Origin of the sequence: Desulfuromonas sp. (assembly GCA_002869615.1) — a bacterium.
Classification (GTDB): Bacteria; Desulfobacterota; Desulfuromonadia; order Desulfuromonadales; family UBA2294; genus BM707.
Genome location: PKUH01000015.1, coordinates 1 through 57,671, shown reverse-complemented (window position 1 = coordinate 57,671; position 57,671 = coordinate 1). Strand labels below are relative to the sequence as shown.

The following is a 57,671-nucleotide window of genomic DNA, read 5'->3' as shown; positions in this document are numbered from 1 at the left end:
TTTTTCTTAGGCTTTGCCGACAGCTTCGCGCCAGCGCTTTAGCATCTCTTTCTTTTTGGCTTCGTCAATCTCCGGCGCGAAACGTCTCTCCTCGCTCCAGTGCTGACGGATCTGCTCGAGATTATCCCAGAAGCCGACCGCCAGGCCGGCCAGCATGGCGGCGCCAAGGGCGGTGGTTTCAACCGTTTCCGGGCGCACTACCGGCACCGTGAGCAGATCGGACTGCATCTGCATCAGCAGGTTGTTGGCGGCGGCGCCGCCGTCGACCTTGAACGTATGAAGCACTGCGCCCCGATCATCGTTCATCGCTTCGACCAGGTCGTGGATCTGCAGGGCAATCCCTTCCAGGGTCGCCCGGGCGAGGTGGGCCGAGGTCACCCCACGGGTCAGGCCGACGATCACGCCGCGTGCTTCGGCGTTCCAGTGCGGTGCCCCGAGGCCGGTCAGGGCCGGCACGAAAATCACGCCGCCGCTGTCCGGCACCGAGGCGGCCAGCGCTTCGATTTCCTCTGAATGCTTGATGATGCCGAGTCCGTCGCGCAGCCACTGAACAGCGGCCCCGGCGATGAAGGCGCTGCCTTCGAGGGCATAGTGGGTCTGGTCGCCGATCTGCCAGGCGACGGTGGTCAGCAATCCCTTGTGGCTCGGGACCGGTGAGGTTCCGGTGTTGACCAGAAGGAAGGCGCCGGTGCCGTAGGTGCACTTCCCCTCGCCGTTGTCGAAACAGGCCTGGCCGAACAAGGCGGCCTGCTGGTCACCGGCCATGCCGGCCACCGGGATGCCATCCGGCAGGAAATCGAGACCGCAGGTTTCCGCGTAGATTTCCGACGAAGGGCGGATATCGGGCAGGATCTCTTCGGGGACATCGAGATGTTTTAACAGCTCTTCATCCCATTCGAGGGTGTTGATATTCATCATCAATGTTCTCGAGGCATTGGAGACGTCGGTGACGTGGGCTTTGCCGTTGCTCAGGCGCCAGACGAGAAAGCTGTCGATCGTGCCGAAGGCGATTTCTCCATTGTTCGCCCTGTCGCGCAGGCCGTTATTATTGTCGATCAACCAGCGGGCTTTTGTTCCCGAGAAGTAGGGATCGAGGACCAGACCGGTTTTACGCCGGAACAGTGTTTCGAGCCCTTTTTCCTTGAGTTCCCGACAGAAACCGCTGGTCCGGCGGCATTGCCAGACAATAGCATTGGCCTCCGGTGCACCGGTTTTTTTGTCCCAGAGCAGGGTGGTCTCCCGTTGGTTGGTGATGCCGATTGCTGCAATGTCGGCCGGCACGATGCCGGTTTTTTCAAGGACCGCTTTTATGGCGGCGCATACCGAACTCCAGATTTCTTCCGGGTCATGCTCGACCCATCCCGGTTGCGGAAAATGCTGCGGAAAATCAACCGTCTCTTTGCCGGTAATGGCGAGGTTGTGATCAATTATCAGTGCTGTCGAACCGGTTGTCCTCTGATCAATCGCCAATAAATAGCGTCCCATTCGATCTCTCCCTTTACGTGGCATGGTTGTTGCTGATATAAGGATCTGGTTTTAAATCAGGTCGAGTAGTAAAACCTATTATAACGGAGCATTTCGCGATCATGCACAAAAAGCTTGAACATATTTTTTACGAAGTCCGGGATCCGATCCTTGACTGGGATGATATCGGCGGCTACGCCGATGTCAAGGAGACCCTCAAAGAGATGGTCTGCCTGCCGCTGAAAAAGCCGGAGCAGATCAAGCAGCACGGGCTCGGCATCCCGGCCGGCGTCATGATGTGGGGGCCGCTCGGCACCGGCATCACCATGCTGGCCGAGGCCTGCGCCAGGGAGGCCGGCGTCACCTTTGTCTACATCTCCGGGCAGGAGATGCTCGGCAAAGGGCCGGAACTGGTCGAGGCGTTTGATCTCGCTATTCACGAAGCGCCCTGCGTTCTTTTTATCTCCGATTGCGAGTGGCTTTGTCCGCGCGCCGGCTGTGATTATGAATGGAGTCCCGGCAACTTGCGGGCGGTGCCGCCAACCTTCGCCGACAAGGATCTGTCGAAACTCTTTATCGAGCAGGTCGACCGGATCAACCAGGTCGAGAATGTCATGCTGCTCGGTTCCTGCTACCGGATTGATACGGTTGACCAGGCGCTGATCAAGGAGAAGAAACGTTTTAACCGCAAGGTTTTTGTCCATCCGCCGAAGGCTGTGGACCGGCGCGGCATGCTCGATATATATATGGACCAGATGCCTAATCTGCAGCCGGGGATCGACCGCGACAAACTGGCTGAAGCAGCCGAAGGTTATGTCGGCTGGGACATCGAATCGCTCTGCAAGCGGGCCACCGTCAACGCGATCAAGGAAGATGCCGAGATCGTCACCCAGGCGCATTTCGAAAAAGCGCTGAAGGAAGTACGGCAGTTCCTGACACCGGATATGACAAAGAAATATCTCGAGATCAGGGAGACTGACTGTCCGCATCATTACGAATTTTAACTTTTGGAGTGGTTCTTTTACGTCAACTTTTTGTTGCGCTGCGCTCTGTCGTGCTTGACGTAGATACTGACTACGCCTGCGCGGCCATCGCTGACGCGCCTCAATTTGCCGCAAAATTACCCGCTCCTTGAGATTTGGCGCTAAAAACATTCGCTCTTTTTTGGTTTTTCTTTAAACCTTTACTCGGTTTATTCTTACTTAGTGACTTTGCGCCTTTGCGTTAAACACGATTTTGACTTTCTTTGTGCTCTCCGTGTGCTCTGTGGTTGGAACTTGTTTATGATTGAAGTCCCCGAAATATTCGCCCGCATCTACGAGAAGCACGGGCACCGCTGTCCGATGAGCACCCTCGGCGGCCGGCTCGGTCTTGCCGCCATGGCGCTGCCGCAGCTCGACAGGGAGAGCCTGCGCGGCGTCTACCATTCCCGGACCTGCGCCCTCGACTGGATCGCTCTGACGATCGGTTGCAGTGAAGAGGACGGCAACCTGGCGGTGACGGCCGAGGGGCGTCATTGCCTCGAGCTTTATGATGACGCCGGCAACGGTGTCGTTCTCAGTCTCAACGAAAACGCCATGCAGATCGCCGGCGATTATCGTCGCCTGAGCCATGAGCTTGAGCAGGGATGGGACGGTCTGACTGAGGAGGAGCGGAGCGCACGCGATACTCGCCGGGAAGCTGCACTTGATGCCCTGTTGCCGGGATTGTGGCAGGCCGCCGATGCCGATCTGATTACTGTCCGGGTCGGTGCAATCGACAAGAGAGACCCGAATGGCTGATTCCGTTTTCATGCAGATCATCACGGTCGTGCGGGATGAGATTGTGCGGATGTGGTGGTTTTTCCTCCTCTCGGTTATTCTTGTCGGGGTGATCAAGGGCTACAAGCTCGATCTCAAGATTCGCAATGCGGTCAACCGGGCCGGGATCTTCGGCGTTGTCGTTGCCGTCGCTGTCGGTATGGTTTCGCCGCTCTGTGCCTGCGGCATTCTGCCGGTTGCTATTTCACTGGCGATGATCGGAACGCCTCTGCCGCCATTACTGGCACTGCTCGCGACCTCTCCGATCATGGGGCCGGATGCCCTGGTGCTGACCTGGCGCGGACTTGGCGCCGACTGGGCGATAATGAAGCTGGTCGGGGCTGCTTTTGTTGGTCTCGGAACCGGTCTGGTTGCGTCGCTGCTCATCCGGAGCGGTTATCTCGCCGGTGACCTGTTGCGGCTCAAGCCGGTCTACAAGGAAGATGGCTCTCTGGCGCCGGCGGCCGAGATCGGCGCCGGGGCCGGCATCCGGGTCAAGTCGATGTCGATTACGCCGCGGGACAACCGGCTGCGGTTTATTTTTGACCGGAGCCTTGATGCCTTCCTGTTCGTCGGCAAGTTCCTGCTCTTGGCCATCGTCATAGAAGCGATTCTCGTCACCCTGGTGCCGATGTCATGGATCGTCGCCCTGGTCGGACAGGATAGCTTCCTGTCAATTATCATGGCTGCCCTCGTCGGGCTGCCGTTGCCGGTCAATCAGATCCCGGCGATTCCGATTCTGGCGGGACTATTGCAAAAGGGTATAGATCAGGGGGCGGCGCTGACATTCCTGATGGCCGGACCGGTTTCAAGCCTGCCGGCAATGATTGCCCTGACCGGCATGTTTCGGCCGCGGGTTGTCGGCGTTTTCCTGATGGCGACCCTCGGTTTATCAATGCTGCTTGGCTGGGCTTACCAGTTGATTTATTGATGGAGTTCTGACCACTGTTCCGAATCTGTTGACGACAATCTGCCAGATTTCATTGCAATCCTGGTATGAGAGGTTAGATTGTTAGAGCATATATTGTTAGTATTTATGGCGAGGGAACGATTTTATTGTTTAATGCAATTTTCCAGTTTAATATGATCTATAGATCTTTTTTTCGATGAAAAGGAGAATGAATATGTTTTTTAAATTCTTAATGGGTGGGTTGGGTCTTCTTTTGCTGGCCGGCACATCGTTTGCCGCCGATTTCACCGACATCTCGACCGCGGCCGGCGTCGCCGACGACGGTCTCGGCAAAGGTGTCGCCTTTGCCGATGTCAACAACGACGGCCTGGTCGACCTTTACGTCTCCAATAAGGGCGGCGCCAACAAGCTCTTCCTCAACAGCGGCAACGGCCGTTTCGAGGATATCACCGCCACCGCCGGTGCCGGCATCGATTACCCCGGCTTCGCCATGGGCAGCGTGTTCGGTGATTACGACAACGACGGCAACATCGATCTCTATCTCGCCACCGGCGGCCGCAACGAGATCGAAGCCAACCGCCTGTTCAAGGGCAACGGCGACGGCACTTTTGTCGACGTGACCAATGAAGCCGGCGTCGGCCTCAAGGCCTTCACCTACGGCGCCTCCTTCGCCGACTACGATGGCGACGGTTTTCTCGATATCTACTGCGCCAACTATGGCGTCGGCGCCAAGAACGTCCTCTATCGCAACAACGGCGACGGCACCTTCTCCGATGTTACCGAACTGGCCGGCGTCGGCGACCCCTCCTGGAGCTGGATGGGCGTCTGGAGTGATGTCGATAACGACGGTGATGTCGACCTCTACGTCGTCAACGGCCGCTACCCGGTCGGTGAAGCGAACCGCCTCTACCTGAACAACGGCGACGGCACCTTTGCCGAAGTCGCTAAACAGGCCGGCGTTGCCGACAAAAACTGGGGCCTCGGCGCCACCTTCGCCGATATCGACAACGACGGCGACCAGGACCTGTTCGTCTCCAACTATGTTGGTAAAAACAACCTCTACCTGAATAACGGCAACGGCACCTTCACCCAGGCCAGCGACAAGATGGCCGGCGCCCACGAAGGGTGGGGCAAAGGCCCGACCTTCGGCGATATCGATCACGACGGCGACGTCGACCTCTACGAAGGCGACTGTAAACTTGCCAACCAGCTCTACGTCAACGACGGTTCTGGCAACTTCGAAAACGTCGCCGGCGACCAGCCGCAGATCCAGTGCTCGACCGTCCGCACCAAAGGGACCGCCTTCGCCGATATCGACAACGACGGCGACCTCGACCTTTACGTCGTCAACTGGGGCGCCGCCAACAAGCTCTACCTGAACCAGCAGAACGACAGCAACTTCATCAAGGTCAAGGTCAGCGGCAAAGGCTCCGGCTACGGCGCCAAGGTCGAACTGAAGAAGAACGGTCAGACCGTCGCCACCCGCGAGATGAAATCAGCCGATGGTTTCTGTGCACAGAGTCCGAACGTCGCCCACTTCGGCGCCAGCGGCAGCTATGATGTGACCGTCACCTTCGCCGACGGCACCAGCAAGACCGCCAAGGCGAGCAGTGGCGAAACGATAACGATTAATCAATAAACTGGGACAGCCCCCATGCGGGGACAGTCCCTGACGTAACCGGGGACATTGCTTCAGCGGTGTCCCCACAGAGAATTCATCAAAGGAGAGTATTATGAAAAAGTACATGAAGCCTAAAGTTGTTGGCAGCGGCAACGTTCACCCATGCTAAATGACCTTTTGGTCATTCAGCAGCTGTAAGCGATAAGTTTCCAGCTGTAAGTCATTAAGGAAGAAGGGCCGGCAGAAATGTCGGTCCTTCTTTCATTTCTTGGAACAGATTGTGCTTTGCTATCGGGTCTATGTTGCGAATTCTTTTTGTCATAATTAGTGCTGTATTGTTAGCAGCTTGCAGTGCGCACGGACCGGGTCGAATCCTGGTTCTGGAGGATGCCCATATTGCCGTCGATACGACCTGGCAGGGGCGTGTCCTGATCGACGGTTCGGTCAAGGTCGCCAAGGGGGCAACCCTGACGATATTGCCCGGCACCGAGATCGCTTTCGTGCGGCGCGACCGGGATGCCGATGGCCTCGGTGACGGGACCCTGGTTGTCGAGGGGATCCTGAACGCTCTCGGCACCCGGGCCAATCCGATCGTCTTCAGGAGTGCCGAAGAGAACCCGCAGCCGGCCGACTGGCTCGAGATCCGGGTCGATTTCTCCAAAAATATCCATCTTCGTTATTGTGAAATCCGGGATTCAGCCTACACTCTGCATGCCCATTTTACCCGCGGGATTGTCGAGGACAGCTTCATCCATCACAATATCGACGGTTGCCGTCTCGGCGAAGCCCGGATCGTCCTCCGGAATAATCTCTACGAACATAATCAGGGCAAGGCGATCAACTTTCGGAACGCGACCGTCGAAGTCACCCGGAATATTATCCGCAATAACGGCTCCGGTATTTTTCTCTTCGAGACCGATCGGGAATCGAACATCCACCACAACAATATCCATGACAATATCGACAATATCAGGCTCGGTGATTTCTTTAAGGGCGAGGTCCACCTCCGCGCGAACTGGTGGGGATCGAACCAGCTTGCGGAGATCGGCAAGTCGATTCACGATAGCCGGGTCGAGCCGGAGATCGGTACGGTCCATATTGAACCGGCCGACCGCTGGGTTGAGCGGACCGGACCCCGGGATGCCGCCGAGATCCGGGAAGTGTGGAGTTATGCCACCAAAGGTTTTGTCGATGCATCGGTCATTGAGGTCAACGGTCAGCTGATCGTCTGCTCCTGGGATGGGACGATAACGGCTCTTGATCCTTCAGGGAAAATAGTCTGGGTCCGGCAGCTCGGTGATGTAGTCGATAGCGAGCCGGCCCTCGATGAACGGGCCCTTTATGTCCAGAACTGGGCACGCGAGCTTTATGCCATCGACCCGTCCGATGGCCGTGAGCTCTGGCGTTTCAGTTATTCTCCCTCGCCGGCCGATGATCATCGTCAAGGTGGGGTGGTCGCTGCTGATAACAAGGTTTTTCTGCCGGCCTGGAACGGTACCCTGTACGCCCTTGACGCTGCCAGCGGCATGCGCCTCTGGCAGTTTGAGGCCGGAATCCCCTTGCGCGCCGCACCCGCCTTCGACTCGGACCGGCTCTACGTGGTCAGCGGTAGTGGCAAATTTACGACTCTCGGTCTCGACGGCGAAGTTCTGTGGCAGCTCGATCTCGGAGCACCGCTGCTTTCGACGCCGGCAGTGACCCCGGAAGGACCGGTTGTCGTCACACGTGATGGTCAACTGCATGCCCTCGACCGGGCTGGCCACAGGCGCTGGCAGAAGGCTCTCGATGAGGTCTGTTTTTACGGCAGCCCGCTTTATGCCGACGGCATCCTGTATCTCGGGACCACGGCCGGCTCCCTCTGGAAACTCCGGGCGCAAGATGGTCGTACCATCTGGAAGCAGACCGGGCTTGGCCCGGTTTATTCGTCGCCGCTATTGGCGGGCCGCCGGATTCTGCTCGGTGATAATGATGGCAACCTGTCGATCATCGGCAAAGATAGCGCCACGGTTGTCAGCCAGTTCCGTCTTGATGGAGCGGTTCAGGGGAGGCCACTGGTTTTCGACGGCAACTATATTATCGGTGGTCGCGAACGGAGTGTCTATGCACTGCAGCCGGTTGACTCCGGGGTGACAGATCATGCCCTTCCTTGATCGCCCCGACCGCAAGCTCTATTTCGGGGTCTTTCTGATCAGCCTGGCGACCCTGATGTACGAACTCATCCTCACCCGTATTTTCTCGGTGCTGATGTGGTATCACTTTGCATCGATGGCGATCTCCCTGGCCCTGTTCGGGATGGGGACGGCGGCGCTGCTGATTTATCTGAAACCGGGATGGTTCCCGTTTGCCGAGACCCGGCGGATTGCCGCTCGATGCAGCCTTCTTTTCGGTCTGTCGGTCTCTCTCTTTTTTGCCGTATTTGTCCTGTTCCGTCTTCAGCCGCAATTCGGATTCCGGGTTTTATCTTTTTTTCATCAGCCCTTTTATCAGACTTTTCAACAAGGATTTTACGAGCAGGGGATGGCGCTTGAAATGCTGCCGGCCCTTACGGCGCTTTACCTGGTCACCGCCCTGCCGTTTTTTTTCAGCGGCCTGGCCCTGACCCTCATCCTCGGTCGCTACCTCAACGAGATCAACCGCGTTTATTTCTGGGATCTGCTCGGGGCCGGATTCGGCTGTCTGCTGATCATTCTCCTGCTCCATCTTCTCGGCGGCATTACCGCGATTCTGGCGATTGCCCTGACCGGGCTGCTGGCAGCCCTGATGTTCCTGCCGAAAACAGGGCGAATTGGCGGTTTCCGCTGGGCGACGATCTTTATCGCAATAATTCTTTTGGCCGCCGGGATTGCCAACATGGCAAACGGTTTTGCCGAAATCCGTTTTGTCCGTGGCCGGTTCGAGCCAAACCTGCTCTGGAGCAGCTGGAACTCATTTTCGCGGGTTGCCGTCTATCCATCGCAGAGCCAGGAAATGAACCAGGCCTGGGGGCTGTCGCGCAATTACCGGGGCCCGATACCGGAGCAGCTCGGCATGGTCGTCGATGATACCGGCTACACGACGATGTACCGCGCCGGTGATGCCTACGATGATTTTTTCCGCAGCAACGTCATCGCCCTGCCGTACAGCCTGCATGACCGGGCGAAGTCCCTGGTTATCGGCCCTGGCGGCGGCAAGGATGTTCTGGTTGCCCTGTCAATGGGAGCCCGCGACGTGACTGCGGTCGAGATGAATTCATTGATCGTTCAGGCGGTTAACCAGGAGTTCGGGGCGTTCACCGGCGAGCTGTACCGGCAGCCGAACGTCCGGGTCGCTATTGACGAAGGCCGAAACTACATTCGACGATCCGATGAACGGTACGATGTGATCCAGGCGTCAGCCGTTTTCGGGCGGACCGCGCCGGCGGCCGGTGCCTTCACCCTTTCTGAGAACAATCTCTATACGGTCGAGGCGTTTCGCGATTACTGGAACCACTTGACAGATGACGGAATTCTGACGATTGCCCGCTTTATTTTCGAGCGTGAAACCTTGCGCCTGGTTTCGCTCGGGCTCGCCCTGCTTCAGGAAAAAGAGATTGATGATCCGGGCGCTCACCTGGCAATTATCAAGGAACGCGGGCTCGCCAATGTCATGCTCAAACGCTCACCTTTCACCGCCGCCGAGATCGCAACCCTGCGCAAAGAGTCGGCGGAAAAGGGTTTCAGGATCGTCTACCTGCCGGACGATCGATCGGCAAGCAGCAGTTTCGGCAAGCTGATTGCCTCAGGCGGAAGCGAAAGTTTTTATGAATCAATCCCGTTTGATCTGCGGCCGACCACCGATGATCAGCCGTTTTTCTACTACATGTTGAAACCCGCTGATTTTATTCAGCTATTTTCGTTTCCCGAGCAGAGTTCCTTCGAGGACCGGGCCCTTTTAACCCTGCGCAACCTGCTCCTGGTAGTCACCGTTATTGTCGCTGTTTTCCTGCTGCTGCCGCTACTGATCTGGCGCCGCTCCGCCCTCCGTGAACCAGCGGCGCTGCGCCGCATTCTCTATTTCAGTTGCCTCGGCCTCGGCTTCATGCTGATCGAGATCGGACTGCTCAGGCGCTTTATCCTGTTCCTCGGTCAGCCGATCTATGCCCTGGCCGTGATTCTCTGCGCCCTGCTGATTTTTTCCGGATTCGGATCGCTCATCTCCGGGCCGTTAGCAGCCGGTCGGGAACGACGTTTTCTCGGCAGCGCGTTGTTGGCATTGCTCTTGCTCTCTCTGGTCTATATATGGTTTCTGCCGGGTATCCTCGATGCGGCGATGACTGCCTCGCTGCTGCAGCGTTGCGGTCTGTCGGTCCTGCTGCTGGCCCCACTCGGGATATTGCTCGGGATGCCGCTGCCGGTCGGAATGAAATTGATGCATCCGACCGCGGATGGCATTGCGTGGAGCTGGGGGATCAACAGTGCAACCAGCGTCTGGGGGGCGCTGCTTGCCGTCGTCCTTGCGATGAATTTCGGTTTCACCCTGACGCTTGTTTTCGGAACGGTTGTATATCTAGTCGCCCTGATTACGGTACTGATGCCGACACGGTCTGCCTGAAAATGTGTTGCTGAATATGGTGTTTAAACGAATCAATATATTGGTGCTGATGGTAACGGCGCTGACGCTCTTTCTCTCGGCCTGTACCGGAACGGGTGAACGTGGCCTCGAAGGACAGATCCTCAACGGTGATGAGCCGTTGGCCGGTGCCGGTGTCGAAATTTACCTCAAGGCGGAAAAGGATCGGTCGACGTTGCCGTTTGCAGCCACCTCGACCGATTCGGCGGGCCGTTTCCGGATCGATCTGCCAGCCGGTCAATATTTTATCATCGGCAAGAAAAAAGAGATGACCGAAGACGGCCGGACCCGCATGCTGATGGCCGAGTGTCCGGCCAACCCGATCGAGGTGACCGACCGGGTCCGTACGGTCGCGCCATTCTCCCTGCGCGAGATGGGACGGGATGGCGGACTGATCGCCGAACCGCAAACCGGCATCGTCGGCCGGCTTGTTCACCAGGGGGAAGTAGTGTCGCACGGTTTCGTCTATGTCTATGCCGAGTCGGAATCGGGGCTGATCGGGCCCTCTTACGGAGAGGCGGTACAAAGTGAAGATGACGGCCGCTTCCGGATCGATCTGCCGTCCGGCCGTTTTTTCCTCGCCGCCCGTAAAAGATCGGATGGCGGAAGGATGGGTGAGCCGGAGGCGGGCGACCTGAATGCTAATTATCCGGGCAACCCGATTTCGGTCGCGGCCGGTGAATACCGTGATATCGGCGATTTCAGACTTGCGGCCGTTGATGCGACCGCCCGGACGAAAAAACTTGACGAAGGCAAGTTCGAGCAGACCGCGACCCGTTTCGAAGGGCGGGTTGTCAATCGCGACGGACAACCTGTTTCGGGTATATTTGTCTTTGCTTATCTCGATAGCCGGATGGTCGGCAAACCGACCTATATTTCGGCACCGACCGGAGCGGACGGGCGCTATGTACTCAACCTCGGTGCCGGCGGAACCTATTATCTCGGGGCCCGCAGCACCTACGGCGGACCGCTGGAACCGGGTGAATGGGTCGGCACCCATGATGGCCAGGCCGATCATTCGGTCCGGGTTGAAGCCGGGCAGGTTGAGGCGCTCTCGGATATTATTGTGCGGGAGGTCTGGTAATGCGCATTCTTGTCTTCTTTTTGCTTTTCTGTAGTGCAACTCCCGTGGTCGCGCAAGTGATTGACGGCGACGTGACCTGGCGCGGCGACAAGACGATATCCGACAAGGTCCGGGTCGATCAGGGCGGGCATCTGATAATTGAACCCGACAGCCGAATCAGTTTTGCCGCCGGGGGAACACTCGAGGTCGCCGGCCGAATGACGGCTCGCGGTGTCACCTTTTCCGGTCAGGGCTGGAACGGAATCGTGCTCAAGGGTACCGGAGTGGATACCCTGATTACTGAAAGCGCGATCCGGGATGCACGCATCGGGGTGCAGGTGATCGGTGGCGAGCCGCGTCTTGAAGGCCTGATTCTTGAACAGAATGATGTTGGTGTCGAGCTGCGTCAGCAAACCGAAGCGACGCTGGCCGGTGCGACATTCCGCAACAACCGCAAGGTTGGTCTCTTTGTCAAGGATGGCTCGGCCGCGGCTATCCTTAATAACCGGTTTGAACGGAATGGCAAGTATGGCGCCTATATCTTCCGTTCGACACCACGGCGGTTTTCCGGCAACGTGTTCAGCCACGAACAGACCGCCTTGATGGTCGCCTACTCCGGCAGTAACCCGGAAATTACTGACAACTGTTTCGACCACAACCGGATCGCCATCCGGGTTGAAAAGGGAGCGAAACCAAAAATCAGCGGTTCCGATGTGAGCGATAACGAGGTCGGTATTTCCCTTTACCGACGGGCCGACCCGCTGATTGAGAGAAACCTGCTGTTCCGTAACGACATCGGGGTCAAGGTCGCCTTCTCGTCGTATCCGGTTATTAGCAACAACGATTTTATTGAAAACGGCAAAGCGGTTTTCCTTGAATTCCAGTCGTCACAATGGGAGCGGGAGAATGGCAATAAGGCGCGCCAGGCCGAAAGCACCCGTTCGGCTTTTGGCTCCATCGAAAAGTCGGCGACCGGCCTGCCGGCCCCACCAAAACTCGATGGCACGGTCGATGCCCGCCAGAACTGGTGGGGAGCCAAGGCTGCCGGTGAGTTGGGAGAAAACGGTCAAGGCAAAAATCTCTCGTTTATCGATGACGGCCGTGATCGGCCGACCTTTATCGAGGAAGGCCGCGAATACCCGCTCGATCAGGTAGATGTTCATCCCTGGCGCCGGCAGCCGGTGTTCGGCGCCCCGGAGAAGAAATGAAGAGAATCGGTCTACTCGTAATCCTGTTGATGATTGCCGGAACAGCCCTGGCTGCAACCGGGGTTCGCGGGCGAATCGCCTGGCGCGGTGAGCTGGTTCCCGGTCTGACCGTACGTGCCTACAAGAGTATATCCGATATTGCCGAGGAGCGCGTCGTTGCCGCATCGGGCCCTTCGCAGGTCGATGGGACCTATAGCCTGGCACTGGAGCCCGGAAGCTATTACCTGACGGCGCGTGACTATGAAGGGGAACCGAAGCCGGGGAACTATTTCTGTTATTACAGCGGCAGTCCGGTTCGGGTGGTTGCCGGTCACGAAACAACCGTCGGCTTCAACCTGATCAGGGTGCCGGAAGAGACGGCACCGGTCGATTCCGGTTACTCCGGGATCAAGGGGCGATTAAGCTTCCAGGGGGAACCGTTGGAACGTGCCTATCTTTACGTCTACAAAGATGCCTCACGGGGCTTCAAGGGCCCGGGGTACTTTGTTCAACCGGTGGCGCGAGGTGACTTCCGGCTGCGCCTGCCGCCGGGAGAGTATTACCTGCTCGCCCGTAAAAGGGCGAAGGGGGGACAGTTCGGGCCGATCGAGATCGGTGATTACTTCAATTACTACTACGGCAACCCGGTGCGGGTCGAACCAAACCGTATTGTCGATGTCGAACTTGAGACCATTACCCGGATGCCGATGCTGGAAGAGGGGGAAGGTGTGCCGTTCAGCGGTGTCCGCGGCGTCGTCCGTGACCGGAGCGGCCGGCCGGTTGCCGGGCTGCATGTCTTTGCCTATCGACAGCCGGGAATGACCGGAAACCCCGATTTCTTCTCACCAAAAACCGGATCGGACGGCACGTTTGAGCTGGCTCTTCCGGCCGCCGGTTCGTATTATCTGCTGGCCCGGAAAAATTTCGGCGGACCGGCTGTCGAAGGTGAACTCTACGGAAAATTCTCCGGCAGTGAAGATCATGCGATCAAGCTCAAAAACGGGGCAGTGGTGCAGGAGGTGGTGATAGATGTTGAACCGGCAGATGCGCAATAGAGTTTCAGCGGCTATCCTGCTGCTGTTGTTGTCAGCGATACCGGCATTCGCGCTGAAGCAACTGCCGGCCGGCGAAACCGTCTGGCAGGATGAAGTCGTTCTCAATGAAGCGCTCAGGATTCCGCGCGGCAGCACTCTGATCGTGGCGGCCGGCAGTAAAATCAAGGTAACCTCACCTTCGGCCAATATCGATGTCTCCGGAGTGATCCAGGTCAGGGGGAGTGCCCGGCGCCCGGTCGTTATCGAGTCGCCGCCGGGCTGGCAGGGAATCAATTTTGTTGAAGGTGAAAAGGGGAGCCTTTTCTCGGCGATCCGGGTCGATGGCGCCGAATCGGCGATCAGCAGCATTGCGACCGATTTTTCAGTGACCGACTCGGTTTTCACCAATTGCGGGACGGCAATCAAGTTACTGCGTGAAGCATCGCCGCGGATTGAAAAGAACCGGTTTGAAGATAACGAGATGGCGATTGATAATGAAATGCGATCAAATCCGCTGATCCTTGAAAACACCTTTGTCGGTCATGGCAAGACAGCTATCCTGGCATCGCACAACAGCCGCGGTCGGATTGCCGGAAACACCTTTGAAAACAATGAACAGGGGATCGGCCTGCTGCAGCCTTATCCCGATGTGATTGAAGATAATATTTTCACCAATAACCGGCTGGCTCTTTACTGCAATCAGACCAAGAGCACACCGCGAATACGCCATAACCGGTTTGTCGACAACGAGATCGCCCTGGTCAATTATTCATTTGCCTATCCGGCACTCGAGGACAACAGGTTTATCGGCAACAAGATGGCTGTTCGCAACGACCAGTATGGATCACCCCTGTTACAGAACAACCTGTTCAGTAAAAACGGAACGGCGCTTTACAATTATCGCAAATCGAATCCGAAGGTCGAAAATAATATTTTTGAAGAGAACGATCTGGCGATGTTCTGCGATTACTCGTCTTATCCGACGATACGGAACAATAACTTCTCCGGCAACCGGATGGGGGTCGAACTCGGGATCTACCAGAGCGCCGACTGGGAAAAAAGATCGGGGTCGAAAAAACTGATGCAGAAAGAGGCTATGGCGCGTAAAAGCAAGAACACGATGCTGAGCCAGGCGCCGACCAGTTTTAACGATATTGTCGACGTCAGCGGCAACTGGTGGAGCGACCGGACAGCAGCCCTCGAGAAAGCCGGCAAGGAGAAGAATCTACCGTTCTTTTTCGATCGTCGCGACAAGGAGTGGGTCACTTACGAAGGGTTCGGTCCGGAAAGCTATCGGATTGACCGGATCGTCTATTCCCCCTGGCTCACCAAACCGGTTCGCGATGCCGGTCCGCGGAGTCAATAGTGAGAACCCTGCTCATGATATTCCTGCTGCTGGTCATCACCTTGCCAGCGGCAGCAGCCACGATTGAAGGCCGGATTGTTGACGGCGACGAACCGGTTTCCGGTCTCAAGGTCTTTCTTTATCGGGATCTTGACTTTACCCGGGAGCCGGAATTTATTGCAGCGCCGAGTGATGCTGAAGGCTATTTCCGGGTCGAGGTTTCTCCCGGTTCCTATGCCCTGTTTGCAAGCGATGAAAAACGGCGGCTTTTCGCTTTTTGCGGCCGTAACCCGGTAACGGTTGATCGCGATGATGTCTGGGCCGGACTGCAGGTCGTGCCGGTCTCCGGGGTCAGGGTTGTCGGCTACGATGACGAGTACAGCGCTGCCATAGAGGGCGTCGTTGAATTTGCCGGCAAGCCGTTGGCCGGGGCATACGTTTATCTTTATCTCGACGCCGCCGACGATCTGAAAGGACAGGGGTATCGATTGTCGATGCCGACCGGTGCCGACGGGGCTTTCGCTTTTGACGGACTACCGGAGAGCAGCTATTTTTTGATGGCACGCAAGCGGATGAATGACCAGAGGGTCGGACCGGTTCTTGAAGGCGATTATCTCGGACATTTTGCCGGCAACCCGCTGGTTGCCAAAGCCGGAACGACCAGTCGGGTCGTCATTCCGACGGTCCGTAAAGTCAGGAGCCAGTTGTCGAGCGAGACGATCACCCAGGCGACCGGACCGGTTGTCACGGGCCGGGTTCTCGATGCCGAAGGCCACCCGCTGGCGGGACTGCATGTTTTTGCCTATACCGATCGAGTGATCGGGCATAAGCGCCCGGCCGCTTTATCGGCGCCGACCGGGAATGATGGTCGCTTTCGCCTCAGTCTCGGCCAACCAGGGACCTTTTTTATCGGAGCCCGCCAGGAATATGGGGACTCGCCGACACCGGGCGAGCTGTTCGGTATGTATGATAAAAGTGCTGACCACGGCCTGACCGTCAAGGCGGATCAGGTTGTTAATGATATGACGATTATTGCCGAGCCGATAAGCCTCGACTAGAAGCAGGGAGAATCTATGAGTGAACAGCAACCGAAGGAAGTGAAAATCGAAATTCAGGTCGACGAAGAGATCGCTCAGGGGGTCTACTCCAACCTCGCCGTTGTCAACCACAGCGACGCCGAGTTCACCCTCGACTTTATTTTCGTCCAGCCACAGGCGCCACGGGCCAAGGTCCGTTCGCGGGTAATTACCTCGCCGAAACATGTCAAACGATTCCTCAAGGCACTCGAGGAGAACCTGAAACGATATGAAGAGAATTTCGGGACGGTCGATATCGGACCGTCCGATTCCGGACCGCAGGCCGGCAACTACCACTGATGACCATAAGATCCTTTAACGACATTCTTAATTGGTAGCAGTACGATGATCAAATCCAGGGTTCCCAAGTTAAGTGGTGTATTTCTGTTTTTATTTCTTGCGGGCTGTGTTGCTATGAGTCCGGACCATGTAAAGACCCTGAGCGATACGGTGATAGATGCTGACGAGGTCTGGTCGGGGACGATCGTCGTCGATGGCGTTGTGACCGTAAAAAAAGAAGGGAAATTGACGATCAGGCCGGGGACGAAAGTCCTGTTTGTCCGTAATGATCGTGACGGCGATGGCATCGGTGATGCCGAAATCCTGATCGAGGGCAGCCTGGTTGCCCGAGGAACCCCCGGGGCGCCAATCCTGTTCAGCAGTGCCGAAGAGAACCGGCAGCCTGCCGACTGGAAGTATCTCTATCTCGATTTTGCCCGGCAGGGAGAGGTCGCCTACGTCGTATCCGAGTACGCCTACAGCGGCATCCAGGTGCATTTCTGCAAGGCGGTGGTTGAAAACTCGGTCTTCCGTAACAATATTGACGGTGTCCGTTTTTCGACTGTTAATATTGAGGTCCGGGGGAATCGTATCTACCGGAACCGGCATGGCCTGCGCTACGAGGAACGGCGGAGCCGGGCGATTGTCACCGGCAATGATATCCGCAATAATGATATCGGGGTTTTTATCGTCACCCGCTCGGAGGACAAGGCGCAGATCTGGAAAAACAATATTGCCGACAACCGCGACTATAATGTTAAACTCGGGATCAGCCAGAAGCATGATGTCACCCTGCCGCAAAACTGGTGGGGGGTTGCCCCGAACAAGATAGAAGATCAATTTTTTGACAAAAAACAGGACCGGACTCTCGGTCGGGTTCGCGCACCGGAGCCACTGACGGCACCGGTCAGCCTGGGCCTGTCGATCGGGATGGCAAAGGAGTAGAAGGATGAAACTGAAAAAAGTATTGCTGACAATTATGTTTCTTGTGCTGACGACGAGCGTTGGTCTTGGCTGTGTCGGCAAAACCCTGGTCGTCGGGACGACCGGGACCGTGCAACAGGATCTGCTGGCACAGATGCTTTCCCTGCTGATCCAGGAGCGGACCGGAACGACGGTCAAGGTGGTCAGTGTCGCATCGAGTTCGGCGGCGCACCAGGCTCTGCTCAAGGCCGATCTCGACATGTATGTCGAGTATACCGGGGTTGGTCAGGTCAATATTCTGAAGAAAGCCCCGGTCGCCGACCAGGCCGAGCTCTACAAGGCAGTCAAGACCGTCTACAACGAGGAGCTGAACCTGATCTGGCTTAAGCCGTTCGGTTTCGATGCCCCGGGTCTCGCTCCGGCTGGAGTCGCTGCCGAGGCAGCGCCGGTGGTGCGCAAGGATACCCTGAAAAAATTCCCGGCGCTGGCGCGCCTGATCAACAAGCTCGGCGGCCGGATCGATGGTGCGGCCATCGCGGAGCTTGAAGCGGCGGTCAAAGGCACTGAAAGCAAACAGGTCGCCCGCGATTTCCTGCGGAAAAACCGTCTGATCTGACGGGAGTGGAGCGCTAAATGGATCGACGTCAGTTTATTCGTAATTCTTTGCAGGCAGCGATCATGGCTGCCGCTGCCGGATCGTTGCCGATGCTCGAACTGGTGCCGGTGGCGCAGGCGGCCGGCGGCCCTGACCTGGCTGTTCGCAAGGGCACCGATATTCCGCTGCTGGTTCGTGAGACGCTTTCGGCTCTTGGCGGCATGGACCGTTTTGTCAAGTCAGGAGAGACCGTGGTCGTCAAGCCGAATATTGGCTGGGACCGGTCGGTTGAGCTGGCGGCCAATACCCATCCCGAAGTAGTGAAAGCTGTCGTCCAGCTCTGTCTTGAAGCGGGTGCCAAAGAGGTCAGGATTTTTGACCGGACCTGTAATGATGCCAGGCGCTGCTACGTCAACAGCGGTATCCGCGACGCTCTCGAGTCGATCCGTTCCGACCGGGTTTCGCTCGAACATATGGATCGCCGCGCCTACCAGGAGGTCGCCCTGAAGGGGGGCGTCGCCCTCGATGAATGGTCTTTCTATAAACCGGCCCTCGAGGCCGACCGGTTCATCAACGTGCCGATTGCCAAGCATCATTCGATTTCCCGGCTGACTTTGGCGATGAAGAACGTCATGGGGGTGATTGGAGGGAATCGCGGCGCCCTGCATCGGCGGATCGATGAATCGCTGGCCGATATCAACAGTGTCATTCATTCCGACCTGACCATCGTCGATGCGACGCGAATCCTGGTCGCCAACGGTCCGCAGGGCGGCCGACTCAGCGATGTCCGACAACTGCAGACCCTGATCGCATCACCCGATATCATCGCAGCCGACAGCTACGCAGCAACCCTGTTCGGTCTCGAACCCGGCGAGATTTCGACTATCGTTGCCGGCGCCCGGCGCGGACTCGGGACCATGGATCTATCGCGGGTGAACAAGGTTTGAAGGGAACCGGCAAGATAAACTGGCACAAGCTGCGCATTGCTTCGCAGCTTTTCTGTCTGGCCGGATTCATCTGGCTTTTTGTACAGACCGAATACCGCGGGGTCGATGAGCTTCCTTATCCGGTCTCGCTGCTTTTCCGGATCGACCCTTTGGCGGCGCTGGCCGATTTTCTGGCGCCCGGCTCGTTCGGCTGGTCGCTGCTCTGGCCGTCTTTACTGCTGCTTGTTCTGACCGCTGTCATCGGCCGCTTTTTCTGCGGCTGGATCTGTCCGCTCGGAACGACCCTCGACGGGCTCGGCAAAGTTGTCGGCCGCGGTCGGCGGGCCTTAGCCCCCGGCTGGCGCCGGGTCAAATACTTTCTGCTGATTACGCTGACGGTCGCTGCCCTGTTCGGTGTTCAGCTTTTTGGTCTTTTTGATCCCCTCAGTATTTTTTTGCGCACCCTGACTTTCTCCATCTACCCGGTTTACAATCTTTTTCTCAACGGCCTGTTCGATTTCACTTATGATGTTAATATCCCACTGGTCTCTCCGGCCCTGAATGCGGCTTACCCGTTTTTCCGCGACAACCTGATGGCTTTCCATCAACCCTTTTTCCTGCTGCCGCTTTTCACCTTTTCCGTTTTTCTCCTGATCCTTTTCCTCGAGAAGGTTGACCGCCGCTTCTGGTGCAAATATATCTGTCCCCTCGGCGCCCTGCTCGGACTCTGCGCGAGCCGGTCCTTGCTCGAACGTTCGCAGAACGGCCTGTGCAGCGATTGTCAGCTCTGTGGTTCGGAGTGCCGTAGTGGCGCCGTTGAACAGGAAGGGTACCGCAAACAGGAATGTTTCCTCTGTCTCGATTGCGTCGATTATTGTCCGTCGTCGCGGGTCGAGTATCACTGGACGCCGCGCCCGGTTTCTGCCGCCGGGGTTGACCTGAACCGGCGCCACATCGCCGGGGCGATTGTCGGCGGTGCCCTGATCGGGCCGGTCATGCGAATCGCCCCGGAACCGGTCCGGACCAATTCCTTCCTGATCCGCCCGCCCGGCGCAGTCGAAGAACAGGAGTTCCTGCGGCGTTGCATCCGCTGCGGCGAGTGCATGAAGGTCTGTATCGGTTCGGCATTGCACCCGGCGTTTTTACAGGCCGGGAGTGCCGGTCTCTGGACTCCACTTTTGGTCGCGCGCCTCGGCTATTGCGAGTACAATTGCACCCTCTGCGGCCAGGTCTGCCCGACCGGAGCGATTCGCGAACTCAAGCTCGAAGAAAAGAAGAAAGAAGTGATCGGTCTGGCGGTGATCGACAAGAATCGCTGCCTCCCCTTCGCCCGGGGTGAGGAGTGCCTGGTCTGCGAGGAGCATTGTCCGACCGGCGAAAAAGCGATTGTCTTTGAGCATCGCGATGTCCTGGTCAATGGTCAGGTCAGGAATCTCAAGTTTCCCAAGGTTATCAAGAAGCTCTGCATCGGCTGTGGCATCTGCGAGACCAAGTGTCCGGTCGAAGGTCGCAGTGCTGTCCTTGTTACCAGCGAAGGAGAGAGTCGGCGGCAAAGGAATGATCTCGATAGTGGCGGGTACGGATGATGAAACGGATTGTTTTCCTGATATTTCTGTTGTTACCGATCAGATCTTTCGCTGAACCGGCGACAACGATTCTGATCGATGACTTTGAAGACGGATTGTCGCCTGACTGGACCGTCGAATCGTTTGTTGGTGAGACCGATTACCAGGTGGTTGAAGAGAACGGCAGCCACGTTCTTGCGGCAACCAGCAAGGGGACCGCATCCGGACTGTTCTTTGAAAAGGAAATCGACCTCGCTACCTACCCGATTCTGAGCTGGCGCTGGAAGATTGACCAGACAGTTCCGGGCGGCGATGTTCGTTCGAAGGAGAAGGATGATTACCCGGCCCGGGTCTACGTCGTTTTTCCGCACTGGTTCTTTCCGAAAACCCGTTCGATCAACTACATCTGGGCCAACCGGTTGCCGGCGGGGGAGATTGTGCCGAGCCCCTACACGGCGAACTCGCAAATGGTGGCAGTACGCAGCGGCGGAGATGCTGCCGGAAAATGGCAGAGTGAACGGCGGAATGTTTATGCGGACTATCGCCGGATTTTTGGCGAAGAGCCCCGGCTTGTCGGCGCCATTGCCATTATGACAGACAGCGACAACACGGGAACTTCAGCCCGGGCCTGGTATGACGATCTTCAGCTGTCAAAAGAGTCGAGCGGGGATTAATCAGGTGAGAACTTCAACCCGGTTGCGGCCGTTGTTTTTTGCCTGGTAAAGGGCATCGTCGGCCGCTCTGAGAAAATCATCAAGACTCCCGATATTATCCTTCGGGACTGTTGCGACACCGATACTGGCGGTAAGCTTCAGCTTGGCGATACTGCCGGTGAAGGTCATTTTTGAAATTTCCTTGCGGATCCGCTCAGCCACTCCGGCCGCTTCGACCGGGTCGGTCTCCGGCAGCACCAGGGTAAACTCCTCACCTCCGAATCGGGCCGCTGTGTCGTATTGACGCAGATGCGCCAGCATCAACTCGGCAGTAGACCGTAATACCACGTCCCCATCCTGGTGGCCGTAGTTGTCATTGATTTTCTTGAAATGATCGAGATCGATCATCAATATTGAAAAAGGGGTGCCGGTTCGACGGCTCCGTTCAAATTCAATAGCCAGGATATTCATCAGCTGCCGCCGGTTGGCGAGGCCGGTCAGGGCATCGGTCTGGGAGAGCTCCTTAAGTTGAAGGTTGCTCTGCTTGAGACTGTCCTGTAATGATTTGATTTTGAGCTGGACCTTGACCCGGGCGAGCAGTTCAGCCGGGAAAAAAGGTTTGGTCACATAATCACTCGCCCCGGCTTCCAGCCCGCGGATTTTCGCCTCCTGCTCTTCATGGCTGGTCAGAAGGATTACCGGGATGTCCATCAGTTCTTCGCGAGAAGCGACCATGCGGAGAAACTTGTAGCCATCCATGCCGGGCATTTCGAGATCACAGAGGATAATGTCAATTTTCTCGCTGAGCAGGATCTTGAATCCCTCGATGCCGTCACCCGCTTCATGACAGTTTTCAAAAAGTTCGGTGCCGTGCAGGATTTCGCGAACCTGCTGGCGGATCGTTCTGTTGTCGTCGATGATGAGTATTGAGTTCGCCATGCAGTTCACTGAAAAAATATAAGCAGATGTTATAATTGGCTAATCTAGGTATGTTTGTCAGGTTTGTAAAGTTAATTTTCAGCTGTTCAGGCCGCAATTGAATTCAGTTGAAAACATTTCAGGAAGGAGACAGTCATGGCCCTGGGTAAAACCTGGTACGATCCGGAAGAAGCTTCTGCCAAGTTTGGTATTCCGGTTGAGAGAATCCTCGAGTGGGTCGACGAAGGGCTCGTTCGCACCGAAAAAGGAGATGGAGCCGTTCGTGTCAACATTGATGATCTCAAACTTGAGGTGCAGAATTATATTGCTGAAGAATAAAAAACCCTGTGCATTGGAAAGGAATAAATTAATTATGAAATGTGTTCGTTTTGTGATGTTGAGTCTGCTTCTGGTTCTTCTGTCCGGCATGTTTTCCGGCTTGTTGGCTGCAGTCAAGGCACCCGGGAAGGCTTTATCGGAAAAGCAGATCGTTCAACTGGTCTCGGGGAAAACAATTGTTCTTGAAGAATCATCCGGCAAGAGCAGTGAGGTCTTTTTTTTCAACGATGGCGAATTACGCCTGGTGAAGCCCGATAAGGACTATCTGAAAGGGTTCTGGAACGTGCGAGAGGACCGTCTTTGCATGAAAGTCAGTGGTGATCGCGATTGCCGCTTTGTTCTTCCTGAGAAGAATTCATACCGGCTTTACATTCCGAAAGCGGATAATAATCATGAGCCGGGCGCGTACTTTGCTTCAATCAGGACCGGCAACGCGATTCTGCCGCAGCTCACTTCCAGGCTTAATGAAGGGGTCACGCTGCCGGCCGGGACGCTGAATGCCGAGGAGGTGTTACAGTTGTTTTATGATCGTACCGTTGAATCGGTGACAGCTGTTAAAAGGAGGGAGAGTCGTTCGTACTACGATCCGGATGGCGAGGTCAGCCAGTATCGAAATGGGCAGAAAAGGACCGGTAAATGGCAGGTTAAGGAGAATGGCCGCATCTGTCTGCAAATGGAGGATCGGCCGGGCAAGTGCCGGATCATTGTGCGGGAAGCGGGTGAGTACAAGAAGTACATTGTCAAGAAGAATGGCCGGCATGTCCACTCGGTCTCGTATCCAGAATTCCGGAAAGGAAATCCCTACCATCTTTAGCTGGAATAGAAAATTGAGGGAATCAGACAAGGGCAGCTTGCGCTGCCCTTGTCTGTTAAGTCGTATCAAAAAGGAACTTGAAAACCGTTTCGGCAAAAGGTGGGTGCGCCAGATAGCTTTCGTAGGCGTGCGTTGCGTTAGGTACCGATTCGAAACGATAATCGGTATTCTCCTGGAATGCCCGGGCCAGGGAATTCATTGCCTGAACCCAGCGTTCTCCACGCTCAACCCGATTTAAACCCTGTATCGCATCGATTCGGCGCATTTTGTTGAGATCATCGTCACGGATGTCATCATTCTCGCCGACCAGGACAAGGGAAGGGATGCCCAGGAAGTGTCTCGGGGTAAAACGGAGCTGCGGCCACTCTTCAGATGATCCGAGGCCATAGGGATAGGGCCGCTCCGCATCGGGGAAGGTGTACCAGCCGGGTGCTCCGAGGACCAGCCGCTCGACCCGTTTCGGATAAAACATCGCATATCGGTGAGCAAACTGGCCGCCGCCGGAGAAACCGAAAATCTTTAAAGGGACCGGATCAATGTTGATCAGGGCGCGGACTTCCTGGAGGACGCGGTCAAAGGCAAAGTCAGCGCGGCCTTCATGCACGGTTGCGCCGAGGCGCTGATAGCGTGGGTACTGGCTCTTCGGAAACAACGGGGCGACGAGAGCCGCTCCATGTTGCTCGGCCTGGGCAGCAAAACCTTTGACATGCTGTTCTGCATTGCGCGAGATTCCGTGAATGGTAACCATGACCCGATTTTCCTGGATTCCCGATTTCGGCAGATAAATAAAATAGTCCATCTGTAGCGTGCCGTCGAGTTCACGCCGATAAATCGTGCCGGGTTCAATTGACAATGCCATGTTTTATCCTTTGTTAAAATGAAGAGGCTTAAACCGTTGTGACCTGTTCCCGGTTCGTCGTCAAGTGCTCCTTTTTGATCAGCCTGCCAGAGCGTATATGCCAGACTTCGTCGGCCCGGCCGAGCCTTTCTTCGGCCCGGGTCACCATAAGAATTGTGCCGGGAAAGCTTTCGATCACATGATCGACGACCGCAGTCGCTTGCGGGTCGAGGTTGGCGTCGATTTCATCGAGGATGAGTATCGACGGATTCCCGAGTACCGCCCGCGCCAGAGCCAGCCGGTGACGCTGGCCGAGCGAGAGATTCTGCCCGCCTTCCTGAATACGGTGTTTCTCCCCCTGCGGAAAAGAATTGATCATTTCATCCAGCAGGCAGAGTTTCTTGACCCGTGTGACCTCCTCTTCGGGCGCATCACGCCAACGATAGCAGAGATTATATCTCACCGAGCCGCGGAGCAGGGGGAGGTCGGGGCTGACCGATCCGATCATGCGTCGGATCGAAGCGAGGTTGCACCGGGACAGCTCCTGACCATCGACCAGCACCTGTCCGGAATCGGGGTCGACCAATCGGTTGATAACATGGAGCAGGGTCGACTTGCCTGCACCGTTGGGGCCGATAATGGCGATCCTTGAACCGGGTGGGGCCGAGGCGGAAATGCCGTACAAGGCTCCCTCGAGGGTGACCTCCCTGAATTCGATCAGTCCTTTGTCAATTTTCAGGTCAGGAAGATCCGGATCCCGGCCGCGCAGGTTGCGGGTGCGCATGAACTGCAGGATTTTCTCCCGAGAAACCTGGGCGCCCTGAAAGTATTCATGGACCCGACCGAGGTCGCGGATCGGGGTCGAGAGAAAGCCGACGACAGCCATGGCTGCAACAACATTTCCCGAGGTTGTTATTCCCTTGAAGACCAACAGCGCGCCGAGTGAAAGGACGAGACCGAGTGATGCCGCGGTCGCTCCTTCGGTGACGACGCGCATTTTGCCGGAGGCCCTGGCCCGGGAGATCATGGCATCACGAAGCTTCTGGCTCTGATTCCGATATCGTCTTCTCTCGCGATCGACCTGATCAAACGCCTGGATGACAGTAAAGGAACGGATCTTTTCGCTGATGTTGGCTGCCAGGCGACCCCGCCGTTTTCTCGCTTCGGAAATGGTCTGGTGCATCTTCGGGCCGAGCAACAGGTTCCAGAGCAGGCCGAAGGTCAGCAACAGGATCGAAACCGTGGCCAGGTAGATATCGAGCCATGCCAAAAAACCGAGGGAGATGATTGCGATAATCGACGCGACAACAATGCGGGCGAGGCCGAGGCTGACCCAGCGCCGGATGGCGCTCAGATCCCCGATGAAACGAAGAATGGTCGAACCGGAAGACCGGCGGCCGAGGGCGCGCGGTGCACATCGTCCCATTTTATCGTACAGCATCAGACGGATGCGGTGGATGTATGATTGGCCAAGTCTCTCCGCATCAACTCGCTGAATCCAGCGCAACCATGCCGCCAGGCCGGTGCAGGCGAGAAGTCCGCAAGCGAAAAACCAGATGTCATTGACCTCGGTCATTTCGAACATGTGAACTTCGGGATCGTCAAATGTCGGATTGAGTAAGGCATCGAAGGCGTAACGCACCAGGAGCATCGAACCGACAATCGAGGCCGCCTGTAAAAAACCGTTGATGATCAAACGGATCAACAACCAGCGGCGCTGCCGGAAAAAGACCTTTGGCAGAACACCCTGTTTTTCTTCAGTTGCTTCAGCCATCAAGCTACCTTATCCCTTGCGTCGGCGGTTGCGCAGGGTATTGTAAACCATGGCGGCAACGTGGGCCCGGCGCAGGTTGTTGGTCTGGTAGACCGGAAGACCCGTTGCGGCTTCGGTTTCTCTGGTCGCGAGGGGTGATGAAGTCAGGACACCGGTGCAGCCGATCAGCGGCAAACCGAGAGAGGACAGGCGGGAAATTCCGGATTGCGCTCCGAGAGCGTCATTGGCAGCGAAAATGATGCCATCAAGGCGTGAAGTGAACTCGGCCATATTGAAAATACGAGCCGTTTCCCGCTGCAGCAGACCGTCGGCTATTTCAAGAATAATGATATCGACACCACTCTCTTCAAGGTGTCCGCAGAGAGTTTTGACGACGTCGAGAAGGGCTTCGTCGGTGATGCGGTAAGTCGATACATAGCCGGCATCGACAAAATCATAGACCGGGTCGGCCCCGGCATCAACCAGGATCCGGTAATCAGCCCCGGCCCCGGTCCCAGTGATTTTTGCCGCTGCAACCCTGAGATTGCGGCGGACCATTCCCTTGACCAGATTGGAGCATGCGGTTGTCTTGCCACTGTTCATTGAGGTTCCGGCAACAGCAAGAACAAAAGGCCTTTCTGCGGCTCCTTCCGTCTGTGGCATTCTGAAATTGCGCAAATTAATGCGATTCCCTTTTTTATCGGTCAAAAGCCCGATCGGGGTGATCTTGGTCGCACGTTTCATGCGCGTATGCCAGTTGAGAACGCGCGCGGCAACTCCCCCGGCGGCGACAAGACGACACGGTTCGAATTTGTCGGGGACGATCCCTTCGAATTGGTCAGGTGCGTAGCGATTGCCGAAGGCCACCACGATCTCGTCGCCCTCAAACATTTCGGCCCGTCGGCTTGTCGTCAGTTCAAGTCGTCGGTGCTGTCCCAGGGAATCGACGCGGGCAAGAACAAGATCGCCGGCTTGCGGGACCGGAGAATCAGTCAGGATCCCGGCTACTTTAACTTGGTCAACTCGACGGGTGGTGTAGGCCCACTTGGCTCGCCGCAACCGGTCAGCAGATATTGTTTCCATGACCCCCTCCTGAGGAGATAAATTTAATAGTTAGGTAATTGAAACTTTACCGAAAAGGTAGAGAATTATCAATAGTCGAGAGGGGGGGATTTGTGACTTTTTTGTAGTTTTTCCGGGCGAAGGTTAACAACCGCCGCTGGCGCAGTCGCAGCTCGGCTCTTCGCCGGTCAGCCAACTGTGAATAATTGCGCTGGCACAGCCAACGCCGGCTTTGACCGAAATGGCCTCGACCGGACAATTTTTGGCGCAGGCGCCGCACTCCATGCAGCGGTCACGATCAGTGATCGCTGCTTTCTTGTCGCGCATCTCGAACACCGCATGCGGACAGACCGTGGCGCACATACCGCAGCCGATGCAGGTCGGCTCGTCATACTGCAGGGTGACAACCCCTTCAAGATAGCGGTGCTCACTCATGACTCTCTCCTAAAAAGCGGCCCAGATGAATGCCGTTGCTGCCACCAGCAGGGCGGCCAGTTGAAATGGAATAGCCTGGCGCATTTCAGTTTCAACACCGGTCGGTGAAGTGTAGGTCGAAGAACCGGTGAAATTCATTGCGACAAACGACGAAATTGCGGTCAATGCAAGCAGGGCGGCGAGGGAATGACCGAAGCCGGGCTGTCCGGCGCACAGGATCAGTCCGAGTAGGGCTATGGCTGCGCCGACAACGGCACCTTTGATGGCAAACGCTCTGCCCGGGAGCCACGGCAACAGAACCGGAGTCAGCACGGCTCCGGCAAGCACCCCGGCGAGGCCGACAGCGATCGCCCCGAGGCCGCGACTCCAGGCAGCTGATAATGAAAATATCCCGGGTCCGATGCCGCCAATGATAAACAGGACGAGCATCGCCCAGAGAATTTTTTTCCAGAGAACGGTTATCTCGACCGGGGTCAGGATAAAACGCTCGAAAGTGGTGAAGGTGATCCGCCGCATCTCCGGTGTCGCTTTTTGTCCGGAAGAGAGAAATGCGGTAATATCCTTTGCCTTGACCGGTCCGTAGATGACTTTGAAGCCACACCCCTTTTTGACTTCATGAGCAGCGATGCCCGGGGCGCCGAGTTGCGGGACGATCAATTCCTTGTGAAGAACGATTTGTTCGAGACTGGTGGCCTTGACCCGATGGATGATCTCGTCGGTACCGAAGGTTCCTTTACCGGCGGCACACCAGACGTTTATCCCTTTGCTATCAATCACCAGGAGCCAGGCATCGAGAGTCGCGACCGATCGCCGCAGAACATCGAAGCTGAGCTTGTAGTTTGCGGAAACGAGAACCGGGGAGTCGGCGGTCGGATTGTTCAGTGCATAGAGGCCGGGTGCAACCTTGTAGTGGTTCCGGCCAAAGCCCCAGCGCATGGCCCAATGGCCGAAGGTATCGCTCAGCCTTAAACTGCCGGTCACCTTGGGAACTTCACCGGTCGGTGTTTCGAGCCAGTCGGTAACATAAGGGCAGAGCTTGTAGCCCGGCCGTTGGTGATCGACGGCGGGCGAGCAGCAGGTTGCCGGTTGAGCCGTGGTTGACGATCCGGGCGCCGCTCCCGGCGGCGCTTTCGGCGGTCAACAGCTTTCGGTTGCCGGGTTTTTTCCGATCCTTTGTTCAGCCATGCTTTCTATATGTTCCTTCCGCCGATCTTTTTCAACTCGGCATGCGTATCACGGAGCATTTTTTCGGTGGTCTCCCAGTCGACGCATTTGTCGGTAATTGAAACACCGTACTCGAGATTCTCCAGGGAATCGGCCATCGGCTGGTTGCCGGCCTTGAGATTGCTTTCAACCATGACCGAGTTGATCGAGGAATTTCCGGCGGTAATTTGCCTGATCACCTCGGCCAGAACTTCCGGCTGCTTTTCGTGGTTCTTGTTCGAATTGGCGTGACTGCAATCAACCATGATGCCGGCTTCAAGGCCGGCCTTTTCAAGCATCTGTTCGGTGCTCTTGATGTCTTCGGATCTGTAATTCGGGCCGTTGTTGCCGCCGCGCAATACAATGTGAACATCGCTGTTGCCGGTTGTTTTGACAATCGCCGTTTTCCCCTCGGAGCTGATTCCGAGAAAATTGTGCGGGTGCAGGGCCGATTTCATGGCATCCAGGGCGATCTGCAGGGAGCCGTCGGTGCCGTTCTTGAACCCGACCGGGAAGGAGAGGCCGCTTGCCATCTCGCGATGAACCTGCGACTCGGTTGTCCGGGCACCGATCGCTCCCCAACTGATCAGGTCCGACATGTATTGCGGCGTGATCGGGTCGAGCATTTCGGTTGCGACCGGCAGTTCCAGGTCGGTCAGTCGGCACAGCAGGTTGCGGGCGACACCGAGCCCTTTTGAAATCTGATGCGTCCCGTCGAGGTCAGGGTCGTTGATCAGTCCTTTCCAGCCGATCGTTGTCCGCGGTTTTTCGAAGTAGACCCGCATCACGATGAACAGCTGGTCGTCAAGATCCTTGCTGAGTCTGGCGAGTTTCCTTGCGTAATCGATCGCCGCATCGGGATCGTGAATCGAACAGGGGCCGACCACAACCATCAACCGCGGATCCCTGTTAAAAATTATATTCTGGACATGCTTCCGGGCCGTCATCACGAATTCCGCTTTCTTTTCTGCCAGCGGGAAAACCTGCTTCAGTTCGGCCGGAGCAATAATAGGCGTCAGGCTGGAAACCTTCAGATTGTTGGTGCGTACCATATCGGACCTCTCTCTGTTCAAATTTAAAGGCGTAACTTTAACGGTTTTTCTACGGGGTGTCAAAGAAACAAGAGTTTGGTTCGATCAAACTGGAGAATAGGGAAACCGTTTGACACTCTTCCTGCCGATGCTGTATAAAATGTAGAAGTTGCGCGTACTTGCGCGATTTCTTCTGTTTACTAAAGGTGAATACAATGTTGCGTGAAATTATTCTGGCATTTGCTCAGGTGGTCGACCTGGTTTTTACCCTCTATATCTTTATCCTGCTCGGGCGGGTTATAATCTCCTGGGTTAATCCCGACCCCTATAATCCGATCGTCCGTTTCCTTCATAACGCAACCGATCCGGTTCTCTATCGCATCCGCCGGGTGGTGCCGCTGGTCTTCGGTGGCTTTGACTTGACGCCGCTGGTGTTGCTGATCCTGTTGCAGTTTTTGCAACGGGTTGTCGTCAAGGGGCTGGCGCAGCTGGCCTACACCATTTAGAACAGGGACAGACTATGGCTATTACGCCGATTGACATACAACAGAAACAGTTCAAAACCCGCCCGTTCGGATACGAAAAGTATGGCGTTGACGAGTTTCTCGAGGCCCTCGCCGAAGAAGTCGAAAAGATTCTTCGTCTCAACCAGGAATTGCGTGAGGAGCTGGCCCGGACGCGGGCTTCTCTCGATGAGATGAAACAGCGTGAAACCACCCTCAAGGATACCCTGGTCACGACCCAGAAGATGGTCAAGGACATCAAGGCCAACGCCAATAAGGAAGCCGACATTGTTCTCAGCGATGCCCAGCTCAAGGCCGAACGGATCGTGCGCGACGCCGATGAGCGCCGGATCCAGCTGATCAACGAGATCCAGGAGGTCAAGCGGCAGAAGATTTCGTTCGAAACCTCCCTGCGTGCCCTGGTGATGAGTCATATCAAGCTGCTTGATCTCGAGGTCGTCGAAGTCGAGGGGAGCAGTAATGCCGAAAACCACCTGCTTGAGGAATCCCTCCCTTTCGATGAAATCACTGCCAGTGAACTGAACGGCGTCGATTTCGATCTCGACGATAACGGATTTGATCCGGAGTCTCTCTGATGCCGGATTGGCTCCGGTCGGTCGAGGAGGGGACGGTGATCTCCCTGCATGTTCAGCCGCGCGCCAGTAGAAATGAGATTATCGGAGAGCAGGACGGCGCTCTGAAGGTACGGTTGACCTCGCCGCCGGTCGAAGGAGCCGCGAACAAGCTCTGCTGTGAAATTTTTGCCAAGACCTGCGGCGTGCCGAAGCGAAACGTTTCAATCCTTTCCGGTGAGAAGTCACGGCAAAAAAGGCTGCTGGTATCCGGTCTTTCGGTTGCTGTGGTGCAGGAGAAAATTGAAGAACAAATAAAGAGATAATTCCTGTGCACGGAAAAGTCGAAGCCGCAAAAAGCAGCATAAGCGAACAGGTGATTTTTCATTTAATGCTGTTCTCTTATGGCAAGGGCGACGGTCAGATGATGCTTACAAAACGCACAGCGCTCTGAACGGTTCTATGAATACGGAAATAAGCGAAAAATCGAGTTCACCTGCGCCGATCGGGTAAACGATCAATGTATATTTTTTGACGATTTTGTTGACCGCCTCTGCGTATCCTCTTTTTCGCCAGACCGTTACCTGTGAAATGCCGTGACTGAAGGTTCGTGCGGTCTTGCGCAGGGTGAATTCAATATCTATCGGCTCATTGACAGATTCGAAATGTTTGGCGAGCTTTTTTTGAAGCTGTTCGTACGATTTGACCGCACGACCGTTCCGGAAATACCCCCCGAGCCATTTCTTCTTTGGCGTATACTTCTCTTGCCAGTCGTTGGGAGAGGCGAGCAGTAGTACTCCGTTCACGGCAATCCTTTCATGTATTCCCGATAAAAAGCTGCCGGGGTCCGGGAGTCGGTCGATCAGGTTGGCGGCAACGACCAGATCATAACCGGTGAGAGTCGGTTCGAGATCCTGCGCGTCACTCTGGCGAAACGTTACCCGGTCTGCGGTTTTGTCGAGTTTGAAATCGGCGAGACAGATCCCGTGATCCGTCAGGAGTTCACCCTCATTAATCAACTTGTAGTGGAGTCGCCCGGTTTTTTTCAGACGATTGGCGATGTCGATGAAGCGTGAAGAGAAGTCGACTCCGGTTACCTGCCTGAAGCGGGTGGCCAGTTCGAAGGCGGTGCGACCGACCGCACAGCCGAGGACCAGGGCCGATTGCTGTTGCCCGGCCTCGAGATGCTCAAAGCAGCGCTGAGCGATCTGGCGTGAAAAGTTGCCGACCCCGAGTTTGTCCGGGCCGTAGTGGGCGTCGCAGTATTGGGCGATCACTTCGTCAGACTGGTAGCGTGAATAGTTAGACTGCAGACAATTTGTCTGAACCCGACGGGACAAAAAAGAGAGTGGCATCATTGGCGCTCCCGATTATGTCGTTGACGATAACATCAATCATTTCAATATGTCGTAATATATCAAGGAATATTCGATTTGTGAAGGAGCCCTGGTACACGATTCAATGTAGTCGATAATTTAATCCTGAAGTAGCTCCTGAATCGACATCTTCAGTTGATGCATATGTAGATCCCGTTGATGGAAGTCCGCGGTCGTTCACCCGGGAACTCTTTGCCGCTGTGGATTGATTTGTCATGTTTTTTGTCCGGACGTTTAAGGCAACGATGCCAGACCTGCCATGGAAAAGATCGCAACTTACGGGGTGTCCGATCGGTATCCGGCATAAGCAGTGTCGCTGAAATCAGGTGGAATCTATTGCAATAGCTATTGCCTGGGTGTCTCGGTAAAAAAATACCGGTTACAAAATTTCAACTAATTATGTATGTTATGAAAATTGTACAACAATTTGTTATTGTTATAATGAAAGAAGTATTACATGTTTGGTCAGCTTTTTCGCAGAGAAAGGTGAGTGAGGGGATGATCGGTAGCTTTTCGTTAAATAACTCTCAAAAAGGCAGTAAAAAAAACAAGAGTATCAAGCAGGCTCTGAGCGATTTGGATTACAATGTTTTTGGAACCGCTCATTCTGTACCGGGCCTGTCTCCCTACAAGCTCCTGCCATTGCTGGTCGTTTCAGTTTTCTGTTCGGAAATCATTATCATGTTCGCCTTGCACTTGTTTCCGGCTCTGCCAACGATAACAGAGGCCTTTGTCGATGCGACCATGTTACTGGTTATCCTCTCACCGACATTTTACTTTTTCCATTATCGTCCCCTCGTTGCTCATTACATACAAAGAAAGAATATTATCGATCAGCTTGTCGAAAGCGAAGAACAGCTCGATCTTACCCTGGATGCCGTGAACGATGGTTTGTGGGACTGGGATTTTAAGGCGGAATCGATCTATTTCAGCCCGAGGTGGGAGCGTATGCTCGGTTATGAACCGGGAAGTATTGAACCGAAAGTAAGCAGTTGGGATGCACTGATTCACTTATCTGACAAGAAAAAGGTATTTCGCGACCTCGACGACCATCTTTTGGGAAAGAGCGAGTATTTTGAATCCGAGTACCGGATGAAAACCAAATACGGAGATTGGCGTTGGATACTGACCCGTGGCAAGGTTGTGACCAGGGATCTCGAAAATACACCTTTGAGGGCTGTTGGAACGAATACGGATATCCATTCCCGGAAAGTTGCTGAGGAGGGGCTCCAGCAAAGGGAAAAAGATATTCGACGGCTTTCATGGCAGTTGATTGAAAGTTCTGAAGTTGAAAGCAAGCGATTGGCCCAGGACCTTCATGACGACTTCGGTCAATTGCTCACAGCATTGAAACTTGGTGTCGAAATGATACAGAATCATCAGATTAAAGAGGAAGATGAATTGCAGTTTCATTGTGCCCGCCTGCTTGGGACGGTTGACCGCATGGCTGCCAGCCTCAGTCATGTTTGTGATAACCTGCGACCGGTCATGCTCGACGATATTGGCCTGATAGCGACCCTTAAATGGTTCGTTAAGGATATGGAACAACAGGCCGGAACAGTGAAAATCAACCTTGAATCGCCTGCGGACCAGAAGCGGTTGCCGCCGGATGTTGAACTCGTTTGTTTCAGGATATGCCAGGAAGCAATCAATAATGCCCTGAAGCATGCAGCGCCAACAGAGATTAATGTTAAATTCAGATTTGGTTCAAAAACTGCTACAATACTCATTTCAGATAACGGAAAAGGATTTGATCTGAAAAAACTGAAGGCGTCGGAAACCAGTCACTGGGGTTTCGGACTTCTCGGTATGAACGAAAGAGCTGCTGCCGTCGATGGTTATGTCGGAATAGATTCAACTCCGGGCAAGGGGACCAGGGTTGAGGTCGTTTTGCCGGTCTTTATAGATTGAGGACTGATTTGATGAACGTAATACGTGTCGCGTTGGCTGATGATCACAATATTTTGCGGGAGGGGCTCAGTATGCTCTTGCGCAAGCAGGATTATATTGAGGTCGTCGCCGAAGCCAGTGATGGCAACGAGGCTTTGTCTATCGTTCGCCAGCATCGTCCCGATGTGTTGTTGATGGATATAGCAATGCCCGAGATCAATGGGCTGAAAGCGATCGGAATGGTTCACGCCATTGCACCCGAAACCAAGGTTGTGATCCTTTCAAGTTATGAAAAAGACGCTTACGTACATCAGGCTCTTGATGCCGGGGCTATCGGTTATGTGATCAAGGGTGCCTCGAGTGTGGAGTTGCTCGAGGCGATCCGGAACGCGGCCAAGGGGAAATTTTTTCTCAGTTCCCAGGTGCAGGCAGATGTTATTCATTCTTATGTCAAAAATCACAAAAAGGACCAGCCGAAGCCGCGCGACAGCTATAATCAATTATCTGATCGCGAGAAGCAGGTCTTTTCATTGCTGATCGAGGGAAATACAGGCACGAAGATTGCCGAAATCCTTTGCATCAGTTCCAAGACAGTTGATAAGCATCGGGCCAGCATCAGTCGAAAGATCGGCATCGATAACCCGGTCAAGATGGTTCAGTACGCAATCCGCCACGGATTGATAGATCCGAGCATCTGGGAAGATTAGCGCAAGCCGAAAGTCATCGATCTTTTTTCGGCGTTAAGTGGATTGCTCTTTATTCGCACGCTTTGTGTGTCTTTGTGGTCTCCAATTGCTACCATATAATGCGAGTTTCCCCCATTGTTATTCATGACCATTACTGTAAATTGGTAGTCAAAGTTCGGATTTCTCCGCATTTTGTAAAAGATCAAAATGCGGAGTGTCATCCATGTTGCCACTGCTGCCAACGGAGAGCTTACTACCATGACCCCTTTTAAGGTTTTTATTGTAGATGATCATCACATGATGCGTGAAGGTCTGGTGCTGTTGCTGGAAAATGAGTCGGACATTGAAGTCGTCGGTGAGGCTGATAACGAAGAAGAATTAAATAGGCAGCTTGCCTTGATATTGCCTGATATTCTCCTGCTCAATAGTTCACTGTTGTATTCGTTTGAAGTTCCTTCGCTCGCACCCCTGTTGGCGATTTCGCCAGAGACAAAGGTTATTGTATTGTCGAGTCTCTCTGCTGATGAGAATGTCCACCAGTTACTGAATGACGGTGCGCACGGATATATTGTAAAGCAGGCCGAGAGTGCGGAAATTGTCGAAGCGATGCATAAGGTCATGCGGGGGAATTACTTTCTCAGCCCTCCGGTTATGGACCTTGTTATCCAAACCTATCTGGAGGGAACCCGGACAAAACCGCGAGGTGAAAGTCCCGAGGAGAATCCCTACGATGGTTTCAATAAGCTCTCGAAACGTGAAAAAGAAGTCTTTGATCTACTGATAGAAGGGCTGAACAGTCGAGAGATCAGTGAAAAGCTCTCTATCAGCCCCAAGACCGCAGATAAGCATCGCAGCAGTATTTACGGCAAAGTCGGTGTTGAAAACTCAACCCAGTTGCTGCATTACGCCTTTAACCTGAATTTGCTTAATAATAATCTTGCTGCAAATCCCCCTGAGCCGATCTTTTCTTTTGTTGGTGGATGAAATTGCACGACAGAACAATTAAAAAGGTCCCGATTGAATCGGGACCTTTTTAATTGAAGAGTTTTTTATTACCCAAGCCTTGGCCGGGCATGCCGAAATCGTAAGTTTGAAAAAGTCTCCTAGGGCATAACTTCCAATAATTCGACTTCAAAGATAAGAGCCTGTCCGGCCATCGGCCCCTGGTTACCGTAAGCCAGGGCATTCGGCAGGTATATCTCCCATTTGGCGCCCTCCTGCATCAGCAGCAAGGCTTCAGCCATCCCCGGTAGAAGACTGGTTATGGCAAGTTTTGAAGGTTCTCCCTTGATGTAAGTGTTGTCGAATACATATCCCTTGAGGGTGCGGCCCTTGTAATTTATCTTGACCAGGTCAGACGACTTCGGTTTTTTTCCGGTCCCGGAACGCATCACGCTGTACTGCAGGCCGCTGTCAAGAGTTACAACCCCTTCTCGTTTCGCATTGGCCTGCAAAAAAAGGTTCTCCTCGACTTCGTTCTTTTGTGCAACTGATTCAATATCTTCGATCATGTATCTCTTTGGATCACGCAAGATCAGTTTGATTTCGGCCTTGGTCAGGGCCGGCCTGATATTCTTTCGGGCGTCGTACATACCTTTTAAAACCGCGTCGGGGATAATCGTGAGTTTGAGATTCTGGAACATGTCCCCGATTTTGTATCCCATGGCATAACTGATCCTGCTGATGCTTTTAGACAGATCGACCTCCGGTGGTTCTTCGGCCGGTTCCTCTTCTTTATCGACGACAGCCTGTTCCTGGTACTCGTGCTGAGCACCAGAAACAGGCGTCGAAATAACGAACATCAATAAAAACGCGAGTAACGCCAAACGAAAGGCGATGCCATTACGTTCAAGAATCATCAGTCTTATTTCCCGACCTTGACCAGTTCCAGTTCATAGATAACGGTCTGTCCGCCTAACGGTGTTGTTGCCGGGAAGCCAAGCAGCGCCGGGATGTAGAGCTCCCACTTCGCACCTTCCTTCATCATCTGAAGGCCTTCGAGCCACCCGGGGATCACGCCTTCAAGTTTTAACTCGAGCGGTTTCCATTGTCCTTCAATGTAGGTCGTGTCGAAAACCTTGCCATTGATCTCCCGGCCGGTGTAATTGACCTGGATTGTCTCGCCGAGGGCCGGTTTCTTGCCTTTACCTTTCTTGATCACCTTGTACTGCAGGCCGCTGTCGAGGGTCACAACGCCCTCTTTCTTGGCATTTTTTTTCATGAACTCGACACCGAGCATACGCATGCTATCGTTCTTTTGCTCTGCCTTGGCGACAATTTTTTCTTTCAGTGCGACAAGCGTGTCGATCATCTGGTCAAACGGCATCATCGGCTCGTTGCCATCGGTCGCGTCGAGAATGCCCTGAAGCAGAACCTCGGGATTAACCTTGACTTCCTGGCGGACCATGTCACGACCGACCTGATGGCCGACACTGTAACTGATACGATCGTCCTCGGTTTCAATAGCAGGTTTTTTGGCTCCCCATCCACTCATGGGAAGAATCAGCAGTACGCAGATAACAAGGGCAGTTTTTCTCATTTTCAACTCCTTTTAGTTAATGGATTGTGTGGACTTCAATCATTGCATTGAATGATGCTGCAAAAAAAATAATACACCAATAAGTTTATTGAGCGCTTTTGTAAATTTTAACGAGTTCAATTTCGACGACGATGGTTTGTCCTGCCATCGGTCCAGCATCCCTGTATGCCAGGTAGTAGGGGATCGTTACTTCCCACTTGTCCCCTTCATGCATCAACAGCAACGCTTCGGTCCAACCTTTAACCACTTCGTTGACCGCGATCTCCTCCGGCGTCGGTATGCCGAGAGGATAGGTGCTGGAAAACGGCGTCCCGTCAATCGTCGCGGCCTTGTAGTTTACCAGAACCGAATCGCTGAGTTTGGGGCTTTCGACGCCGTCTCCCGACTTGACTACCTTGTACTGCACGCCGCTCGGCAGGGTAACGACTCCTTCTTTGGAGGCATTCTCGCTGATATACTTCTGCCCCGGAAGGCGAAAGGCCTTTTCCGGTGCCTGACCCTGGTTGTCGACGTTTGTTAATTGTGCCATCAATTCTTCGCTGAGACGCGGTGTTTTGTTTTCCAGGGCGTCGTAGAGTCCTTGGGAAAAGGCGGCGGTTCGAAAATCGATATTTCGCTGAACGATTTTTTCCCCGGTGGCAAAGCCATGACTGTAGTTCAAAGCGTCGGTCCTGTCGCCGATCAATGCAGGATCAGTTTGAGAATTTGCCAGTGAGAGGCACGGCAAGAGAATGAATAAAAGAATGAGTCGTTTCATTGGCTCTGCTCCCTTGCGTCCTGTAACAAAGCCGCCATTTCTTCACGGCTTAATGCGGGTTTCTGGTCCTGGGCGAGCGCGGCGTAGATCGCCTGATAAAGAGGCTCCGGCCGCATTTCAACACCGGCTTTTTTAAGCTCAAGCCCGAGGTAATAGCCAAGACTGTAGTTCAGATCATCAATGCTGTCGGTTTTTGCCGCGACATCTTCGGCGACCCAGGCATTTGCGGGAAGCAGTAAAAGGAAGGAACTGATTAAAAGGAATCTCTTCATGGTGAATACCCCCGTCTGCCGAAATAGGTTGGTTGTTGTTAGCGTCGCATGCCGGGACTTCTATTATTGCCTTGCCTTGATGCAGACTGCACAAAGTTTAGCAAACTTTAAAGAAAGAGCCACCTTCCCCGACAAGGGAAGGTGGCTCCTGTTTGACGTCCTATCTGCTGGTTAAGGTACAGGGAAGTTAGCCGGTTTCGCACCGACGAAGAACGGACGCATCATCTCGTTGTCTTCATGTTCGACGATATGACAGTGCCAGACGTAGAGACCTGGCAGGTCAAAGGTCGCCTTGACCCTGGTGATCTCTCCCGGATACGAGAGAACGGTATCCTTGTAGCCGAGCTCATTAGCCAGAGGTGGAACCTGCGGGCCAATTGGCGCGAATGTCGGAGAGAGAGGGTCAAACAGCTGGCGATGCTGGATCTGGTAACGGACAAGGTGCATGTGAATCGGGTGTACGTCGACAGTCAGGTTGTAGAAGTCCCAGTTTTCAGTATCACCGACTTGTGGGTTCTCGGTGATCGGGTCTTTCCACATCAGCGGTACGCCAACCAGCGGACCTGCCGGCAGGGCCGGAGTCGCCTGGGTCGGATCATTCTGAATCAGGCCAAGCAGTGCCGCTTTCGGAGCCTGCGGAACAGCGTTCAGGGCAGCGCACTGGGCCGCGATGTTGAGGGTATGCGGCGGGAAGGTCGCGACCGTGGTGATTGCGCCGGTCGGGCTGACCTGAACACAGACCTGCATCGACTCCTCTTCATTCAGGCTGAGAGGGCGGCTCTGAGCAACAGCTTTGGCATTCGCTGCTTCAGCCGGCAGGGTCAGAGCCAGGGGTGATGCGGTTGTCAAGTCTGTAGGTAGAACAGGTACGGCAACGCTGTTAACTGTGAACTCCATGACCTGGCCGGAAGTTGCCGGGTCGGCCGGGATGTCCGGGAAGCCGCCAAACGGGGCGTCCGGAGCCGTGTTGATCATGCGGATAACAGTACCGTCCGGCAGGCCGCTGAAGTCGACGATAACGTCAGCCCGCTCGGCCGGGGCCATCAGCAGAGCCTGCATCGGATCGGGCAGCAGGGCCGGCGCCGGGAGGGTGCCATTGCCCGGCAGCGCGGTGATCATGCCGGTCTGGATTTTAACAACCTGCGGCAGGAATCCCTGGTCGCCGCCGATCTGGTAGAAAGGAAGTTCCGCACCATACTTGTCGTTGTAGGTTTTTTTGGTCTTCCCCTGGATGATTTGCTTCTTATCGGTCTTGCTTTTTATGACTTCAAACATCGACAGGTTGATGAAGCGCGAGTTGCTGCCGTTGAGCAGGCGCAAGCGGTACTTGGCCGGAGCAACATCGAGGTTAGGCCAGGTGGTGCCATTGACGACCATGGTATTAAAGAATGCTTCCGGGTTCCAGATCGGGTTGATATCACTGACTTGTTGACCGGTAACCGGATCGGTAGCGCCAACGTAGGGGCCGTTGAAGCCGTCAAAGAAGGCACGATTGTTGGGGTAGAAGAGCGTGCCGTCGGCGTTGAACGAGCGGTCCTGGATGACAACCGGGATTTCGCGAATCTTGGCGCGAACGACCGGATCAAAGTTCGGATCTTCACCCAGAACCGGGGCGGGGCCTGGCAAGGTGCCGGCTGGCACATCGTTGGCACCGCCACGGAGCAACCAGAAACCGGCCGGGCCGGCATAAACGTTGAGGCGGGTAATGCCGAGCGAATGGTCGTGGTACCAGAGGGTGGTTGCCGGCTGGGTGTTTTCGTAACTGTAGAACGCGGCGCCGTCTACCGGATCAAAATCGACCTGAACGGTACCCGTTATATTGCCATTTGCATCACGCTGTTGCGCATCCTGCGCTTGACCGGTGAGCACGTTATACTGGGTGTACAGGGTTCCGGTTTTGGCATAGCCTGCCGGAATGTTATTTGCGCCCGGCAGCCACCAGGCTTCCGGGTAGCCGTCGGAGTTGGCGTTGACGTGCGCGCCATGGACGTGAGTAACGATCGGTACCGGACCGGTGTATGGTGTCGGGTTGTAGGTGTTGCAGTCGGTCTGCGGAACCTGGTTGGCGTTGACGCAGCCGGAGTTGGCCGGGTTGGCCCAGTGCAACGTCTGGTCAACGGTACCGGTCAGCAGGTGTGGTCGGTAATTCCCGGTCAGAGGGTCCTTCAGGTCGTTGATCCAGCGAACGGTGTTGGCAGTGTAGGCGGTTGCTTCAACCGTCAGGGCCGGATAGTTGAATGTCGGGGTCCCGGGCGCGGCCAGTGGTGCCGGGGCCGTGTAGTTGGCGACAGCGACCGGATCATCCGAGGCTGAGCCGTAGCTCCAGATCGGAGTTGGCGGGAACGCGTCGGCTCGACCGTTCACCGTATTCCAGACGCCACCCGGGAGGATCTGCTGCTTGAACTGCCGAACAGCGATGTTGTACTCGGCGGCCGGTACAGGGACCGGGTTGCCAGCAGCATCAGTTACGGCAGGTTGAGTCACTGCCTTCGGCATGACCGGAGGAATGACGAGCGGTTGGACATACTTGGTAATTGTCGTCGGGTCCAGAGTCCCTCCCGGCAGCGGAGCCGCCATGGCGCTGTTTGCGCACAGGGCGGTAGCGACCAGGAGCATGAACCAGAAGCTGCCATTTTTCAAGTGGTTCTTTTTCATTTTTTATCTCCCCTTCTCTTTCATGTTGGTACTGCTTGTCGGTCCTTATTACAATCAACTGCTTTCAAGCTTTTTCTGGTTTCACGGCATAACCTGGTTTCTGGAGTATTCGCCTTAAGCAGATATCGGTAATAAAGTGAAACAGTTCTTATGTATTGTTTACTTATTTTGTAAGGATTGTAGCAGGATGGGAATTATTGCCAATGGGTGAAATGCGAAAAGTGAGGTAGCCATCGGCTACTCTTGCTGGTGCCGATGAATTTCAGCCCATAGTTGCTGGCGTGAAAATACTTTTTCCCGGCGTAATGAAGTTCAGTCGGGGGTTACGCCTGGTCTCGATCGATACTCGGGTTGGGGTCGGTCGGGTGTATCTCTGGCAGTAACTTGCGTTGCTGCCAGATGAAAAAGATTACCGGGTAAACCAGCAGCTCCATGATGCCTGAGGTCATGACCCCGCCGATCATCGGTGCGGCGATCCGTTTCATGACATCGGCTCCGGTGCCCTGGCTCCACATGATCGGCAGCAGGCCGGCGACGATGACGGCGATCGTCATGATCTTGGGTCGGATCCGGCGCACGGCGCCGTGATGAATCGCCTGAACCAGGTCGCCTCTGTTCAACATGCGTCCCTCTTTTTTCCAGAGCCGATGAGACAGGTCAAGATACAACAGCATGACGACACCGGTTTCGGCGTCGAGGCCGGCCAAAGCAATAATACCGACCCAGGTGGCGACGGACATGTGGTATCCGAGGATGTAAAGAAACCAGAAGGCACCGACCAGCGAGAATGGCACGGCCAGCAAGACGATCGCTGTCTTGATGACGGAACGGGTGTTGAGGTAGAGAATAAGCAGTATGAGCAGCAGGGTCAGTGGAATAATGACCCGGAACCTCTCCTTGGCGGCCTGAAGATATTCATATTGGCCGCTCCAGACGATGGTGTAGCCCTCCGGCAATGACACGTTGTCGCTGACAACCCGCTTCGCCCGATCGACAAAGGTCCCGACATCGATGTCGCGCAGGTCGACATAGACCCATGCCGTCTGCAGTGCGTTTTCGCTTTTGATCATCGGCGGTCCCTGGACGATTTTCAAATCGGCCAGCTGCGACAGGGGAACATGACTGCCGGAGCCATCCTGCAGGGGAACCAGTATTCTCTTCAGCGAGGAGAGGTCGTCGCGGTAATCTCTCTGGTAGCGGAGATTGATCGGGTAGCGCTCTCTCCCTTCGACGGTCTGGGTGACATTGATGCCGCCGACCGCGACCTGAACCGCTTCCTGAACCTGGCCTACCGTCAGCCCGTAGCGCGAGGCGGTGGTACGATTGACTTCGAAATCGAGATAGTAGCCGCCAACCACCCGCTCGGAGAAAGCACTGAGCGTTCCTTCCTGTTTGCGCATAAGCGCTTCTATCTGCTGCCCGATCTCCGACAGAACTTCGAGGTCTTCGCCGAGGACTTTAATGCCAACCGGGGTCTTGATACCTGTCGACAGCATATCGATTCTGGTCTTGATCGGCATTGTCCAGGCATTGGTCAGACCCGGGAACTGGATTTCCTGGTCGAGTTTTTCAATCAGCTGGTTGACTGTAATCCTTGTTTTCTCCGGCCAGACCAGCCGCAGCGGGATTTTGATGAATTCGAGCCAGCTCCACCATTCCGTGTAGAATCGATCCTGGTGCAGCATGCGCCATTCCGATTCCGGTTTGAGCATGATTGTTGTTTCCAACATCGATAAAGGGGCCGGATCGGTCGCTGTTTCGGCGCGCCCGACCTTGCCGAAGGTTCTTTCGACTTCAGGGAACGCAGCGATGATCTGGTCAGTCTGTTGCAGCAGCTCCCGGGCCTTGGTGGTCGAGATGCCGGGAAGGGTCGTTGGCATATAAAGCAGATCGCCTTCGTAGAGGGCCGGCATGAATTCTGTCCCGAGGGGACGCGGTGCCAGCCACAGCGGCCAGGCAATTGAGGCAATCAGGACAAGCGCGACCAGCAGGGTCGGCCGGCGGTGCCGCAGGACAAAATCGATCATCGGATGGTAGATCCTGATGAAAAACCGATTCAGGGGACTGGCCTGTTCCGGTTTGACCCGGCCGCGAATAAACCAGCCCATCAGGATCGGGACCAGGGTCACCGAGAAGAGAGCGGCGGCCGCCATCGAGTAGGTTTTGGTATAGGCCAGTGGTTTGAACAGTCGCCCGGACTGCTCCTGCAGGGCGAAAACCGGGATGAAGGAGACGGTGATGACCAGCAGGGAGAAAAACAGGGTCGGGCCGACCTCTTTCGAGGCCTCGATAACGATCTGCCAGTGCGATTTCTGCCCCCGACTCCGTTCTAAATGCTTGTGCATGTTTTCGGTCATGATGATCGCGGCATCTATCATGGTCCCGATCGCGATGGCGATCCCGCCCAGGCTCATGATGTTGGCATTAATCCCCTGGGAGTGCATCACGGCAAAAGCCATGAGGATTGACAGTGGCAGCGTGATAATGGCAACCAGAGCGCTCGGCAGATGCAGCAAAAACAGGAATGTGATCAGGGCAACGACCAGGCATTCTTCGAGGACCTTGATCTTCAGGGTCCAGACCGCTCGTTCGATAAGAGTCGATCTGTCGTAGACCGGGACGAGTTCGACCCCATCCGGCAGACCGCTTTGCAATTGATCAAGCTTCTCTTTGACGCGATCAATGGTTTTGATCGCGTTTTCGCCGTAGCGCATGACGATGATGCCACCGACGATCTCGCCATCGCCATCGAGTTCGGCAATGCCGCGGCGCAGTTCGGGGCCAAGGGTGACCGTAGCCAGGTTGCTGACCAGTACCGGCGCGCCATCACTGTCATTGCCGACGACGATCTTTTCGATATCAGAGATGTCGCGGAGATAGCCGCGCCCGCGAATCATGAATTCGGTCTCGCCCATCTCCAGCAGGCGGCCGCCAACATCGTTGTTGCTATTCTGGATCGCTTTCTTGATTTGCGACAGAGAGATGTTGTAGGCGAGCATGCGGTTCGGATTCAGGGCCACCTGGTATTGCCTGACAAAGCCGCCGATACTCGCCACCTCGGCAACCCCCTCAACCGCAGTCAGCTGGTATCGCAGGTACCAGTCCTGTATCGAGCGCAGCTGCTGCAGATCGTGTTCGTCGCTTTTCAGAGCATATTCATAGATCCAGCCGACACCGGTGGCATCCGGACCAAGGCTCGGCGATACGCCTTTCGGCAGTTTTCCGGCGGCCTGGTCAAGGTACTCGAGCACCCTGGAACGCGCCCAGTAGATATCGGTCCCATCCTCGAATATCAGGTAAACAAAGGAATATCCGAAAAAAGAGTAGCCGCGGACGACCTTGGCTTTCGGCACCGAGAGCATCTGTGTCGTCAGGGGATAGGTTACCTGGTCTTCGACCACCTGGGGGGCCTGGTCCGGGTATTCGGTATAGATGATGACCTGTACGTCGGACAAGTCCGGAATCGCATCGATCGGCGTATTGCGCAGGCTGTAGATGCCGGCAACAACGATAAACGAAGTCAACAGGACAACGATGAACTTGTTATTGATCGACCATTCAATAATTTTTACGAGCATATGCCTGACTCTTCATTTTCGGGAGAACAATAACAGTTAAAAAAGGTCATCCAGGTTCTCTTCCGGTTCAGAGGGGACTTCAGGCGTCAGCATTTTCTGCAGGGCTTCCCTCAGCTTGCTTTCGGAGTCGAGCATGAACTGAGCCGAGGTGACGACCTGTTCTCCCTCTTGCAGTCCATCGAGAATTTCGACGTATCCCGAATCATCGTTCAACCCGGTTGTGATCCGGCGAGGTTCGAAGTGGCCATCACCCAGGTCGACAAATACTCTCCTGTGTTTCCCGGTGTACAATACGGACTCTGCCGGAATACTGATCTTATCCTGAACCGATTCGGTCATGATTTCGACGTCGGCGTACATGTCCGGTTTGAGCCGGAGGTTCGAGTTGTCGAGAGCGATGCGGACCCGGATAGTGCGCGAGCGCTTGTCGAGATAAGGGTAGATTCTATCGATACGCCCGCTAATCGGCTCGTGAGGGAATGGGAAGGTCAGGTTCGCTTCCTGACCGACCTTGACCCAGGGGACTTCATATTCGTAGATATAAGCGTAGACCCAGATTTTTGAGATGTCGGAAATCTCGAGAAGCTCTCTTCCAGCCTGGATGAACTCGCCTTCGCGAACCAGCTTTTTCGAGACGATTCCGCTTGCCGGCGCCAGAATCGTCAAGGTCTTTTGAACTTGTCCAGAGGTTTCCAGTGCGGTGATCTGCTCCTGGCTGATATCCCATAGTTGCAGCCGCTTCCGCGCCGATTCGAGAAGCAGCAGCGCATCCCTCTCGGCATTGCTGAAGCCGCTTTGTTCCATTTTATCCATGTTCTTGAGGGCCAATAGCAGCTCTGATTGGGCCGCTACCAGTTCGGGGCTGTAAAGGTCGAGCAGCGTGTCTCCCTTGTTGACACTCTGGCCGGTTTGGTTGACATGGAGTTTTTCGACCCAGCCGCTCACTTTGCTGTTAACCGCGTGTTGCCCCGGTTCCTCGTAGTCAGCGACGCCAACAGTATGAACGGTCCGGACCATGTTGCGGCGAGTGACTGTGGACGTTCTGATCGCCATTTTCTGGGAAGTGATGGCATCAATTTCGATGATCTGGCCGGCCGATTTATTGTTTTTCCCCTGGGTCAGTGGTGTCAGGTCCATCTGGCAAATCGGGCAAAGACCCGGCTCGTCGACGACAACCATCGGATGCATGCCGCAGGTGAATTTTTCGGCGTCTTCGGCGGCCTGAACGGTTGCGGTCAGGGCCGTGCGGGTAAGGGGCAGGGCGATTGTGCTAAAGATCGCGAATGTTAATAGAAACAATAAATATCGCATGCAAGATACCTCGGCCGAAGATGTCGGCGCTCAACGTTCGTTGAGGTTGACACCGCTTAATAGTTCCAGTTTCGCCATGCCGGTCATGTAATCGGACAGGGCCTGGTAGTAAAGGGTCTGCTGTTTATTCAAATCGAGCAGGGTTTTGAGAACGGTTTGATAACTCTCCTGGTTGACTCTGAAGTCAGCAAGGTTGGCCTCAAAAGCCTGGTGCGTCTGCGGGACGATGACGCGGCCATAAAGGTTGGCCAGTTCCCTGTTGCTCTCAATGTCGGCGACTGTCGTTTGCAGTTCGGCAATAGTCTCATTGTAATAGTCGGTGCCCTTGGCCTTGATCGATCGATAGCCGCTGTCCGCTTCGTACATCGCTTCGTCTTGAACTTCCCGATTAAAATACATCTGAACCATGCCGCGCATTGCTTTAAACCGCCCGCCAAGAGCCTGGTACCCTTTGATCAGTGGTTTGTTCTGGTACAAGGTAGAGGATAGCTCAATTGCTGTGGACTGCTGCTTCGGCAGGTTTTCATGGGTCAACTCCGGTTTTACAGCAGGAGAAACCGGTTTTCCCAGGGGGCGTGCTGTCAGGTAGTTCAGACTGTTTTTGATGGTCAGTCGGCGTTGTTGCAGACGGATTAACTCCGCCTGCAGTTGATAACGCTCTGCCTGGACACGCAAAACATCGCTCTGGCTCTCCTTGCCGACGGAATAACGTGCGCCGATCGCTTCAATAACACTGTCAAGGAACACCAGGTTCTGTTCATTGGAAGCAATTATTTTGTCAAGGAAATAGAGCCGAAAAAAATTCTCCTTGACGGAACTAACGACCTGAAGCGTTGTTTCTTCACTCAGATAATCGAACCACAGGGCCTGGTTTTCGACCATGTCGCGGCCGGTCAGTATACTCCCCCGGACGCTTTCGGTATTGACTTTCAGTGCCGGTTTGGCTTTTTCCTGGTTTTCGGTCTGGGTGAAACCGCCACTGATATTGGCAATCGGAAAATCAAGATAATAAAAAGCGAGGAAGGGGTCGCTGAGGTTATCGACCAATGGGATCCGGGTGTTGTATTGCTGGGCCTTGGCCTTGGCCGATATGATTTGTTGATTGCTGGCCAGGGCTTCTTCGACTAATTGTTCGACGGTGTCAATAGCCGGAGAGGCCGGCGCCGCATGACTCAACAGCGGACCATGGAGCACAAGCAGGCTGCAACAGGCAATGTGGACTGCAGCTTTGCTTAGTATCGGACGCAGCCTGGCGACTACAGCTCTTGAAGCCATCGCATAGCCCCTGGTTACAGGGTCCCCATTGTCTGCAACCCATTGGGACCGTCAATCCAGAAAAACCCCGGGAAGCCTGGTTTCGAGAACAATAAGCGTACGTTGCTGTTGTTGGCTCCGTGAAAGAGAAGGGCGCCATTGAACGGAAGTCTGCGTTTATGGTTCGCGGGAGGCGTCCCCCGGGAAACCGAATGCGCCCTCCCCGGAGTATTGCTGATTTCCAGCGGGCTGGTCGTCTCGATCCGTACGGAGCCAAGATTTGCAAAATGGATTCGGCCATTCAGGATGACAGTCTGGTATACGCCGGTATGATCCCATCGGAATGCGACATCGTCGAGCCGACACCGGTCGCCGGTTTCATCCGCCAGTGATACTTCGGATTCCCCGGAAAAAACCTGGCTGGTGCCTTTGTACGCATTGAAAGAGAGAGAGAGTTCGCCGCCCAGCGTCCAACTCGATGTCCCGAGAGCGCCCTTCAGTTGCGAGAGGGTGAGTTCGGTCTCGAGGTTACCAGTTTCCTGGTTCAGACTCCCCTTAAAAGGGACGCGACCCGTCAAGGCGAGGCTGCAATCGTCGGCAAATCCGGAAAAAATTATGGCGCCGACGAAGTTGCCGTCGGCCGCAACTTTGATCTCCGTGGTGTAACCACCGCCGCAAGCATCGCTAAAGCTATGACTGCTGTCACCGCTCGATAACTTTTGCGGAGCGAGCTTCAAACTGAATATCGACTCGGCAAAAGCATCCCTTAGCATCTGGTTAGGTTTCAGGAACCCGGCAATCGGTTCGCCGGCGGAAACGACCCGCGTCAAATGCCAGGCATGATCGGAGTTTGTTGCCGAATGGTTGACCAGGTAAAAGGGAGAGAGGCTGACCTCAAGTGAACTTTCTGCGCTCAGCCTGGTCGATCCGTTCCCGGAAGAAGAGACGCAGCCAGAAACGATAAAAAGCGATAACGCGATAGCGAATAACCGTATTGAACTCATCCTGACCCCTCTCTGTTTCTGTCCGGCATGTATGAGAAAACCTGTAAAAAATGCGGTTTCCAGAAACAGTCATTCACTATGCGACATAGGAATGGATAGTATGTAAATATATTAGTTTTCAGGACGGTATTCTACGCTGAAACAATCCCAACTTGCAATACGGTGCCGAAATTTTGCAATTTGCTGAGCATGGTGGGAGCTTGTCTGGAAGGTTGATTACATCCTGATAAGTCTTCCGGCGGTCTGCAGCGATTCGGCTACTTCGAGCATATTGGTGGTGCGGCCAACCAGCAGGCTATCCTTGAGCTCGTAAAATTCAAGACAGAGACCGCACGAAGCAATATCGACCCCCATGCAGGCAAGTTTTTCAAGAGCCTCTATGGCATCGGAGCCGGTACAGGCCAGTTTAACACCGCTATTGACCAGCAGCATCTTGTCAGGGGCATCGGCCATTTCGGTGAGGGTCACCAGGTAGTTCTTCATCAAAATGTGGCCGAGTTCATCATCACCCCGGCCCATCAATTCAGAGGTAATCAGAGTCACGGTTTTGCCGCTTATTGTCTGGCTGGCCGCTTCTTCCTTTTTAACTTCGCCCGGCGCGAGGCTGAGTGTATAGGTATCGTCGTTTTCTTCCGTATCGATGCTGTAACCCATACTTTCTGCGAGGCGGCTGACATTTTCCCGGGCGGTTTCGTCGCCGACGAGAACCGTCAGCGGCGATTCGGGATCATCGAGCATCGCCTTGCGGGTTTGTACGACCGGGTAGGGACACTGGTGCTTTCGCATATCGAGGGTTTTCATAAATACTCCTGAATATTTGATCGGGATATAGTAGAGGAGGTCGCGAAACAGTGCAACCAAAGTGTTGATTTAAAATAAAATATATGATAATTCATATTTTCAAATAAAGGTGTCGATTATGTTCCGTCTATTACTGTCAACAGGGCTGCTGTTTCTTTTACCGCTGACGGTGTTGGCCGAAAGTGCTGATGTGAAATTGTTGCGGCAGGCCCGCTCGCAGATTGAAATTATTGCCGGAGAGCTCCGGCAACGGGTGTCGCGTGACGTACGTGAAAAAGGTGCCGCCGATGCCCTGGGGGCGTGCCGATTGCAGGTCGAAGGGATTACTGACCGGCTGATGTCGAGTAGTGGCTGGGAGATTCGGCGGACCTCATTCAAGGCAAGAAATCCAGGCAACAGCCCCGATACCTGGGAGCGGGATGTCCTTGAACTGTTTGCAATGCGCCAGGCCGCAGGTGACGATCTCTCTTCTTTCGAGTTTGCCAAGCTGATCAATGTTGAAGGTCGTCGCGTCTTCCGTTACATGAAGCCGATTATTGTGCAGAAGCCATGCCTGACCTGCCACGGGTCGAACCTGTCGGCTGAGGTCGCGAGCCAGATTGCGGCGAGATATCCCGACGACAAGGCGACCGGCTATCGAACCGGTGAACTGCGTGGGGCCTTCAGCCTGCTCAAGGTTCTTCCGGGCGCTCCTCCTGCCGCTCTTCCCGGAGAGTGATTCAGCCTCCGCCTCTTGACTTCATCCCTCCTGCATGGCTAAATGCATTCAGTCTTTTCGCAGGAGATTCCATGACAGAAAATACCCGTCAAATTATGGTTGGCGATGTTGCCGTCGGTGGCGGCGCTCCGGTATCGGTGCAGTCGATGACCAACACCGATACCCGCAACGTCGCAGCCACCCTTGAGCAAATTCGGCAACTGACCGCAGCTGGCTGCGAAATCGTTCGTTGCGCCGTTCCAGACGCAACAGCGGCTGAAGCGTTAAGGGCGATCAAGGCCGAGTGTCCGATTCCGCTGATCGCCGATATCCATTTTGATCACAAACTTGCTCTCGCCTCGGTCGCGGCCGGGGTCGACGCTTTGCGGATCAACCCCGGGAATATTGGCGAGACCTGGAAGGTCAGGGAGATCGTGGCGGCCTGTGCCGATCGCGGTATCCCGATTCGGATCGGCGTCAACGCCGGTTCCCTCGAGAAAAAAGTGCTGGAGGCCTATGGCCATCCCTGTGCCGAGGCCCTGGTGGTCAGCGCCATTGGCAATATCCGTATTCTCGAAGATCTCAATTTTGACCAGATCAAGGTCAGCATCAAGGCCTCCGATGTACAACGCACGATTGTTGCCTACCGGATGCTCGCCGGCAAGGTTGACTACCCTTTGCATATCGGAGTCACCGAAGCCGGTACGATCTGGAGCGGTACGATCAAGAGCGCGATCGGCATCGGGGCGCTGTTGGCCGAAGGTATCGGCGACACCCTGAGGGTTTCGCTGACCGGCGATCCGGTTGAAGAGATCCGGGTCGGCTGGGAGATTCTTAAGAGCCTGGAGTTACGCGAGCGGGGCCCGGTTTTTATCAGCTGTCCAACCTGCGGCCGCTGCGAAATCGACCTGATCGATGTCGCAGAGGAAGTTGAACGCCGTTTGCATGGACTGCCGAAGAAAATATCGGTAGCGGTCATGGGGTGTGTTGTCAATGGGCCGGGGGAGGCGCGCGAGGCTGATCTCGGTCTGGCCGGCGGCCGGGGGGAGGGCGTCATTTTCAGGAAAGGGAAACTGGTTCGTAAAGTTCCGGAGACGGAGATGGTTGAAGCGTTGCTGGAGGAAGCCCGGAAAATGATCGAAGAGAAAAGTTGATGCTTTAAGTGTCGACAGTTTCGGCAATCGCCCGCTGTCTCATTAGAATCAGGACCAATCAGGCATGCCCGGTAATGATTCGCCGGGTCCCTGACAACGCTGGCCCGGTACTTGTCTTTTTATTTCCTCCTGTTATTAGTTTAATCCGATCCCGTATCTTGTCTTCGGAACGGCAGAGAACCTTGTCGGCTTTACGAACCGAATTGTTGATTGTTTCGCTGTTTTTTGAAATCAAGTAAAATATTGACAGAAAATCAGGAAAAAGGTTTTTTTGGACTTACGAATGCTGAATCGCTGCATAAATCGGCTATTATAATCTGGTACGAATTAGATAGGTAGCTTGCAGGAGACGATTATGGCTAAAATCGGTTCAATGGGAATCAGGGCCTGTCTTTTTGATGCATACGGCACCTTGTTTGATGTCCATTCCGCGGTCGGTCAGTATATCGATCTGCTCGGTCGCGATGCTGCCAAAATTTCCGAACTCTGGCGGAACAGGCAGCTGGAATACACCTGGCTGAGAAGCCTGATGCACAAGCATGCCGATTTTTGGCAGGTGACGCAGGATGCCCTCGACTTTGCCCTGGACAGTTATGGTATAGATGACAAAGAACTTCGCCAGAAGCTTCTCGATGCATATCTTCGTCTCGATTGTTATCCTGAAGTGGCTCAGACCCTCAAGGATTTAAAGGATAGGGATGTCGGGCTCGCAATTCTCTCGAATGGCTCACCCATGATGCTCAAGGCTGCGGTAGAGAATGCCGGACTCAAGGATCATTTTGACGCGATTTTGTCGGTCGAAGAAGCCGGCGTATTCAAGGTTGACCCACGGACCTATCAACTCGGGGTCGATTATTTCAATGTTTCGGCCGCCGAGCTCTGCTTCCTTTCTTCCAATGCCTGGGATGTGGCCGGAGCAGCAACATTCGGGCTGAATGTCGTCTGGGTGAACCGCTTCGGCCAGAAGCCGGAACGGCTCCCGGGAGAACCGGTATCAGAAATCAAAACGCTGAAGGAATTACCGCTACTGCTCTCCAATTGAGACCCACCTGCTCTGTGCCTCGATTTTACTCAAGTTTCCTTGCAATCTGCCCGGAAATAAGCTAATTTCTGTGCCTGATTATGCCCTTGCGGCAGTCTCTATTTACCAGCAAACAGAGGTTTCTCATGCGTTATACTCAATATCTTCTCCCGACAACGAAAGAGACCCCGGCCGATGCCGAGGTGATCAGTCATCAGTTGATGATCCGGGCCGGCATGATCCGCAAGGTTGCCGCCGGTATCTACAGCTATATGCCTTTCGGTCTGCGGGCCGTGCGCAAGGTTGAGCAGATTGTCCGTGAAGAAATGAACCGGGCCGGAGCGATCGAGCTGCATATGCCGATGGTGACCCCGGCTGAACTCTGGATCGAATCGGGCCGCTGGGAACAGTACGGCAGGGAACTGCTCCGGTTAAAGGATCGCAAAGACGGAGAATTCTGTCTCGGACCGACTCACGAAGAGGTGATTACCGATATCGCCCGGCGTGAAATCAAATCGTACCGCCAGGTCCCGATCAATCTTTACCAGATTCAGACCAAATTTCGTGATGAAATCCGGCCCCGCTTCGGCCTGATGCGTGGTCGCGAGTTTATCATGAAAGATGCCTACTCGTTTGATGTTGATGATGCCGGCGCCGATACTGCCTACGAAAAGATGTACCAGGCTTATCGCCGGATTTTCGAACGCTGCGGTCTCAAGTTCCGGGCGGTCGAAGCGGATTCCGGCAATATTGGCGGGAGCTCGTCGCATGAATTCATGGTCCTCGCCGAATCGGGTGAGGACGCCATCGTCTCGTGCGACAGCTGCGAATATGCTGCCAATGTCGAAAAGGCCGAATTGCAACCGCCTGCGACTGAGGCGCCGACCGCTTTGGCTGATTTGGCGGAGGTTGCGACCCCGGGCAAAAAAACCATCGAAGAGGTTGCTTCTTTCCTCAAGGTCGATCCACAGCAAACGGTCAAGACCCTGCTCGTAACCACCGATGCGGACGAGACGGTCGCGGTGCTGCTGCGCGGCGATCATGAACTGAACGAAATCAAGCTTTGCAACTATCTCGATTGCAATCATCTCGAGTTCGCGTCCGACGAAGCGGTTGAAAAAGTGACCGGAGCGCCGAGCGGTTACGCCGGACCGGTCGGCCTGTAACTCCGCATCCTGGCAGACCAGGCCGTACAGGCAATGAGCGATTTTGTTGTTGGTGCCAATCAGGCCGATACCCATCTGACCGGAGCCAACTGTGGTCGGGACTTCAACGTAGAGGCTTTTGCCGATTTGCGTCAGGCCGAAAGCGGCGATCCCTGTCCGCGTTGTGCCGGTCGGCTCGAAGTCTGGCGTGGTATCGAGGTCGGGCATGTTTTTAAACTCGGCACCAAGTATTCTGAGGCGCTCGGTGCAAGGGTTCAGGACGAGTCGGGCCAGGATCGGAATCTGGTGATGGGTTGTTATGGAATTGGAATCGGCCGGACGGTGGCGGCTTCAATTGAACAGAACAATGACGAAAATGGTATCATCTGGCCAATGCCGATTGCGCCTTTCCAGGTCCTTGTCACAATGTTGAACCCGAACGATGATGCGGTCCGTGATGCCGCCGAAAAAATTTACCGGGAACTTCTCGACACCGGCATCGAGGTTTTGCTTGATGATCGCGACGAGCGCCCCGGCAGCAAGTTCAAGGATGCTGACCTGATTGGCATCCCTTTACGGGTCACAGTCGGGGCCAGGGGACTGCAGGAGGGAGCTTTTGAGCTCCAGGAACGGTCCGGTGGCGAGCGCGAGATGATCCCGGTCGACCAGGCCGTGTCGAATCTGACCGAGCGGGTCGCCGCGGCGTTGACCCTTGAAGCTTAACTGCCAACTTTTGATAAAGGACTCATTGCATGGCGAAACAGTCTATTGATAGCACTGGCAGGATCACAATTTCATCCAGAGGTGCTGCGGCCATCGGTAAAAAAGACCTGGATGAGGTATCGCTTTCGTCGCAACACATCCTTCTGGCGAATACCGATGAAGGGCCGATGTTGATGGCCGGAGCGATCGGTGAAGTGACCGTGACCGACCTTCTCTCATTCTGCAATATGTTCCGCAAGAACGGTTCGCTCCTGTTTAATCTCAAGGGGGGGAGCAAGGAGCTTTTTTTCTCGGAAGGAGAAATCGTTTTTGCTTCGAGTACCTTCCCCCATGAATCTCTGCCCGAGGTTCTGTATGATCTGGGCAAGATTAACCAGGCAACCCTGAAAAAGATCAAGGAAGTCGGAAGCACTGCTGCGCCGGTCGGTAAAATTCTGGTCGAAAAAGAGATTATTACTGCCAAGGATCTCTGGTTGGCAATTCGCCAGCAGGTCGAGGCAATCATCTATTCGATCTTTACCTTTAAAGAAGGCGATTTCTGTATGCGCAACAAGACGATCGAAAAAGACAAGATCGTTCGTCTTTCGCTGAATACCCAGAATCTGATTATGGAAGGGTTGCGTCGGGTTGACGAACGGGCGCTCTATCTGCGTGAAATTCCTTCGGTAGAAGCGGTTCCGATTCTCGGTAACCAGCGTGGCCAGACCCTTGACGAGGATGAACAGAGTCTTATCGAAATAATTCGCGATAAGCAGTGTAACGTCAAGGAACTGATTCGCCGGGCCGGTTTCGGTGAGTTTGACGGTCTCAGAATTCTGCATGGCCTGATCCGTAAAAAAGTTGTTTCACTTGAAGAGCCAGCGGTAGCCGAAGTCAAGGGTGATCTCGGTGATCTGCTCTCTGTGTTCAATGGTGCATTGGTCGCCATGGCAAAACAGGTATCGACCGTCCATGATTCGTTCCTCGAAGAGGTCCAGATCTTTATCCGTGATCTGCCGCAACCATATTCTTATGTTTTTCGTGATGTCACAGTCGGCAAGGATGGTTCGGTTGACGGAGGCCGGATTATGGCGAACCTCGATGGCCTCGAAGAGGGCGACAAAAAACGGCTTCTGGCTGACGCCCTGAGTGAAGTTATTTACATGGAGTGTATTTCTGCCAAGGAAAACCTGCCAAACGAAGAATCGGCTGAACTGATCAAGAGGGTGCAGAAGGTTTCCGAGCGCATCAAGAGCCTGATCGGCAGAGGTGAATAAATGATTACAGCCAGAGAAAGATTGATTTTTGCCCTTGATGTTGACAGCTTTGACGAGGCCCGAAAATGGGTTGAGTTGCTGCATGAAAAAGTCGGTGTGTTCAAGGTCGGCAAGCAGTTGTTTACCCGGTGCGGGCCGGAGGTTGTCCGGATGATCCAGGAACAGGGGAGTGATGTCTTCCTGGATCTGAAATATCATGATATCCCCAATACCGTCGCCAAGGCCGGGGTCGAAGCCTGCCGGCTCGGTGCCCGGATTTTCAACGTACACGCCCTTGGCGGACGCGAGATGATGGAGCGGGTCGTCGCCGAAACCGATGCCTGCGGTTGCGAGAATCGTCCCCTGCGGATCGCCGTTACCATTCTGACCTCTTCGACCGAAGAGACCTTGAAAGGGATCGGTATTGACCGTCCTGTTGCCGAGATGGTGCCGCGTCTGGCGAAATTGACCCAGGATGCCGGCATGGATGGCGTTGTCGCCTCACCAAAAGAGGTCGGGCTGATTCGCGAGGCCTGCGGTGATGACTTTATTATCATTACCCCCGGAGTCCGTCCGACTTTTGCTGCGATGGATGATCAGAAGCGGGTGACGACCCCTGCTGAAGCGATCTCCGCCGGCGCCGATTATCTCGTTATTGGTCGGCCGATATCGGCCGCGGCCGATCCGGTAGTCGCTGCTGAAATGATCCTCGAAGAAATGGAAAGCGCCCTGGCGGCGCGCTGATATGTCCGATCTCCTCTACGGGATCAATCCGGTCGTCGAAGCCCTCCGCGGCAGTCGCCGCAAGCCGCAGGAGTTGCTGCTGCAGGATGATGCCAGATCGCCCCGTTTGGAGGAATTGCAGCAAACAGCCCGTCAGCAAAATATTCCGGTGCGGCTCTGCCGGCGCCAGGAACTCGATAAGCTGGCCGGCAACAATCGGCATCAGGGAGTTCTTCTCCGGATCTCACCTTTTCCCTATATCGATATTGATGAATTGATCGTGCGGGCCCGGCAGAGTGACCGGCCGGTGTTTATTCTGATTCTCGACGGCATAACCGATCCACATAATTTCGGGGCAATCCTGCGCAGTGCCGACGCCGTCGGCTGCCATGGGGTTATTGTTGCCAAAGATCGATCCTGCCCGGTGACCGGCGTGGTTGAGAAGTCGGCGGCCGGTGCCCTGTCGCATATTCCGCTCTGCCAGGTGACCAATCTGGCACGTACGATGGATCGGTTGCGCGAGGAGCATGTCTGGCTGTACGGCCTGGCCGGCGAGGAGGGTGCATCCTCTCTTTATGATATTGACCTCAAAGGCGATCTGGCTCTGGTTGTCGGCAGCGAGGGGAGCGGCTTGCGGCCGGTGGTGCGCAAACGCTGCGATCTGTTCCTGTCGATTCCGATGGCTGGCGGGGTTTCGTCCCTCAACGCTTCAGTGGCAGCAGCGGTGACGTTGTTTGAAGTTGTTCGGCAACGAGTGGAGAAGAAAGGTCGAAATTGAATTCCAACTCTTTTTTTCGATATGGCAGGTTGATGATTGCGTTTGAAAAAAAGCAAAAAAATTGGGATGCTCCCAGGAGGGGAAGGAGCATCCCGAAAAGTAGGGTTGGTAGGTAGCTATATTTATAACTAAATCAGTCAGGATTGTCAATAGTTTTTTTGAAAATAATTTTCAAGAAAACTTCTGGAGCTGAAATGGATCTGGCAAGGCAGTTGCGAGAGTTCTGGAAACGCTTTGATAAAGGCTGGATTCCGGGCGCGGTTCTCAGCGCTGTCGTTTTTGTTCTGATCTGTTACGATTATGCTCGCGACGGTCAACTCAACCCTGATGCTTTCATCCGGAGTGCGGTGGTCGCCGGTCTCCTTTTTTTTGTGTTTGCGGCGGTTATCGGCTCGCTGATTCACGATACGCTGGTCGAGATCCTGCAGTATGGAGCCAGAGAAGAGCATGAGCCGGACGACTGGGTTGCTATTTGTGTTTTTGTTGTCATAAAGACCCTGGTCCGGTGCACCGTCGGGGTTGTGCTGGTTCTGGGCTGGCTTGGCGGGGTTGTGCTGATCATGGAGACAACATCTGATCTCGGTATCGTCGGCCCGGTCCTGATCTCCTTCATCTATTCCCTGCTGGCATTCTGGGTCTCTTACAAGTTCGTCGTTTTTATGGATCGAATTCATTTCCCGACCGATCTGCAGGACTAATTTTTCCTTTTGATCCTCAGTGGTTAGCACCTCCGCGATCTGCTTTTCCCGGCAGAAAAAAACTTCAAATTTTTCCTTGCAATTTACCGGACGCTGTTGTATATATCGCCTTCTGTGCTGGCGTAGCTCAGTAGGTAGAGCAGCTGACTTGTAATCAGCAGGTCGCGGGTTCAATTCCTGTCGCCAGCTCCATTGAGCACCCGGGCTCAGCCCAAAAACTATATATGAAGTGTTCCCCGGAGGGGTTCCCGAGTGGCCAAAGGGATCAGACTGTAAATCTGACGGCGTAGCCTTCGGAGGTTCGAATCCTCCCCCCTCCACCATTAACTTGCCGGTATTTATCTGTACGGCGTGGACCAGGAGGTCGAAGACCGAAGGAACTGGGACGACGAACGGAAGCGAGTCCAAAATATTTTTTTGTTTATCTTGAGCGGGAATAGCTCAGCTGGCTAGAGCATTAGCCTTCCAAGCTAAGGGTCGCGGGTTCGAATCCCGTTTCCCGCTCCATTAATGTGACTCCCCAGACAGTTGTTTCGTGCCCACATAGCTCAGGCGGTAGAGCACTTCCTTGGTAAGGAAGAGGTCACCGGTTCAAGTCCGGTTGTGGGCTCCATTCAACATCTGTGGGATGGCCAGTATATACATAAGTTTGTTAATTGAAGGTTTGAAGCAGTTACATCGGTTATATTGATTATTCATCTGGTGTCCGGGCACAGACAAATAAGTTCGGAACAAACGAATCAAAAGATCAGGAAAGGGAGGTTGGCACAATGGCCAAGGAGAAATTTGAGAGAACAAAGCCGCATGTCAACATAGGCACGATTGGTCATGTTGACCACGGCAAGACGACATTGACGGCAGCAATCACCAAGGTACTT

General features: G+C 54.6%; 52 protein-coding genes, 4 tRNA genes and 1 pseudogene. 38 read left to right on the top strand and 19 right to left on the bottom strand.

The features are described 5' to 3' along the window. Positions 1-6 precede the first annotated feature (6 nt). A complete protein-coding gene (gene glpK / locus C0623_02610; protein ID PLY03104.1) occupies positions 7-1,485 on the bottom strand; it encodes a glycerol kinase in 1,479 nt (492 codons plus the stop codon). 101 nt (positions 1,486-1,586) lie between these two features. Between glpK and C0623_02605 the strand changes: the two genes are divergently transcribed. The 17 genes from C0623_02605 (at position 1,587) to C0623_02525 (ending at position 21,049) form a co-directional block, all read left to right on the top strand. Then, the gene (locus C0623_02605) at positions 1,587-2,468 is read left to right on the top strand and encodes a hypothetical protein (GenBank protein ID PLY03103.1); all 882 of its coding nucleotides are present in this window, start codon (positions 1,587-1,589) and stop codon (positions 2,466-2,468) included. Between the two features lie 279 nt (positions 2,469-2,747). Then, positions 2,748-3,245, top strand: a complete 498-nt coding sequence (locus C0623_02600) for a hypothetical protein (GenBank protein PLY03102.1) — start codon at positions 2,748-2,750, stop codon at positions 3,243-3,245. Further along, on the top strand, positions 3,238-4,194 hold the full coding sequence (locus C0623_02595; GenBank protein ID PLY03101.1) for a hypothetical protein: 957 nt from the start codon (positions 3,238-3,240) through the stop codon (positions 4,192-4,194). The genes C0623_02600 and C0623_02595 overlap by 8 nt, the downstream gene beginning before the upstream one ends. Positions 4,195-4,369: 175 nt before the next feature. Continuing rightward, positions 4,370-5,812: a hypothetical protein gene (locus tag C0623_02590; GenBank protein ID PLY03100.1), complete on the top strand. Its 1,443-nt coding sequence runs from the start codon at positions 4,370-4,372 to the stop codon at positions 5,810-5,812. Positions 5,813-6,093: 281 nt separating this feature from the next. Further along, a complete protein-coding gene (locus tag C0623_02585) occupies positions 6,094-7,944 on the top strand; it encodes a hypothetical protein (GenBank protein ID PLY03099.1) in 1,851 nt (616 codons plus the stop codon). Further along, positions 7,931-10,363: a hypothetical protein gene (locus C0623_02580; protein PLY03098.1), complete on the top strand. Its 2,433-nt coding sequence runs from the start codon at positions 7,931-7,933 to the stop codon at positions 10,361-10,363. Before C0623_02585 ends, C0623_02580 begins: the two co-directional genes overlap by 14 nt. 7 nt (positions 10,364-10,370) lie before the next feature. Next, the gene (locus C0623_02575) at positions 10,371-11,465 is read left to right on the top strand and encodes a hypothetical protein (protein ID PLY03097.1); all 1,095 of its coding nucleotides are present in this window, start codon (positions 10,371-10,373) and stop codon (positions 11,463-11,465) included. Next, positions 11,465-12,652, top strand: coding sequence for a hypothetical protein (locus C0623_02570; GenBank protein PLY03096.1), 1,188 nt, complete (start codon positions 11,465-11,467; stop codon positions 12,650-12,652). The genes C0623_02575 and C0623_02570 overlap by 1 nt, the downstream gene beginning before the upstream one ends. Continuing rightward, a complete protein-coding gene (locus tag C0623_02565) occupies positions 12,649-13,686 on the top strand; it encodes a hypothetical protein (GenBank protein ID PLY03095.1) in 1,038 nt (345 codons plus the stop codon). Before C0623_02570 ends, C0623_02565 begins: the two co-directional genes overlap by 4 nt. Continuing rightward, positions 13,661-15,031, top strand: a complete 1,371-nt coding sequence (locus C0623_02560; GenBank protein ID PLY03094.1) for a hypothetical protein — start codon at positions 13,661-13,663, stop codon at positions 15,029-15,031. The genes C0623_02565 and C0623_02560 overlap by 26 nt, the downstream gene beginning before the upstream one ends. Further along, on the top strand, positions 15,031-16,068 hold the full coding sequence (locus C0623_02555; GenBank protein ID PLY03093.1) for a hypothetical protein: 1,038 nt from the start codon (positions 15,031-15,033) through the stop codon (positions 16,066-16,068). The genes C0623_02560 and C0623_02555 overlap by 1 nt, the downstream gene beginning before the upstream one ends. A gap of 15 nt (positions 16,069-16,083) precedes the next feature. Beyond that, entirely contained in the window at positions 16,084-16,386 is a 303-nt protein-coding gene (locus C0623_02550) for a DUF3467 domain-containing protein (protein PLY03092.1), read from the top strand. A gap of 45 nt (positions 16,387-16,431) precedes the next feature. Further along, complete coding sequence (locus C0623_02545) at positions 16,432-17,310, top strand: hypothetical protein (GenBank protein PLY03091.1); 879 nt, start codon at positions 16,432-16,434, stop codon at positions 17,308-17,310. Positions 17,311-17,314: 4 nt separating this feature from the next. Further along, a complete protein-coding gene (locus C0623_02540) occupies positions 17,315-17,905 on the top strand; it encodes a hypothetical protein (GenBank protein ID PLY03090.1) in 591 nt (196 codons plus the stop codon). A 17-nt stretch (positions 17,906-17,922) separates the two neighbouring features. Continuing rightward, complete coding sequence (locus C0623_02535; protein ID PLY03089.1) at positions 17,923-18,831, top strand: cytoplasmic protein; 909 nt, start codon at positions 17,923-17,925, stop codon at positions 18,829-18,831. Then, a complete protein-coding gene (locus C0623_02530) occupies positions 18,828-20,396 on the top strand; it encodes a hypothetical protein (GenBank protein ID PLY03088.1) in 1,569 nt (522 codons plus the stop codon). The genes C0623_02535 and C0623_02530 overlap by 4 nt, the downstream gene beginning before the upstream one ends. Then, positions 20,393-21,049 carry a hypothetical protein gene (locus C0623_02525; GenBank protein ID PLY03087.1) on the top strand — a complete coding sequence of 219 codons (657 nt, stop codon included), beginning with the start codon at positions 20,393-20,395 and terminating at the stop codon, positions 21,047-21,049. The genes C0623_02530 and C0623_02525 overlap by 4 nt, the downstream gene beginning before the upstream one ends. Here the strand turns inward: C0623_02525 and C0623_02520 are convergent, their stop codons facing one another. Next, entirely contained in the window at positions 21,050-21,967 is a 918-nt protein-coding gene (locus C0623_02520; GenBank protein ID PLY03086.1) for a diguanylate cyclase response regulator, read from the bottom strand. Between the two features lie 135 nt (positions 21,968-22,102). Between C0623_02520 and C0623_02515 the strand changes: the two genes are divergently transcribed. Next, positions 22,103-22,285, top strand: coding sequence for a MerR family transcriptional regulator (locus C0623_02515; GenBank protein PLY03085.1), 183 nt, complete (start codon positions 22,103-22,105; stop codon positions 22,283-22,285). Positions 22,286-22,319: 34 nt separating this feature from the next. Beyond that, complete coding sequence (locus C0623_02510) at positions 22,320-23,099, top strand: hypothetical protein (GenBank protein PLY03084.1); 780 nt, start codon at positions 22,320-22,322, stop codon at positions 23,097-23,099. 55 nt (positions 23,100-23,154) lie between these two features. On the opposite strand, the gene C0623_02505 is transcribed toward C0623_02510, so the two are convergent. From C0623_02505 to C0623_02480, 6 genes are all read right to left on the bottom strand, one after another. Continuing rightward, complete coding sequence (locus C0623_02505) at positions 23,155-23,958, bottom strand: hypothetical protein (GenBank protein ID PLY03083.1); 804 nt, start codon at positions 23,956-23,958, stop codon at positions 23,155-23,157. 28 nt (positions 23,959-23,986) lie between these two features. Further along, entirely contained in the window at positions 23,987-25,711 is a 1,725-nt protein-coding gene (locus C0623_02500) for an ABC transporter ATP-binding protein (GenBank protein ID PLY03082.1), read from the bottom strand. Positions 25,712-25,720: 9 nt separating this feature from the next. Continuing rightward, positions 25,721-26,773 carry a DUF1611 domain-containing protein gene (locus C0623_02495; protein PLY03081.1) on the bottom strand — a complete coding sequence of 351 codons (1,053 nt, stop codon included), beginning with the start codon at positions 26,771-26,773 and terminating at the stop codon, positions 25,721-25,723. Between the two features lie 123 nt (positions 26,774-26,896). Beyond that, a complete protein-coding gene (locus C0623_02490; protein PLY03080.1) occupies positions 26,897-27,187 on the bottom strand; it encodes a ferredoxin in 291 nt (96 codons plus the stop codon). Positions 27,188-27,196: 9 nt separating this feature from the next. After that, positions 27,197-28,123, bottom strand: coding sequence for a carbon monoxide dehydrogenase (locus tag C0623_02485; protein ID PLY03130.1), 927 nt, complete (start codon positions 28,121-28,123; stop codon positions 27,197-27,199). Positions 28,124-28,377: 254 nt separating this feature from the next. Continuing rightward, a complete protein-coding gene (locus C0623_02480; protein ID PLY03079.1) occupies positions 28,378-29,442 on the bottom strand; it encodes a 3-deoxy-7-phosphoheptulonate synthase in 1,065 nt (354 codons plus the stop codon). A 194-nt stretch (positions 29,443-29,636) separates the two neighbouring features. On the opposite strand from C0623_02480, the gene C0623_02475 reads away from it, so the two are divergent. From C0623_02475 to C0623_02465, 3 genes are read left to right on the top strand one after another with little or no spacing between them, the layout of a single operon-like run. After that, positions 29,637-29,927 (top strand): YggT family protein, encoded by a 291-nt coding sequence (locus C0623_02475; protein ID PLY03078.1) that lies wholly within the window; start codon positions 29,637-29,639, stop codon positions 29,925-29,927. A gap of 14 nt (positions 29,928-29,941) precedes the next feature. Beyond that, complete coding sequence (locus C0623_02470) at positions 29,942-30,520, top strand: cell division protein DivIVA (protein PLY03077.1); 579 nt, start codon at positions 29,942-29,944, stop codon at positions 30,518-30,520. Continuing rightward, positions 30,520-30,822: a YggU family protein gene (locus C0623_02465; GenBank protein ID PLY03076.1), complete on the top strand. Its 303-nt coding sequence runs from the start codon at positions 30,520-30,522 to the stop codon at positions 30,820-30,822. The genes C0623_02470 and C0623_02465 overlap by 1 nt, the downstream gene beginning before the upstream one ends. Before the next feature lie 105 nt (positions 30,823-30,927). On the opposite strand, the gene C0623_02460 is transcribed toward C0623_02465, so the two are convergent. Beyond that, a complete protein-coding gene (locus tag C0623_02460) occupies positions 30,928-31,854 on the bottom strand; it encodes a putative 4-mercaptohistidine N1-methyltransferase (protein PLY03075.1) in 927 nt (308 codons plus the stop codon). A gap of 417 nt (positions 31,855-32,271) precedes the next feature. Between C0623_02460 and C0623_02455 the strand changes: the two genes are divergently transcribed. The 3 genes from C0623_02455 to C0623_02445 all read left to right on the top strand — a co-directional run bounded on the left by C0623_02455 (position 32,272) and on the right by C0623_02445 (position 35,432). Next, positions 32,272-33,783: a hypothetical protein gene (locus tag C0623_02455; GenBank protein PLY03074.1), complete on the top strand. Its 1,512-nt coding sequence runs from the start codon at positions 32,272-32,274 to the stop codon at positions 33,781-33,783. A gap of 11 nt (positions 33,784-33,794) precedes the next feature. Beyond that, entirely contained in the window at positions 33,795-34,469 is a 675-nt protein-coding gene (locus C0623_02450) for a DNA-binding response regulator (protein ID PLY03073.1), read from the top strand. Positions 34,470-34,655: 186 nt separating this feature from the next. Continuing rightward, the gene (locus tag C0623_02445) at positions 34,656-35,432 is read left to right on the top strand and encodes a hypothetical protein (protein ID PLY03072.1); all 777 of its coding nucleotides are present in this window, start codon (positions 34,656-34,658) and stop codon (positions 35,430-35,432) included. 119 nt (positions 35,433-35,551) lie between these two features. On the opposite strand, the gene C0623_02440 is transcribed toward C0623_02445, so the two are convergent. The 10 genes from C0623_02440 to yedF all read right to left on the bottom strand — a co-directional run bounded on the left by C0623_02440 (position 35,552) and on the right by yedF (position 48,619). After that, positions 35,552-36,307 carry a hypothetical protein gene (locus C0623_02440; GenBank protein ID PLY03071.1) on the bottom strand — a complete coding sequence of 252 codons (756 nt, stop codon included), beginning with the start codon at positions 36,305-36,307 and terminating at the stop codon, positions 35,552-35,554. A 5-nt stretch (positions 36,308-36,312) separates the two neighbouring features. Beyond that, on the bottom strand, positions 36,313-36,987 hold the full coding sequence (locus C0623_02435) for a hypothetical protein (protein ID PLY03070.1): 675 nt from the start codon (positions 36,985-36,987) through the stop codon (positions 36,313-36,315). A gap of 85 nt (positions 36,988-37,072) precedes the next feature. Continuing rightward, positions 37,073-37,744: a hypothetical protein gene (locus C0623_02430; GenBank protein PLY03069.1), complete on the bottom strand. Its 672-nt coding sequence runs from the start codon at positions 37,742-37,744 to the stop codon at positions 37,073-37,075. Further along, positions 37,741-38,016 (bottom strand): hypothetical protein, encoded by a 276-nt coding sequence (locus C0623_02425; GenBank protein PLY03068.1) that lies wholly within the window; start codon positions 38,014-38,016, stop codon positions 37,741-37,743. The genes C0623_02430 and C0623_02425 overlap by 4 nt, the downstream gene beginning before the upstream one ends. A 171-nt stretch (positions 38,017-38,187) precedes the next feature. Beyond that, on the bottom strand, positions 38,188-40,671 hold the full coding sequence (locus tag C0623_02420; protein PLY03067.1) for a copper oxidase: 2,484 nt from the start codon (positions 40,669-40,671) through the stop codon (positions 38,188-38,190). 323 nt (positions 40,672-40,994) lie between these two features. Further along, positions 40,995-44,249 (bottom strand): CusA/CzcA family heavy metal efflux RND transporter, encoded by a 3,255-nt coding sequence (locus tag C0623_02415; protein PLY03066.1) that lies wholly within the window; start codon positions 44,247-44,249, stop codon positions 40,995-40,997. 36 nt (positions 44,250-44,285) lie between these two features. Next, a complete protein-coding gene (locus C0623_02410; GenBank protein ID PLY03065.1) occupies positions 44,286-45,560 on the bottom strand; it encodes an efflux RND transporter periplasmic adaptor subunit in 1,275 nt (424 codons plus the stop codon). Positions 45,561-45,590: 30 nt separating this feature from the next. Next, complete coding sequence (locus tag C0623_02405) at positions 45,591-46,835, bottom strand: hypothetical protein (protein PLY03064.1); 1,245 nt, start codon at positions 46,833-46,835, stop codon at positions 45,591-45,593. Positions 46,836-46,849: 14 nt separating this feature from the next. After that, the gene (locus C0623_02400) at positions 46,850-47,818 is read right to left on the bottom strand and encodes a hypothetical protein (GenBank protein PLY03063.1); all 969 of its coding nucleotides are present in this window, start codon (positions 47,816-47,818) and stop codon (positions 46,850-46,852) included. 216 nt (positions 47,819-48,034) lie between these two features. Further along, complete coding sequence (gene yedF, locus C0623_02395) at positions 48,035-48,619, bottom strand: sulfurtransferase-like selenium metabolism protein YedF (protein ID PLY03062.1); 585 nt, start codon at positions 48,617-48,619, stop codon at positions 48,035-48,037. 118 nt (positions 48,620-48,737) lie between these two features. Between yedF and C0623_02390 the strand changes: the two genes are divergently transcribed. The 13 genes and pseudogenes from C0623_02390 to C0623_02330 all read left to right on the top strand — a co-directional run. Next, positions 48,738-49,337 (top strand): glutamate synthase, encoded by a 600-nt coding sequence (locus tag C0623_02390; GenBank protein PLY03061.1) that lies wholly within the window; start codon positions 48,738-48,740, stop codon positions 49,335-49,337. Between the two features lie 71 nt (positions 49,338-49,408). Continuing rightward, positions 49,409-50,470, top strand: coding sequence for a 4-hydroxy-3-methylbut-2-en-1-yl diphosphate synthase (locus C0623_02385; protein PLY03060.1), 1,062 nt, complete (start codon positions 49,409-49,411; stop codon positions 50,468-50,470). Positions 50,471-50,825: 355 nt separating this feature from the next. Further along, on the top strand, positions 50,826-51,512 hold the full coding sequence (locus C0623_02380) for a haloacid dehalogenase type II (protein ID PLY03059.1): 687 nt from the start codon (positions 50,826-50,828) through the stop codon (positions 51,510-51,512). A 125-nt stretch (positions 51,513-51,637) separates the two neighbouring features. After that, positions 51,638-53,359: pseudogene (locus C0623_02375) on the top strand (proline--tRNA ligase). A 29-nt stretch (positions 53,360-53,388) separates the two neighbouring features. Beyond that, positions 53,389-54,615 (top strand): hypothetical protein, encoded by a 1,227-nt coding sequence (locus C0623_02370; protein ID PLY03058.1) that lies wholly within the window; start codon positions 53,389-53,391, stop codon positions 54,613-54,615. After that, positions 54,616-55,338, top strand: coding sequence for an orotidine-5'-phosphate decarboxylase (locus tag C0623_02365; GenBank protein PLY03057.1), 723 nt, complete (start codon positions 54,616-54,618; stop codon positions 55,336-55,338). 1 nt (position 55,339) lies between these two features. Further along, complete coding sequence (locus C0623_02360) at positions 55,340-56,095, top strand: 23S rRNA (guanosine(2251)-2'-O)-methyltransferase RlmB (protein ID PLY03056.1); 756 nt, start codon at positions 55,340-55,342, stop codon at positions 56,093-56,095. A 194-nt stretch (positions 56,096-56,289) separates the two neighbouring features. Next, positions 56,290-56,793: a hypothetical protein gene (locus tag C0623_02355; protein ID PLY03055.1), complete on the top strand. Its 504-nt coding sequence runs from the start codon at positions 56,290-56,292 to the stop codon at positions 56,791-56,793. A 116-nt stretch (positions 56,794-56,909) separates the two neighbouring features. After that, positions 56,910-56,985 (top strand) — tRNA-Thr (locus C0623_02350). A 46-nt stretch (positions 56,986-57,031) separates the two neighbouring features. Then, positions 57,032-57,116, top strand: a tRNA-Tyr gene (locus tag C0623_02345). Positions 57,117-57,223: 107 nt separating this feature from the next. Next, positions 57,224-57,300, top strand: a tRNA-Gly gene (locus C0623_02340). A 30-nt stretch (positions 57,301-57,330) separates the two neighbouring features. Continuing rightward, positions 57,331-57,406, top strand: a tRNA-Thr gene (locus tag C0623_02335). Between the two features lie 157 nt (positions 57,407-57,563). After that, on the top strand, positions 57,564-57,671 hold a 108-nt coding region (locus C0623_02330), incomplete at its 3' end, for a hypothetical protein (GenBank protein PLY03054.1).

Coding starts and splice junctions, on each gene's coding strand:
- C0623_02420 (PLY03067.1), bottom strand. CDS start 40,671: ATGAAAAAGAACCACTTGAAAAATGGCAGCTTCTGGTTCATGCTCCTG.
- C0623_02465 (PLY03076.1), top strand. CDS start 30,520: ATGCCGGATTGGCTCCGGTCGGTCGAGGAGGGGACGGTGATCTCCCTG.
- C0623_02525 (PLY03087.1), top strand. CDS start 20,393: ATGATGAAACGGATTGTTTTCCTGATATTTCTGTTGTTACCGATCAGA.
- C0623_02580 (PLY03098.1), top strand. CDS start 7,931: ATGCCCTTCCTTGATCGCCCCGACCGCAAGCTCTATTTCGGGGTCTTT.
- C0623_02480 (PLY03079.1), bottom strand. CDS start 29,442: ATGGTACGCACCAACAATCTGAAGGTTTCCAGCCTGACGCCTATTATT.
- C0623_02380 (PLY03059.1), top strand. CDS start 50,826: ATGGCTAAAATCGGTTCAATGGGAATCAGGGCCTGTCTTTTTGATGCA.
- C0623_02490 (PLY03080.1), bottom strand. CDS start 27,187: ATGAGTGAGCACCGCTATCTTGAAGGGGTTGTCACCCTGCAGTATGAC.
- C0623_02550 (PLY03092.1), top strand. CDS start 16,084: ATGAGTGAACAGCAACCGAAGGAAGTGAAAATCGAAATTCAGGTCGAC.
- C0623_02370 (PLY03058.1), top strand. CDS start 53,389: ATGGCGAAACAGTCTATTGATAGCACTGGCAGGATCACAATTTCATCC.
- C0623_02470 (PLY03077.1), top strand. CDS start 29,942: ATGGCTATTACGCCGATTGACATACAACAGAAACAGTTCAAAACCCGC.
- C0623_02360 (PLY03056.1), top strand. CDS start 55,340: ATGTCCGATCTCCTCTACGGGATCAATCCGGTCGTCGAAGCCCTCCGC.
- C0623_02455 (PLY03074.1), top strand. CDS start 32,272: ATGTATGTTATGAAAATTGTACAACAATTTGTTATTGTTATAATGAAA.
- C0623_02410 (PLY03065.1), bottom strand. CDS start 45,560: ATGCGATATTTATTGTTTCTATTAACATTCGCGATCTTTAGCACAATC.
- C0623_02460 (PLY03075.1), bottom strand. CDS start 31,854: ATGATGCCACTCTCTTTTTTGTCCCGTCGGGTTCAGACAAATTGTCTG.
- C0623_02400 (PLY03063.1), bottom strand. CDS start 47,818: ATGAGTTCAATACGGTTATTCGCTATCGCGTTATCGCTTTTTATCGTT.
- C0623_02570 (PLY03096.1), top strand. CDS start 11,465: ATGCGCATTCTTGTCTTCTTTTTGCTTTTCTGTAGTGCAACTCCCGTG.
- C0623_02355 (PLY03055.1), top strand. CDS start 56,290: ATGGATCTGGCAAGGCAGTTGCGAGAGTTCTGGAAACGCTTTGATAAA.
- C0623_02560 (PLY03094.1), top strand. CDS start 13,661: ATGTTGAACCGGCAGATGCGCAATAGAGTTTCAGCGGCTATCCTGCTG.
- C0623_02385 (PLY03060.1), top strand. CDS start 49,409: ATGACAGAAAATACCCGTCAAATTATGGTTGGCGATGTTGCCGTCGGT.
- C0623_02485 (PLY03130.1), bottom strand. CDS start 28,123: ATGCGCTGGGGCTTTGGCCGGAACCACTACAAGGTTGCACCCGGCCTC.
- C0623_02435 (PLY03070.1), bottom strand. CDS start 36,987: ATGAGAAAAACTGCCCTTGTTATCTGCGTACTGCTGATTCTTCCCATG.
- C0623_02540 (PLY03090.1), top strand. CDS start 17,315: ATGAAACTGAAAAAAGTATTGCTGACAATTATGTTTCTTGTGCTGACG.
- C0623_02510 (PLY03084.1), top strand. CDS start 22,320: ATGAAATGTGTTCGTTTTGTGATGTTGAGTCTGCTTCTGGTTCTTCTG.
- C0623_02515 (PLY03085.1), top strand. CDS start 22,103: ATGGCCCTGGGTAAAACCTGGTACGATCCGGAAGAAGCTTCTGCCAAG.
- C0623_02440 (PLY03071.1), bottom strand. CDS start 36,307: ATGATTCTTGAACGTAATGGCATCGCCTTTCGTTTGGCGTTACTCGCG.
- C0623_02405 (PLY03064.1), bottom strand. CDS start 46,835: ATGGCTTCAAGAGCTGTAGTCGCCAGGCTGCGTCCGATACTAAGCAAA.
- C0623_02415 (PLY03066.1), bottom strand. CDS start 44,249: ATGCTCGTAAAAATTATTGAATGGTCGATCAATAACAAGTTCATCGTT.
- C0623_02585 (PLY03099.1), top strand. CDS start 6,094: ATGTTGCGAATTCTTTTTGTCATAATTAGTGCTGTATTGTTAGCAGCT.
- C0623_02390 (PLY03061.1), top strand. CDS start 48,738: ATGTTCCGTCTATTACTGTCAACAGGGCTGCTGTTTCTTTTACCGCTG.
- glpK (PLY03104.1), bottom strand. CDS start 1,485: ATGGGACGCTATTTATTGGCGATTGATCAGAGGACAACCGGTTCGACA.
- C0623_02495 (PLY03081.1), bottom strand. CDS start 26,773: ATGGAAACAATATCTGCTGACCGGTTGCGGCGAGCCAAGTGGGCCTAC.
- C0623_02600 (PLY03102.1), top strand. CDS start 2,748: ATGATTGAAGTCCCCGAAATATTCGCCCGCATCTACGAGAAGCACGGG.
- C0623_02430 (PLY03069.1), bottom strand. CDS start 37,744: ATGAAACGACTCATTCTTTTATTCATTCTCTTGCCGTGCCTCTCACTG.
- C0623_02450 (PLY03073.1), top strand. CDS start 33,795: ATGAACGTAATACGTGTCGCGTTGGCTGATGATCACAATATTTTGCGG.
- C0623_02425 (PLY03068.1), bottom strand. CDS start 38,016: ATGAAGAGATTCCTTTTAATCAGTTCCTTCCTTTTACTGCTTCCCGCA.
- C0623_02535 (PLY03089.1), top strand. CDS start 17,923: ATGGATCGACGTCAGTTTATTCGTAATTCTTTGCAGGCAGCGATCATG.
- C0623_02475 (PLY03078.1), top strand. CDS start 29,637: ATGTTGCGTGAAATTATTCTGGCATTTGCTCAGGTGGTCGACCTGGTT.
- C0623_02500 (PLY03082.1), bottom strand. CDS start 25,711: ATGGCTGAAGCAACTGAAGAAAAACAGGGTGTTCTGCCAAAGGTCTTT.
- C0623_02565 (PLY03095.1), top strand. CDS start 12,649: ATGAAGAGAATCGGTCTACTCGTAATCCTGTTGATGATTGCCGGAACA.
- C0623_02365 (PLY03057.1), top strand. CDS start 54,616: ATGATTACAGCCAGAGAAAGATTGATTTTTGCCCTTGATGTTGACAGC.
- C0623_02520 (PLY03086.1), bottom strand. CDS start 21,967: ATGGCGAACTCAATACTCATCATCGACGACAACAGAACGATCCGCCAG.
- yedF (PLY03062.1), bottom strand. CDS start 48,619: ATGAAAACCCTCGATATGCGAAAGCACCAGTGTCCCTACCCGGTCGTA.
- C0623_02505 (PLY03083.1), bottom strand. CDS start 23,958: ATGGCATTGTCAATTGAACCCGGCACGATTTATCGGCGTGAACTCGAC.
- C0623_02445 (PLY03072.1), top strand. CDS start 34,656: ATGCGGAGTGTCATCCATGTTGCCACTGCTGCCAACGGAGAGCTTACT.
- C0623_02590 (PLY03100.1), top strand. CDS start 4,370: ATGAAAAGGAGAATGAATATGTTTTTTAAATTCTTAATGGGTGGGTTG.
- C0623_02545 (PLY03091.1), top strand. CDS start 16,432: ATGATCAAATCCAGGGTTCCCAAGTTAAGTGGTGTATTTCTGTTTTTA.
- C0623_02605 (PLY03103.1), top strand. CDS start 1,587: ATGCACAAAAAGCTTGAACATATTTTTTACGAAGTCCGGGATCCGATC.
- C0623_02595 (PLY03101.1), top strand. CDS start 3,238: ATGGCTGATTCCGTTTTCATGCAGATCATCACGGTCGTGCGGGATGAG.